The 50,215-nt window shown below is 72.8% G+C and carries 46 protein-coding genes, 1 tRNA gene and 1 pseudogene; 39 read left to right on the forward strand and 9 right to left on the reverse strand.

Annotation, left to right across the window (positions count from 1 at the left end; all coding sequences use genetic code 11):
* A pseudogene (locus tag OGL89_RS09275) lies at positions 1 to 374 on the forward strand (thiamine-phosphate kinase); the annotation flags it as partial.
* A 12-nt stretch (positions 375 to 386) separates the two neighbouring features.
* Here the strand turns inward: OGL89_RS09275 and OGL89_RS09280 are convergent.
* A complete protein-coding gene (locus tag OGL89_RS09280; protein ID WP_263119715.1) occupies positions 387 to 905 on the reverse strand; it encodes a GNAT family N-acetyltransferase in 519 nt (172 codons plus the stop codon).
* 82 nt (positions 906 to 987) lie between these two features.
* A complete protein-coding gene (rpmB, locus tag OGL89_RS09285; RefSeq protein WP_263119716.1) occupies positions 988 to 1,179 on the reverse strand; it encodes a 50S ribosomal protein L28 in 192 nt (63 codons plus the stop codon).
* Positions 1,180 to 1,447: 268 nt separating this feature from the next.
* On the opposite strand from rpmB, the gene OGL89_RS09290 reads away from it, so the two are divergent.
* The 11 genes from OGL89_RS09290 (at position 1,448) to mutM (ending at position 11,318) form a co-directional block, all read left to right on the forward strand.
* A complete protein-coding gene (locus OGL89_RS09290; protein ID WP_263119719.1) occupies positions 1,448 to 2,695 on the forward strand; it encodes a DAK2 domain-containing protein in 1,248 nt (415 codons plus the stop codon).
* A complete protein-coding gene (locus tag OGL89_RS09295; RefSeq protein WP_263119721.1) occupies positions 2,692 to 4,923 on the forward strand; it encodes an ATP-dependent DNA helicase RecG in 2,232 nt (743 codons plus the stop codon). The genes OGL89_RS09290 and OGL89_RS09295 overlap by 4 nt, the downstream gene beginning before the upstream one ends.
* Positions 4,924 to 4,965: 42 nt before the next feature.
* Positions 4,966 to 5,658, forward strand: coding sequence for an ABC transporter ATP-binding protein (locus tag OGL89_RS09300; RefSeq protein WP_263119723.1), 693 nt, complete (start codon positions 4,966 to 4,968; stop codon positions 5,656 to 5,658).
* On the forward strand, positions 5,655 to 7,259 hold the full coding sequence (locus OGL89_RS09305; protein WP_263119725.1) for a DUF6297 family protein: 1,605 nt from the start codon (positions 5,655 to 5,657) through the stop codon (positions 7,257 to 7,259). Before OGL89_RS09300 ends, OGL89_RS09305 begins: the two co-directional genes overlap by 4 nt.
* The gene (gene rsmD / locus OGL89_RS09310) at positions 7,256 to 7,825 is read left to right on the forward strand and encodes a 16S rRNA (guanine(966)-N(2))-methyltransferase RsmD (protein ID WP_263119727.1); all 570 of its coding nucleotides are present in this window, start codon (positions 7,256 to 7,258) and stop codon (positions 7,823 to 7,825) included. Before OGL89_RS09305 ends, rsmD begins: the two co-directional genes overlap by 4 nt.
* Before the next feature lie 9 nt (positions 7,826 to 7,834).
* Entirely contained in the window at positions 7,835 to 8,323 is a 489-nt protein-coding gene (coaD, locus tag OGL89_RS09315) for a pantetheine-phosphate adenylyltransferase (RefSeq protein ID WP_263119728.1), read from the forward strand.
* Positions 8,320 to 8,793, forward strand: a complete 474-nt coding sequence (locus tag OGL89_RS09320; protein WP_263119729.1) for a hypothetical protein — start codon at positions 8,320 to 8,322, stop codon at positions 8,791 to 8,793. Before coaD ends, OGL89_RS09320 begins: the two co-directional genes overlap by 4 nt.
* Positions 8,794 to 8,894: 101 nt before the next feature.
* Entirely contained in the window at positions 8,895 to 9,476 is a 582-nt protein-coding gene (locus tag OGL89_RS09325; protein WP_263119731.1) for a DUF177 domain-containing protein, read from the forward strand.
* Positions 9,477 to 9,478: 2 nt separating this feature from the next.
* A complete protein-coding gene (gene rpmF / locus OGL89_RS09330) occupies positions 9,479 to 9,673 on the forward strand; it encodes a 50S ribosomal protein L32 (protein WP_263119732.1) in 195 nt (64 codons plus the stop codon).
* 39 nt (positions 9,674 to 9,712) lie between these two features.
* Positions 9,713 to 10,414 carry a ribonuclease III gene (rnc, locus tag OGL89_RS09335; protein ID WP_263119733.1) on the forward strand — a complete coding sequence of 234 codons (702 nt, stop codon included), beginning with the start codon at positions 9,713 to 9,715 and terminating at the stop codon, positions 10,412 to 10,414.
* Positions 10,415 to 10,421: 7 nt separating this feature from the next.
* Complete coding sequence (mutM, locus tag OGL89_RS09340; RefSeq protein WP_263119734.1) at positions 10,422 to 11,318, forward strand: bifunctional DNA-formamidopyrimidine glycosylase/DNA-(apurinic or apyrimidinic site) lyase; 897 nt, start codon at positions 10,422 to 10,424, stop codon at positions 11,316 to 11,318.
* Between the two features lie 29 nt (positions 11,319 to 11,347).
* Here mutM and OGL89_RS09345 read toward each other — a convergent pair whose 3' ends face one another.
* Complete coding sequence (locus OGL89_RS09345) at positions 11,348 to 12,304, reverse strand: NAD(P)-dependent oxidoreductase (RefSeq protein ID WP_263119735.1); 957 nt, start codon at positions 12,302 to 12,304, stop codon at positions 11,348 to 11,350.
* A 135-nt stretch (positions 12,305 to 12,439) separates the two neighbouring features.
* Between OGL89_RS09345 and OGL89_RS09350 the strand changes: the two genes are divergently transcribed.
* Positions 12,440 to 13,072 (forward strand): response regulator transcription factor, encoded by a 633-nt coding sequence (locus OGL89_RS09350; RefSeq protein WP_263119791.1) that lies wholly within the window; start codon positions 12,440 to 12,442, stop codon positions 13,070 to 13,072.
* Positions 13,073 to 13,110: 38 nt separating this feature from the next.
* Here the strand turns inward: OGL89_RS09350 and OGL89_RS09355 are convergent, their stop codons facing one another.
* Genes OGL89_RS09355 through OGL89_RS09375 form a run of 5 tightly spaced genes read right to left on the reverse strand, consistent with a single transcriptional unit; the run spans position 13,111 to position 21,172 of the window.
* Positions 13,111 to 14,874 (reverse strand): GAF domain-containing protein, encoded by a 1,764-nt coding sequence (locus OGL89_RS09355; RefSeq protein WP_263119736.1) that lies wholly within the window; start codon positions 14,872 to 14,874, stop codon positions 13,111 to 13,113.
* Between the two features lie 40 nt (positions 14,875 to 14,914).
* Positions 14,915 to 16,831 (reverse strand): thiol reductant ABC exporter subunit CydC, encoded by a 1,917-nt coding sequence (gene cydC / locus OGL89_RS09360; protein ID WP_263119737.1) that lies wholly within the window; start codon positions 16,829 to 16,831, stop codon positions 14,915 to 14,917.
* Positions 16,828 to 18,591: a thiol reductant ABC exporter subunit CydD gene (cydD, locus tag OGL89_RS09365; protein WP_263119738.1), complete on the reverse strand. Its 1,764-nt coding sequence runs from the start codon at positions 18,589 to 18,591 to the stop codon at positions 16,828 to 16,830. Before cydD ends, cydC begins: the two co-directional genes overlap by 4 nt.
* A 16-nt stretch (positions 18,592 to 18,607) precedes the next feature.
* A complete protein-coding gene (cydB, locus tag OGL89_RS09370) occupies positions 18,608 to 19,663 on the reverse strand; it encodes a cytochrome d ubiquinol oxidase subunit II (RefSeq protein ID WP_263119740.1) in 1,056 nt (351 codons plus the stop codon).
* A 15-nt stretch (positions 19,664 to 19,678) separates the two neighbouring features.
* Positions 19,679 to 21,172: a cytochrome ubiquinol oxidase subunit I gene (locus OGL89_RS09375; RefSeq protein WP_263119743.1), complete on the reverse strand. Its 1,494-nt coding sequence runs from the start codon at positions 21,170 to 21,172 to the stop codon at positions 19,679 to 19,681.
* Positions 21,173 to 21,611: 439 nt separating this feature from the next.
* On the opposite strand from OGL89_RS09375, the gene OGL89_RS09380 reads away from it, so the two are divergent.
* The 19 genes from OGL89_RS09380 to OGL89_RS09470 all read left to right on the forward strand — a co-directional run bounded on the left by OGL89_RS09380 (position 21,612) and on the right by OGL89_RS09470 (position 41,647).
* Complete coding sequence (locus OGL89_RS09380; protein WP_263119745.1) at positions 21,612 to 25,052, forward strand: ribonuclease E/G; 3,441 nt, start codon at positions 21,612 to 21,614, stop codon at positions 25,050 to 25,052.
* A 236-nt stretch (positions 25,053 to 25,288) separates the two neighbouring features.
* A complete protein-coding gene (gene rplU / locus OGL89_RS09385) occupies positions 25,289 to 25,597 on the forward strand; it encodes a 50S ribosomal protein L21 (protein WP_263119792.1) in 309 nt (102 codons plus the stop codon).
* 56 nt (positions 25,598 to 25,653) lie between these two features.
* Complete coding sequence (gene rpmA, locus OGL89_RS09390) at positions 25,654 to 25,908, forward strand: 50S ribosomal protein L27 (protein WP_263119746.1); 255 nt, start codon at positions 25,654 to 25,656, stop codon at positions 25,906 to 25,908.
* A gap of 102 nt (positions 25,909 to 26,010) precedes the next feature.
* Positions 26,011 to 27,531: a GTPase ObgE gene (gene obgE / locus OGL89_RS09395; protein ID WP_263119749.1), complete on the forward strand. Its 1,521-nt coding sequence runs from the start codon at positions 26,011 to 26,013 to the stop codon at positions 27,529 to 27,531.
* A 51-nt stretch (positions 27,532 to 27,582) separates the two neighbouring features.
* The gene (gene proB, locus OGL89_RS09400) at positions 27,583 to 28,731 is read left to right on the forward strand and encodes a glutamate 5-kinase (RefSeq protein ID WP_263119751.1); all 1,149 of its coding nucleotides are present in this window, start codon (positions 27,583 to 27,585) and stop codon (positions 28,729 to 28,731) included.
* 43 nt (positions 28,732 to 28,774) lie between these two features.
* Complete coding sequence (locus OGL89_RS09405) at positions 28,775 to 30,067, forward strand: glutamate-5-semialdehyde dehydrogenase (RefSeq protein WP_263119752.1); 1,293 nt, start codon at positions 28,775 to 28,777, stop codon at positions 30,065 to 30,067.
* 49 nt (positions 30,068 to 30,116) lie between these two features.
* Positions 30,117 to 30,269: a hypothetical protein gene (locus OGL89_RS09410; RefSeq protein ID WP_168631324.1), complete on the forward strand. Its 153-nt coding sequence runs from the start codon at positions 30,117 to 30,119 to the stop codon at positions 30,267 to 30,269.
* Positions 30,270 to 30,284: 15 nt separating this feature from the next.
* Positions 30,285 to 30,887 (forward strand): nicotinate-nucleotide adenylyltransferase, encoded by a 603-nt coding sequence (gene nadD / locus OGL89_RS09415; protein ID WP_263119755.1) that lies wholly within the window; start codon positions 30,285 to 30,287, stop codon positions 30,885 to 30,887.
* 1,298 nt (positions 30,888 to 32,185) lie between these two features.
* Positions 32,186 to 32,464, forward strand: coding sequence for a hypothetical protein (locus OGL89_RS09420; RefSeq protein ID WP_263119757.1), 279 nt, complete (start codon positions 32,186 to 32,188; stop codon positions 32,462 to 32,464).
* A gap of 41 nt (positions 32,465 to 32,505) precedes the next feature.
* Complete coding sequence (gene rsfS / locus OGL89_RS09425; protein ID WP_263119759.1) at positions 32,506 to 32,898, forward strand: ribosome silencing factor; 393 nt, start codon at positions 32,506 to 32,508, stop codon at positions 32,896 to 32,898.
* The gene (locus OGL89_RS09430; protein WP_263119761.1) at positions 32,895 to 33,590 is read left to right on the forward strand and encodes a histidine phosphatase family protein; all 696 of its coding nucleotides are present in this window, start codon (positions 32,895 to 32,897) and stop codon (positions 33,588 to 33,590) included. The genes rsfS and OGL89_RS09430 overlap by 4 nt, the downstream gene beginning before the upstream one ends.
* A gap of 106 nt (positions 33,591 to 33,696) precedes the next feature.
* Positions 33,697 to 33,772: transfer RNA gene (locus OGL89_RS09435), tRNA-Ala, on the forward strand.
* Between the two features lie 891 nt (positions 33,773 to 34,663).
* On the forward strand, positions 34,664 to 36,040 hold the full coding sequence (locus tag OGL89_RS09440) for a hypothetical protein (RefSeq protein WP_263119763.1): 1,377 nt from the start codon (positions 34,664 to 34,666) through the stop codon (positions 36,038 to 36,040).
* Positions 36,041 to 36,071: 31 nt separating this feature from the next.
* Positions 36,072 to 36,674 carry a hypothetical protein gene (locus OGL89_RS09445; protein WP_263119765.1) on the forward strand — a complete coding sequence of 201 codons (603 nt, stop codon included), beginning with the start codon at positions 36,072 to 36,074 and terminating at the stop codon, positions 36,672 to 36,674.
* A 289-nt stretch (positions 36,675 to 36,963) separates the two neighbouring features.
* Positions 36,964 to 37,902: an iron-siderophore ABC transporter substrate-binding protein gene (locus OGL89_RS09450; protein ID WP_263119767.1), complete on the forward strand. Its 939-nt coding sequence runs from the start codon at positions 36,964 to 36,966 to the stop codon at positions 37,900 to 37,902.
* On the forward strand, positions 37,899 to 38,915 hold the full coding sequence (locus tag OGL89_RS09455) for an iron chelate uptake ABC transporter family permease subunit (protein WP_263119769.1): 1,017 nt from the start codon (positions 37,899 to 37,901) through the stop codon (positions 38,913 to 38,915). The genes OGL89_RS09450 and OGL89_RS09455 overlap by 4 nt, the downstream gene beginning before the upstream one ends.
* Positions 38,912 to 39,979, forward strand: coding sequence for an iron chelate uptake ABC transporter family permease subunit (locus tag OGL89_RS09460; RefSeq protein WP_263119771.1), 1,068 nt, complete (start codon positions 38,912 to 38,914; stop codon positions 39,977 to 39,979). The genes OGL89_RS09455 and OGL89_RS09460 overlap by 4 nt, the downstream gene beginning before the upstream one ends.
* Positions 39,972 to 40,796, forward strand: a complete 825-nt coding sequence (locus OGL89_RS09465; RefSeq protein WP_263119773.1) for an ABC transporter ATP-binding protein — start codon at positions 39,972 to 39,974, stop codon at positions 40,794 to 40,796. Before OGL89_RS09460 ends, OGL89_RS09465 begins: the two co-directional genes overlap by 8 nt.
* On the forward strand, positions 40,793 to 41,647 hold the full coding sequence (locus tag OGL89_RS09470; RefSeq protein ID WP_263119775.1) for a siderophore-interacting protein: 855 nt from the start codon (positions 40,793 to 40,795) through the stop codon (positions 41,645 to 41,647). Before OGL89_RS09465 ends, OGL89_RS09470 begins: the two co-directional genes overlap by 4 nt.
* An 81-nt stretch (positions 41,648 to 41,728) precedes the next feature.
* Here the strand turns inward: OGL89_RS09470 and OGL89_RS09475 are convergent, their stop codons facing one another.
* Positions 41,729 to 42,538 (reverse strand): DeoR/GlpR family DNA-binding transcription regulator, encoded by an 810-nt coding sequence (locus OGL89_RS09475; protein WP_263119777.1) that lies wholly within the window; start codon positions 42,536 to 42,538, stop codon positions 41,729 to 41,731.
* Between the two features lie 278 nt (positions 42,539 to 42,816).
* On the opposite strand from OGL89_RS09475, the gene OGL89_RS09480 reads away from it, so the two are divergent.
* The 7 genes from OGL89_RS09480 to OGL89_RS09510 all read left to right on the forward strand — a co-directional run bounded on the left by OGL89_RS09480 (position 42,817) and on the right by OGL89_RS09510 (position 50,084).
* Complete coding sequence (locus tag OGL89_RS09480; protein WP_263119779.1) at positions 42,817 to 43,986, forward strand: sugar ABC transporter substrate-binding protein; 1,170 nt, start codon at positions 42,817 to 42,819, stop codon at positions 43,984 to 43,986.
* Positions 43,987 to 43,993: 7 nt separating this feature from the next.
* On the forward strand, positions 43,994 to 45,010 hold the full coding sequence (locus OGL89_RS09485; protein ID WP_263119781.1) for a sugar ABC transporter permease: 1,017 nt from the start codon (positions 43,994 to 43,996) through the stop codon (positions 45,008 to 45,010).
* Positions 45,011 to 45,012: 2 nt separating this feature from the next.
* Entirely contained in the window at positions 45,013 to 45,900 is an 888-nt protein-coding gene (locus tag OGL89_RS09490; protein ID WP_263119783.1) for a carbohydrate ABC transporter permease, read from the forward strand.
* Between the two features lie 49 nt (positions 45,901 to 45,949).
* The gene (locus OGL89_RS09495; protein ID WP_263119786.1) at positions 45,950 to 46,816 is read left to right on the forward strand and encodes a ketose-bisphosphate aldolase; all 867 of its coding nucleotides are present in this window, start codon (positions 45,950 to 45,952) and stop codon (positions 46,814 to 46,816) included.
* Between the two features lie 63 nt (positions 46,817 to 46,879).
* Complete coding sequence (locus OGL89_RS09500) at positions 46,880 to 48,064, forward strand: ADP-dependent glucokinase/phosphofructokinase (protein ID WP_263119788.1); 1,185 nt, start codon at positions 46,880 to 46,882, stop codon at positions 48,062 to 48,064.
* Positions 48,061 to 49,068: an aldose 1-epimerase family protein gene (locus OGL89_RS09505; protein WP_263119789.1), complete on the forward strand. Its 1,008-nt coding sequence runs from the start codon at positions 48,061 to 48,063 to the stop codon at positions 49,066 to 49,068. Before OGL89_RS09500 ends, OGL89_RS09505 begins: the two co-directional genes overlap by 4 nt.
* Positions 49,065 to 50,084, forward strand: coding sequence for a class I mannose-6-phosphate isomerase (locus tag OGL89_RS09510; protein ID WP_263119790.1), 1,020 nt, complete (start codon positions 49,065 to 49,067; stop codon positions 50,082 to 50,084). The genes OGL89_RS09505 and OGL89_RS09510 overlap by 4 nt, the downstream gene beginning before the upstream one ends.
* Positions 50,085 to 50,215 lie beyond the last annotated feature (131 nt).

Below are 50,215 nucleotides of genomic sequence, written 5' to 3' on the forward strand. Positions count from 1 at the left end.
GACCGCCGCTGACCGCGGGGCCGGTCGCCGCCGACGCGGGCGCTACCGCGATGCTGGACGTCTCCGACGGCCTGCTGCGCGACGCCGGCCGGATCGCGCGCGCCTCCGGGGTGGTGCTCGACCTCGGCCGGCCGCAGGACGTGCTCGCCGACGACCTGGCCGCGGTCGCGGGCGCCGCGCGCCGACTGGACGCGGATCCGCTGCGGTGGGTGCTGACCGGCGGCGAGGACCACGGCCTGCTGGCGACCTTCCCCGGCGAGGTGCCCGACGGGTTCCGGGTGATCGGCCGGGTGCGCGCGGGGGAGCCCGGCGTGCTCGTCGACGGCACGGAGCCGGGGCGGCTCAGCCCGGGCTGGGACCACTTCGGCGGCTGACCGCCCGGGGACTCAGCCCCGGCGGTACCGCACCTCGGGCAGCTCGGTGCCGCCGATCTCCTCGATGCGCTCGGTGCCGTCCGGGCTGAAGCCGTGCCGACGGTAGAAGTGCCGGCTGCGCTCGTTCTCCGCCGCGGTCCACAGCGTGACGCTGGCGCGGGCCGGGAGCTCGGCGAGCGCGGTGCGCATCAGGTCCCGGGCCACCCCGCTGCCGAACAGCGACGGCTCCAGGTAGACCGAGAAGATCTCCAGCGTGCGCGGGTCCGCGTCCTCGTCCCGGGAGGGGCCGAGCGACAGGAAGCCGACCACGGCGTCCTCGACGGTGGCGACCCAGGTGGTGCCCCAGTCCGGGTGGTCGAGCTGGGTGCGCCACCACCGGCCACGGGCGACCGGGTCCAGCCCGTCCAGGTATTCGTCCGGGAGCATGCCCCGGTAGGCGCTCTGCCAGGACCGGATGTGCACCCCGGCGATGGCCTCGGCGTCCGTCGCCGCTGCGGGACGGACGATGTGCTCGGGGCGTTCTGCCGACATGCGCACCAGCGTGCCACAGGGGCCGGACAGCGCGAAGGCCCGCACCGGAACGAATCCGGGCGGGCCCTCGCGAACGCTCGCGTCAGACGGCGCGCTGCACCTTGCCGGCCTTGAGGCAGGACGTGCAGACGTTCATCCGCTTGGCGGTGCCCGCCACCACCACGCGCACGCGCTGGATGTTCGGGTTCCAGCGCCGCTTCGTGCGCACGTGCGAGTGCGAGATGCTGTGCCCGAAGGACGGGCCCTTGGCGCAGACGTCGCAGTTGGCAGCCACGGTCTTCTCCTGAATCGAATGATGCGTCCGCCCCATGACGGGGCGACTCATGCTTGGTCGGATGGGGCGGCCCGCACCGCTGGCCGAGGGCCGGGGCGGAGCTGCCACCAGTGCTCGAACGCGACGAATCAACGAACCGCGCTCGGGCAACCGGGTAAGACTAGCTCACCGTCGGGTCGGTGCCCAAACCGGCGTCCGGGACCGGGGCCGTGGGCGCGGTACGGCACAGTAGTCCCCGGGCGCGAGGCGAGAGGAACCGACGACGAACGTGGCTGGTCGACTGCTGGACGGAGCGGTGTTGCACCGCTGGCTGCTGCGTGCGGTGGACGGGCTGGAGCAGGCCGGGCCGCGGATCGACGCGGTGAACGTCTTCCCGGTCGCCGACCAGGACACCGGCACGAACTGCCTGCTCACCCTGCGCGGTGCGACCGAGGAGCTGGCCCGTCTGGCCCCCGGCGCCGACCCGGTGACCGTGCTGGCCGCCGCGACCCGGGGGGCGCTGCTCGCTGCCCGGGGCAACTCCGGGATGATCCTGAGCCACTGGTTCGCCGGTCTGGCCCGTGGCGCCGAACAGCCGATCGCCGGCGCCCTGGCCCTGGCGGCGGAGTCCGCCCGCTCGGCGGTGCTGGAGCCGGAGCCGGGGACCGTGCTCGACCTCGCCGCGGAGGTGGCACGCGCGGCGCGCGAGCACGCCGGCACCGAGCGGGAGCGGCTGTCCGCCGCGCTGGACGCCGGGCACGCGGCGCTGGCGGAGATCAGCGCACGGCACCCGGTGCTCCGGGACGCCCGGGTACTGGACGCCGGGGCGTGCGCGTTGCTCGTGGTGCTGTCGGCCTGGGCTGCCGCGGCGGACGACCTGGACGCCGGACCCGGCAGGCGGCGGGAGGGCCGTCCCGCCCCCGTCGAGCTGGATCTGAGCTGGCTGCCCGAGTCCGCCGTCGGCACGCCGCGCGACCACGTGCTGACCGGCTTCGAGGTGATGGCCGTCCTGCCCGCCGGGGACGACGCCGACCTGCGCGCCCGGCTCGCGGAGATCGGCGACGCGGTCGCGGTGGTGGCCGAACCGGGTGACGCCCCTGACCGCCGACGTCAGTCGCACGTCCACACCGACGACCCGTCGGCCGCGGTCGCGGTGCTGCGCGCGGCGGCCGGCTCGGCACCGGTGCTGGTGGTGCTCCACTCCCTGAACGGGGTCGCGACCCCGGTGGTCGCGGTCACCGGTTCCGCGGAGCGCGCGCGGGAGATGGCACGGGCGGGGGCGGTCGTCCTGGTCGCCGGCCCGGCCTCCGCCTCCGACTGGCGGCTCGCCCTGGAGCGCGCGGTCCGGGACGCCCGGGCCGGGGGAGCCCATCGCGACGCCACCGCTGCCGAGGACCCGGTGCCGGTGCTGCCCGGAGCATGGCTGACGTCCTGCGCATCGGTGGTGCCGGCCGGTGGCTCGGTGCTGGCCGAGGCCGACGACGACGAGCGGGTGCTGGCGGTCCTGCACGCCCTGGCCGGGGAGGTGTCGGCATGACCGGACTGGAGGACGCGGTGGTCCGCCCGGGCCCGTTGCTCGGTCAGCAGATCTCGACGGTGCTCGGACTGACCACCGGGAAACGGATGGCCAAGCTCGGCCTGCACACCGTCGGGCAGCTGCTGCGGCACTACCCGCGGCGGTACGCCCGGCATGGGCAGATGACCGACCTGGCCTCGCTCACGGCCAAGGAGCACGTCACCGTGATGGCGCGGGTGGCGCAGGCGACCGTGCGGACCACCCGGACCGGCGGCGCCCTGATGAACGTCGAGATCACCGACGGGGCCAGCCGGCTCGGTCTGGTGTTCTTCGGCAAGAGCAAGGGTGCGCTGCGCTACCACGAGGGCCGCCTCACACCGGGCGTCGAGGGGCTGTTCTCCGGCGAGGTCGGCACCGACAAGCTGAACGGCCGACCGCAGCTCGCGCACCCGACCTACCGCCTGATCGGGGTCGACGTCGAGGACGAGGCCGAGGGCATCGAGGAGACCAGGCGGCCGATCCCGCTGTACCCGGCCTCCGCCGCGGTCCCGACCGAGCACATCGAGAAGGCGGTCAGGGCGATCCTCCCGCTGCTCACCCCGCAGGACGTGCCGGACCCGCTGCCCGCCGAGCTGCTGGCCCGCCGCGAGCTGCCGGAGCTGCTGGGTGCGTTGCGCGCCCTGCACCGACCGGAGGACGACGACGAGATCCGCTCCGCCCAGGAACGGCTGAAGTTCGAGGAGGCCTTCGTCCTGCAGGCCGAGCTCGCCCGGCGGCGCTCGCGGGTGGCCCGGGAGGGCGCGGTGGCCCGTCCGCCGCGTGACGGGGGCATCCGCACGGCCTTCGACGCCCGCCTGCCGTTCACGCTGACCGAGGGGCAGCAGCGGGTCGGGGCGGAGCTGTCGGCCGAACTGGCCGGGGAGCGACCGATGCAGCGTCTGCTGCAGGGGGAGGTCGGCTCCGGCAAGACCGTGGTCGCGCTCCGGGCGATGCTCCAGGTCGTCGACGCCGGGGGCCAGGCCGCCCTGCTGGCACCGACCGAGGTGCTCGCCGCCCAGCACGAGCGGACGCTGCGCACCCTGCTCGGGGAGCTCGGCGAGGCCGGGATGCTCGGCGGCGCGGACGACGCCACCCGGATCACCCTGCTGACCGGATCGCAGTCGGCGGCGGTGCGCCGCAAGGCCCTGGCGGAGGCCGCCTCCGGTGCCGCGGGCATCGTGGTCGGCACCCACGCGCTGCTGTCCGAGCACGTGCAGTTCGCCGACCTCGGTCTGGTGGTGGTGGACGAGCAGCACCGGTTCGGCGTCGAGCAGCGGGACACCCTGCGCGCGAAGGCCCGCAGCACGCCGCACCTGCTGGTGATGACCGCGACCCCGATCCCGCGCACGGTCGCGATGACGGTGTTCGGGGACCTGGAGACCTCGGTGCTGGACCAGGTCCCGGCCGGTCGCGCCGAGGTGGTGACCCACGTGGTGCCGGCGGGGAACGACCGCTGGATGCAGCGCACCTGGCAGCGGGTGCGGGAGGAGGTCGCCGCCGGGGGCCGCGCCTACATCGTCTGCGCCCGGATCGACCCGGACGCCAAGGACGACGACGGCGCGGAGCTGGTGCCGGACGACGGTCCCGCCCGTCGTCCGCTGCGGGCCGTGCTGGAGGTGGCCGAGCAGCTGACCGACTCCCCGGAGCTGGCGGGCCTGCCGGTCGGGGTGCTGCACGGCCGGATGACGCCGGAGGAGAAGGAACGGGCGCTCGCGGACTTCGCCGCGGGGACGGTGCCGGTGCTGGTGTCGACCACCGTGGTCGAGGTCGGGGTCGACGTGCCCGCCGCGACGGTGATGGTGGTGCTGGACGCGGACCGGTTCGGGGTCTCCCAGCTGCACCAGCTGCGCGGCCGGATCGGTCGTGGCAGCAAGCCGGGCGTCTGCCTGCTGGTCGCCGACGCCTTTCCGGGCAGTCCGGCCGACACCCGGCTGCGCACCCTCGCCGAGACGCGGGACGGGTTCCGGCTGGCCGCGGTGGACCTGGAGCTGCGCCGGGAGGGCGACGTGCTCGGCGCCGCGCAGTCCGGCGGTGCCACGTCGCTGCGGCTGCTGCGGGTGACCCGGGACGCCGACGTGATCGAGGAGGCCCGGGTGGAGGCCCGTTCGGTGGTGGCGGCCGACCCGGAGCTGGAGCGGCACCCCGACCTGCTGGCCGCGATCGACGTCCTTCTGGACGGGGAACGCGAGGAGTTCCTGGACCGGACGTAGGGCCGTGCGGGACCACCCCGGGGCGTGCGTAGGCTGACCCCCGTGTCGAAGCCGTCTGTCATCCGTGCCGTCGATCTGCTCGTCGGATACGGCGGGGAGCCGGTGTGCGCCCCGGTGTCCTTCGTTCTCCCGCCCGGACGGGTGCTGGCCCTGGTCGGCGCCAACGGGTCCGGCAAGTCCACCGTGCTGCGCGCGGTCCTCGGCCTGATCGAGCCCGCGGGCGGCAGCCTGCAGGTGCTCGGCCGGGACGTCGACGAGCGCGAGGTCGGCTTCCGCACCCGGGTGTCGAGCGTGCTGGACGACGACGCGTACTTCCCGGCGCTCACCGTCGCCGAGCACCTCTACCTGACCGCCCGCGGCCACGGCGTCGCCGGTGCGGACGACGTGGTGCACGAGCTGCTGGCCGAGTTCGGGCTCGCCGACCACGCGGAGTCGCTGCCGGTGGCGCTGTCCTCCGGTCAGCGCCGGCGCCTGCTGCTCGCGGCCGGCCTGGTCCGTCCGCGGTCCCTGCTGGTGCTGGACGAGCCCGAGCAGCGCCTGGACGTCGCGATGCGCGACCGGCTGGCCGATCGCCTGGTGGCGGAGAAGCAGGCCGGCGGTGCGGTGCTGCTCGCCACCCACGACCCGGATCTGCTGCGCGCCTGCGCCGACCGGGCCGTGCTGATCGCCGACGACGCCTGCCGGCTGCTCAGCCCGGACGACGCCGCCGAGGCGCTTCGGCCGGGCGTGCTGTGACCACGGTCGAGGCCCCGGCGATCCAGCCCGGGAAGGGACTCGGCGGCGTCCCCGGCCCGCGGTCGATCCGCCGGTTCACCGCCGCGGTCGCCCGGACCAAGGCGGGCGCCAGCCTGGGCTCGGTGCTGAACGACGCCTACTACGCGGCGATCATGATCGCGATCGGTCTGGGGGTGGCGCTCGGCGTGGCCGGACAGCTGCGCGCCTCGCTCCCGCCGCAGGACGACGCCTCTCTCGGCGACGGGATCAGCCTGCCCTCGCTGGTGGCGATCTGCGCGATCGCCGTGATCGGTGCGGTGCTCTCCCTGGCCGGACGACTGGGGCCGGTGGGCGCCGAGGGGGCCGAGGCGACCTGGTGGCTGGGACTGCCGGTCGACCGTCGTGGTCTGCTGCGCCCCGCCTCGCTGCGCATCCCGGTGCTGGCCGGCCTGGTCGGCGGCGTGCTGCTGGCCCTGCTGGACGGCGGACTGCTCGCCGACCACGGGATCGGCCACGTGCTCCGGCTCGGTGCCCTGGCCGCGCTCTGCTGCGCGGCGGTGGTGCTGCTGGCCGGCCTGGCGCAGAGCATCCAGTTCCCGCGCCGGTCGGTCGCGTTGATCGGTGACCTGGTGATCGCCCTCGCCCCGGTGCTGGCGCTGGTCGCGGCCTTCACCGACTGGCGCCTGTCCGCGCTGCCCGACCTGCCGGTCTGGCTGCTGACGGTGCTCGCGCTCGCCGTGGTCGGACTCGGCTGGGCGCAGGACCGCCGGCTCGGACGGATCCGCGGCCGGAACCTGCGCGAGAGCGGATCGGTCGCCTCGCAGGCCGCCGGCGCGGTGGTCTCCCTGGACTCCCGCGAGCTGGGCCGGGCGCTCTCCGACGCCTCCGCCCGGCAGCGCCGGCGCCGGTCGCTGCGGCTGCGCCTGGTGCGCGGCCCGAAGACCGCGATCATGGTCGCCGACCTGATGGTGCTGCTGCGCTCGCCCCGGCACCTGGTGCAGCTGGTGGTCTCGGCCCTGGTCCCGGTGCTGGTGGTCGTGACCCCGCGACTGGCCGGTGCGCTCGGGGTGGGCCTCGCGGTGCTGGTCAGCGGCTACGTCGGGATGCTCGCCACCGCGGAGGGGGCCCGGCGCGCGGAGATGGCCCCGATCCTGGACCGCCTGCTGCCGATGTCCGCGCAGGCCACCCGCCGGACCCGGCTGCTGGTCCCGGCGATCGCCATGCTGCTCTGGTCGCTGGTGGCCTTCGCCGCGGTCGGGCTCTGGCACGGCGACCCGGGCAGCTGGATCGCCCTCGGCGTGGTCTCCACTCCGGTGTGGGCGGGTGCGGCGCTGCGCTCCGCCTTCCGTCCGGCACCGAACTGGCAGGGTCCGCTGGTCTCCACCCCCGCCGGTGCGCTGCCCGGTGGGGTGCTGGCCGTGCTGGCCCGGGGCCCGGACGTCGCGGTGCTCGGCCTGATCCCGGTGATCATCAGCGTGGCGCTGGGCAAGGTGCTGCTGCCGGTGATCGCGGTCCAGCTGGTCTTCTCCCTGATCGCCTGGACCGTCGGCGCGAGCACCAACACCAAGCCGCTGATGGAGCGGCTCATGGATCAGCAGGACGCGCTGGAGAAGTCGAGGTGACCCGGATCGTCGCGGGGACGTTCGGCGGCCGGGTGCTGGCCGTGCCGCCCGCGGGGACCCGGCCGACCTCCGAGCGGGTGCGCGAGGCGCTGTTCTCCCGGCTGGAGCACCTGGACGCGATCGACGGCGCCCGGGTGCTGGACGGTTACGCCGGATCGGGTGCGCTCGGTCTGGAGGCGGTCAGCCGGGGCGCCGCGTCGGTGACGCTGGTCGAGCTCGGCCGGGCCGCCGCGGAGGTGTGCCGGCGCAACGTCGCCGACCTCGGCCTGCGGGACCGGGCCCAGGTGGTCAAGGACACGGTGGAGACCTTCGTCGGCCGCCCGCCGTCCGCGCCCTGGGACCTGGTGCTGCTGGACCCGCCCTACGACGTGCCGGGGGAGACCGTGGACCGGATCCTGGCCGATCTGGTGCCCGCGTTGGCCGTCGACGCCGTGGTCGTGGTGGAGCGCTCGGCCCGCAGCGCCGCGCCGACCTGGCCCGAGGGACTGTCCGACCTCGGGACCAAGACCTACGGGGAGACCGTCGTCCACCTGGCCGAACGGGTGACCGCCGACCCCCGACGGTAGGTTGGCCGGGTGACGATCGCTGTCTGCCCCGGTTCCTACGACCCGGTCACCCTCGGGCACCTGGACGTGGTCCGCCGTGCCCGGCTGGTGGCCGACCAGGTCGTCGTGCTGGTCGCCCGCAACTCGGCCAAGAACGCCCTGCTGCCGGTCGACGTCCGGGTGGAGCTGATCCGCACCGCGGTCGCCGACCTGGACGGGGTGCGGGTGCAGGCCACCGGCGGGCTGCTGGTCGACGCCCTGCGCGAGCTCGGGGCCGATCTGGTGGTCAAGGGCATCCGGGGCGGTGCGGACTTCGACGCGGAGCTGCCGATGGCGCTGATGAACCGGCACCTGTCCGGGGTGGAGACGGTGTTCGTCCCCGGCGACCCGGCCCTGGCGCACGTGGCGTCGTCGCTGGTCAAGGACGTGGCCCGGCACGGTGGTCCGATCGACGACCTGGTGCCGGCGGGTGTGGGTGACGCGGTGCGCGCGGCCCTGAGCGGAGGAGGCGGACGATGAGCGACGAGCAGCCGGGCCTGACGGGCGTGCTGGACGCACTGGCGGAGGCGGTGGCGAACGCCCGGGCGATGCCGATGTCCTCCTCGGTGCTGGTCAGCCGGGCCGAGTTGCTGGAGCTGGTCGAGCAGGCCCGGGAGGCGCTGCCCACCCAGATCGCCAGGGCGGAACGGGTGCTGGCCGAGGCCGATGTGGCCCGTGCCGCCGCCCGGGAGGAGGGCGAGCGGATCGAGGCCGCCGCCCGCCGCCGCGCCGAGGAGCTGGTCGGCGAGCAGTCCGTGGTCGAGCAGGCCGGGCAGCGCGCGGCGGAGATCGTCCGGGCCGCCGAGGAGCGTGCCGTCGAGCTGCGCCGGGAGGCGGACGACTACTGCGACCGGCGGCTGGCGGACTTCGAGATCGACCTGGGGAAGGTGCTCGCCCAGGTGCAGGCGGGGCGGGCCAAGCTCGCGCAGCGGCTGGACGGCGCGGTGTGACCGAGTCGATTCGGTAACTGGGCCCGGGTGCCGTAGGATCGGTCGCTGGTCCTGCCGGTGAATCCGCGGACCGAGACCCCCTCACTGAAGGAACGTGGACCGTGGAGCGCGCGACTCACCTCGATCCCCGTTCGCCGTTCGTGCTCGACACCCATGAGCTCGGTCGACGTCCGGGATCGATGCGACGTGTGCAGCGCACGGTGGCGGCCCCGGAGGATCTCGGCACCGAGGTGATCGGCGTCCCCACCGGGACGGATGTCGAGCTGGAGCTCCAGCTCGAGGCCGTGATGGAAGGGGTGTTCGTGTCCGGCTCCGCCCGGGCGCGGGCGGTCGGGGAGTGCGTGCGCTGCCTGGATGAGGTCGTCGAGGACGTCGACGTCACTCTGCAGGAGCTGTACGTGTACCCCGAGCGCGCCGCGGCCGCCACGGAGTCCGGGGACGAGGAGGACGAGGACCTGCGCGAGCTGGACGGCGAACTCATCGACGTCGAGCCCGCGTTGCGTGATGCGGTGGTGATTGCGCTACCGTTCCAGCCGTTGTGTCGGGTCGACTGCCCGGGTCTGTGCTCCCTCTGCGGTGCGCACCTGGCTGATGACCCCCAGCACGGGCATGAGACCCTAGACCCTCGGTGGGCTGCGCTTGGCGGCCTGCAGAGCACGCTTGACGACCAGAAAGAGAGCTAGCCGTGGCTGTTCCGAAGCGCAAGATGTCGCGCAGCAACACCCGTGCGCGTCGGTCGCAGTGGAAGACCACTGCCACGACCGTCAGCACCTGCCCCCGTTGCAGCGCGCAGACCCGCCCGCACCAGGCCTGCCCGGCCTGCGGCACCTACAAGGGCCGCGTGTACGCGGACGCCATGCGGTCGGAGCACGCGGGCTGATCGCCCGCCGTCGACCGTCCTGACGGTCGCCAGCACCGCATGAGCACCACCGCAGCACAGCTCGCCGAGCAGCTCGGGATCCACCTGGACCCCGAGCTGCTCGTGTTGTCCCTGACCCACCGCTCCTTCGCCCACGAGGCGGGTGGCATCCCCACCAACGAGCGGCTGGAGTTCCTCGGCGACACCGTCCTCGGACTGGTGGTCACCGAGGAGCTGTACCGCCGGTACCCCGACCTGTCCGAGGGCGCGCTGGCGAAGATGCGCGCCGCCTCGGTGTCGCAGCGGGCGCTGGCGCAGGTCGCCCGGGCCTTCGACCTGGGCGCGTACACCCTGCTCGGCAAGGGGGAGATCGCCACCGGCGGCCGGGAGAAGGACTCGATCCTCTCCGACACCCTGGAGGCGCTGTTCGGGGCGGTCTACCTGGCCCACGGTCTGGAGACCTCCCGTGAGCTGGTGCTCCGGCTGGTCGGCCCCACGCTGACCGCCGCCTCGCACCTGGGCGCGGGACTGGACTGGAAGACCAGCCTCCAGGAGCTCACCGCCCACCTGGGGCTGGGCGCGCCGACCTACCACGTGACCTCCGACGGCCCCGATCACGCGCGGGTGTTCTCCGCCGAGGTCGTCGTCGCCGAGCAGGTCCGCGGCACCGGCACCGGATCGGCCAAGAAGATCGCCGAGCAGCAGGCCGCCGAGCTCGCCTGGACCACGCTGTCCGAGCAGGCCGCCGCCACCGTCGACTGACCGGCCCGTGCCCGAGCTGCCCGAGGTCGAGACCGTCCGCGACGGTCTGGAGCGCCATGTCGTCGGCCGCCGGGTCGCCGGGGTCGAGGTCCGTCGTCCCGCCAGCATCCGCCGGCACCTGGGCGGAGCCGCGGACCTGACCGGACGACTGGTCGGCCGCGAGTTCACCGCCGCCGCACGCCGGGGGAAGTTCCTCTGGCTGCCGCTCGGCCCGGACGGCGACGACGCGCTGCTCGCCCACCTCGGGATGAGCGGTCAGCTGCTGGTCCGGGCCGACCCGAGCGAGGGCGGTGACCACCGGCACCTGCGGGTGCGCCTGTTCCTGGACGACGGCGGCACCCTGGACTTCGTCGACCAGCGGACGTTCGGGCACCTGGCCGTGGTCGACCTGGAGCCTACCGTGGACGGACGTCCGGGCGGTGCCGGTTCCCCGGCCGCCCTGGTCCCGTCGCCCGCCGCGCACATCGCCCGCGACCTGCTCGACCCCGCGCTCGACCGGGACGCGCTCACCCGCGCGCTGCGCCGCAAGCGGACCGTGGTGAAGCGAGCCCTCCTCGACCAGACCCTGATGTCCGGGGTCGGCAACATCTACGCCGACGAGGGCCTGTGGCGGGCGCAGGTGCACCCGGAGCACCCGACCCCCGACCTGAGCGTCGAGCAGGCCCACCGGGTGCTGGACGGCGTCACCGCGGTCATGCGGGAGGCGCTCCGGCAGGGCGGGACCAGCTTCGACGCGCTGTACGTCAACGTGAACGGCGCCAGCGGGTACTTCGACCGGTCGCTGGTGGTGTACGGCCAGGGCGGACGGGCCTGCCCGCGCTGCGGGGCCCCGGTGGTCCGGTCGACGTTCATGAACCGGTCCTCGCACTTCTGCCCGGTCTGCCAGCCGCTCCCGTCGTCCTGACCCCGCCGCGCGCCGGGCGACCCCGGACGTCAGCCCGGGCGCACCACGGTGTTCCGCAACGGCTCGCCGGTGTGGAACGCGCCGATGTTGTCCACCAGCAGGGTGTCCGCGCCGACCGGCCGCCCGCCGGCCGCGTGCGGGGTGATCAGCAGGTTCGGCAGGTCCCAGAGCGGGGAGTCGGGCGGCAGTGGCTCGGTCGCGGTCACGTCCACGGCGGCTCCGGCCAGCCGCCCCTCCTGGAGCACGTGCAGCAGGGCACCCTCGTCCACGGTGCTGCCCCGGCCGACGTTGACGAACACCGCGTGTGCCGGGAGCCGCCGCAGGATGCCGTCGTCGACGATCCGTCGGGTGGCGGCGGTGGCGGGCAGGATGTCGATCAGCACGTCGGTGCGGGGAAGCAGGTCCCTGGCCTCGTCGATCGTCACGACCGGGTATCCCGCGCGCTGACCGGCGGTGGAGGCGATGCCGACCACCTGGGCGCCGAGCAGCGTGAGGGCGGGGGCGAGTCGGGCCGCGATCGAGCCGAAGCCCCAGATCAGGACCCGGGCACCGGACAGGGAACGGAAGCCCGCGCCGTCGGAGCCTGGGATCGGCTGGAGTCCGCCGATCTCGGTGGACCACTCCCGGCGCTGCTGGGCCCGGACGGCGTCCGGGAGGCGCCGGGCGAGGGCGAGCAGCAGGGCCAGGGTGTGCTCGGCGACCGGGCCGTCGTGCAGACCTCGGCCCGAGGTGACGACGACCGCGGGATCGAAGCCCGCGGCCAGCACGGAGTCCGGACCGGCGGCCAGCGACTGCACCCAGCGCAGCTCCGGCAGGTCACGGGCGGCCTCGGCCAGTCGGTCGGCCGGGTTGCCCCAGACCACCAGGGCGTCCGCGTCCCGGAGGTCGGCGGGGATCCGGGCCCGGACGTCGTAGATCGCGGTGTGCACGCCCTCCGGTACGCGGGGGTCCAGCGGGATCGTGTCGGGGAGCAGCACCAGCGTCATGGCAGGAGACTGGCGCAGCGCGGTCGCCGACGCCAGCGGCGGGTGCGGGCTTTGGTCCCGGTGAGTGGCTACGATGACCGGGTGTCCGCCACGAACACCACCCCCGAGACCGCCCACACGAGTCCGATCTCCGTGATGATCGTCGACGACCACGAGGTCGTGCGACGGGGCATCGCCGAGGTCGTCGAGCGCGCCGACGGCATGAAGGTCGTCGCCGAGGCAGGATCGGTGGCCGACGGCGTGCGCCGGGCCGGCCTGGTGCACCCGCAGGTGCTGCTGGTGGACCTGCAGCTGCCCGACGGCACCGGCATCGACCTGATGACGCAGGTCAAGCCGCTGCTGCCGGACGCCCGGGCGATCGTGCTGACCTCCTTCGACGACGACGACGCCCTCGCGGCGGCCCTGGAGGCGGGGGCCGCGGCCTACCTGCTCAAGAGCGTGCGCGGCGCGGAGATCACCGACGTGATCCGCGCGGTGGCCGCGGGCCGCACCCTGCTGGACGAGCGCACGGTGACCCGTCGTCGTGCCGGGCACGAGGACCCCACCGAGAACCTCACGCCGAGCGAGCTGAAGGTGCTCGACCTGATCGGCGACGGGATGTCCAACCGGGAGATCGCCGAGAAGCTGGGCGTGGCGGAGAAGACGGTCAAGAACCACATCACCTCGCTGCTGTCCAAGATGGGCCTGCAGCGCCGCACCCAGGTCGCGGCGTGGGTGGCGGCCCGCCGGCACTCCAGCTGGCGCGCCGACACCGCCCAGCACTCCTGACCGACACCGGCCAGCACTCCTGACCGGCGTCGCGAGCCTCAGCCCAGCGGCACTTCCCAGCTGAGCAGCGTTCCCGGACCGTCGGGGGCGACGCCGAGCGAGAAGGTCCCGCCGTGCTGGCGTGCCCGGGTGGCCAGGTTGCCGGTGCCCGAGCGACGGTCCCGGACCGGCGGCAGCCCGAGGCCGTCGTCCCTGACCTCGACCCGGACCAGACCGGTGGGGCCGGTGCCCGTGACGCAGACCTTCACCGACACCGAGGACGCGTGCGCGTGCCGGGCGGCGTTCGCCAGGCCTTCGCGCACCACGGCGACCACGTCGTCGGTCTTGTCCGGACCGATCCGCTCGTCCACCAGGTCCGCGACGATGTAGTCGCCGTCCGCGACGGTCTCGCCGTCCATCTCCACGATCAACGACGGGGCGAAGCCCAGTCCGGTCCGGGCCAGCGACGCCTCCCGGCGCAGCCGCTCGATGATGCCGGTGGCGGCGTCCGGGTCGCGCAGCGCGTAGACGATCTGCCGGATCTGCCGCACCGACGCGTCGACGTTGTCCAGCGCCTCCTCGACGATGCTGGTCAGCTCCGCGGGGTCCACGCCGCGCGCCGACCGGCGCCGGACCGTCTCCAGCTGCATGCCGGTGGCGAAGAGCTGCTGGATGGCCAGGTCGTGCAGGTCGCGGGCGATCCGTTCCCGCTCGTCCAGCAGCGCGGCGACGTCCTGGGCGTGCCGGGCCTCCGCCAGCACGAAGGCCAGCGCGGCCTGGGCGGCGAAGGACTCGGCGGTGGTCAGGTCGTGCGGGGCGAACACCGGCGCACCGACCCGGCGCAGCAGGATCAGCACGCCCACCCCGCGCCCGGAGGTCTGCAACGGGGCGAAGATCGCCGATCCGAACGCCCGCATCGCCGGGATCTTGACCTGGCGCGAGGCGGAGATCGACTCCACCAGCATGCCGGATCCCTCGGTCATCACGGTCCAGGAGCCGCCGTCCTGGGGGAGTGCGGCACCGATCAGGCTGTCCGCGTTGTGCCCGTCGGCCAGCTCGATCAGCAGTTCCTCGCCGAGTCCCGGCAGGGCGAGGGCGGCGGCGTCCGCGTCGGCCACGTCCCGGGCGGTCGCGGCGATGTGCGCCAGCGCGTCCTCCTCGTCGGCCCCGGACAGCAGCATGGTGGTGATCTCCTGGCCGGCCCGCAGCCAGTGCTCGCGCCGGGCGCCCTCGGAGTACAGCTGGGCGTTGGCGACCGCGACCCCGGCGGTGGCGGCCAGGGCGATCACGGTGGCGTCGTCCTGCTCGGTGAAACCGCTCTGCTTGTCGGCCAGGTAGAGATAGCCGTAGACCTGCTCCCGCACCCGCACGGCCGCGCCCAGGAAGGATCCCATCGGCGGGTGCTCGCGCGGCCAGCCCTCGAAGGCGGGGTGCTGGGTCAGATCGGCCAGGTGCAGCACGCCGTGGTCCGGGATCTTGCCCAGGACGCCGCGGGCGTGCGGCGGGTGGCCCATCATGGCGGCCAGCTGCGCCGGGACGCCGGCCTGGACGAAGGTGGTCGACTCGCCCCGGGAGTCCAGCACGTTGATCGCGCCGTACGTCGCGCCGGTCAGCTCCACCGACACCCGGACGAACCGCTCGAGCACGGTGGGCAGCTCCAGATCGGAGGCGACCGACAGCACGGCGTCCAGCAGGTCGCTCAGGCGGTCACCGGACTCGTTCCCCGTGCCGACCTCGACCAGCGACTCGCCGTGCGCACCGGGCAGGTGGATGGTCGTCGTGACACCGTGCCCCGAGTGCCTCGTGGTCTGGTTGTCGGCCATGCGTCGTTCCCACCCTCGTTCAGCCCAGCTGTGGTGCAGCTCAGCTCTGGATCAGCTCAGCGGCGTGCGCCTCACGGTACTGGGCATTACCGGCCAGCAGCTGCTCGTGCGTCCCGCGCGCCGCGACCCGGCCGCCGTCCAGCAGCAGCACCTCGTCCGCGGCCGCCAGCGGGGCCAGGCGGTGGGTGACCACCAGCACGCCCCGGGCACGGTCGGACCGGTCGAGCAGGTCGCCGACCAGCCGGTCCGCGGTGCCGGGATCCAGGTGCTCGGCCGGCTCGTCGATCAGCAGCAGCGGCGCTGGGGAGAGCAGGGCGCGGGCCAGCAGCAGCCGTCGCCGTTCTCCGCCGGAGACGCTGCGTGCGTCAGCGCCCAGCGCGGTGTCCACCCCGTCGGGCAGCCCCGCGAGCCAGTCGCCGAGTCCTGCGGTGACCAGGGCGTCCCGGGCCTCCTGCGCGCTGGTCGAGCCGCGGGCCACCCGGAGGTTCTCCAGCACGGTGGTCTCGAAGACGTGCGCGTCCTCGGTGGTGAGCGACAGCCGCTCCAGGCGGGCGCTCGGGTCGGTGTCGGCCAGGGGGACGCCGTCCAGCAGCAGGTCGCCGCCCCGGGGCGGCAGGAATCCCGCCAGGGTCAGCAGCAGGGTGGTCTTGCCGATGCCGGACGGGCCGACGACGGCCAGGGAGCGACCGGGGCTCAGCTCCAGGTCCAGACCGGAGAGGATCGGGTCCCGGTCGGGCCAGCCGACGGCCAGGCCGCGGGCGGTGATCACCGGGCCCCGGGCGGGCAGGCCGACCTGATCGGCGGATCGGGGCATCGCCCGGTCGCCGGTCCGCGCCGGATCGGGCCGGGGATCCGTGCTGTCGTCCTGCCGGTGCTCGGTGGTGTCGGGGCCGGTGGTCGCGGTCCCGCTGCCGTCGTCCGCCGCGTCCAGCAGCGCCATCAGTCGGGCGGCCGCGGTGCGGGACCGGTGCACCTGGATCGCCGCCATCGGCAGCACGCTGGTCGCCTCGAAGGCTGCCAGAGGGGTCAGCACGATCACGGCCAGCTCGACGGCGGCGATCTGTCCGGCGGCCAGGGCCGGGATCCCGGTGAGCAGCGCGCCGAGCACGGCGATCCCGATCGCCAGGTTGCCGAGCCCGGCGGCCAGCGCGGACGGACCCGCGCCAGTGTCGGTCGCCCGCGCCAGGTCGGCGTCGGCGGCCCGCAGGCGGTCCAGCTCGGTGTCGGTGCGGCCCTGGACCGCCAGCGGACCGGCGTCGTCCAGCAGCCCGAGCGCGGCCGAGGCCATCCGCGCCCTGGCGTCGGCGGCCCGCTGCTCGGTCGCCCGGGCGGCGCGCTGGGCGAGCCACGGCGCGACCACCCCGGCCAGTACCAGGCAGAGCGCCAGGATCGCCCCGGCGACCGGCAGGAAGGCGGCGATGGCGGCCACCGTGCCGACCCCCAGGGCGAGGGCGACCGTGGCGGGCAGCAGTCCGCGGACCACCACGTCCCCGACCGCGTCGACGTCGGCGCCGACCCGGGCCAGCAGATCGCCGCGGCGGACGGCCAGGGTCGCCTCCGGGCGGCCGGTGGCGAGCCGCTGGTACAGCGTCGTGCGCAGCGTGGTCATGCCGCGCAGAGCGACGTCGTGCGACACCAGCCGGTCGAGGTAGCGGAACAGGCCGCGGCCGATGCCGAAGGCGCGCACGCCGACCGTCGCCACCGACAGCGTGAGGACCGGCGGCATCTGGGCCGCTCGGGTGATCAGCCAGGCCGAGACGGCGGCCAATGCCACCGCGCAGCCCAGGGCGAGGGTGCCGAGCAGTGCGGAGAGCGCGAACCGGCGACGGTCCACGTCCAGCAGGGCGACGGCGCGCCAGAGCGGGTCCCGGCGCCGACCGGAGGCGGTGAAGGTGCCGGCGGTGGCATCCGGAGGCCTGGTAGCGGTGTCCACCCCGGCGGTGTCGATGGCGCTCATCGTGTGCCTCCCTCGGGGGATCGGGCGGGTGCGACCGGATCCGGGGCACCACGGCCGGCGTCGGGCTCGGCCGGCTCGCTGCCGGCGGGAACCGTCTCCGCGCGCACTGTCACCACCCGGTCGGCCAGGGCGATCAACGACGGCCGGTGCGCGACCAGCAGCACGGTCCGGCCGTCGGCGCGCAGCCGGCGCACGGTGTCCAGCACCACCTGCTCGCCCGCGGCGTCCAGGTGCGCGGTCGGCTCGTCCAGCACGACGAGCGGCGCGTCGGAGAGCAGGGCTCGGGTCAGCGCCACCCGCTGCCGCTGGCCGACGCTCAGCCCGGCGCCGCCACGGCCGAGATCCGTGTCCCACCCGTCGGGCAGTCCGGCGACCACGGTGTCCAGCCCGGTGAGCGCGGCGGCCTCGTCCCGGCGGGGGAGGCCGGGGCCGGACGCGGATGCCGGTCCGCCGGCGACCAGACTGCCGATCGTCGCCGGCTCCAGCACCGGCCGCTGCGGCAGCCAGGCGATCTGCGGCCAGTAGGTGTGCGGGTCGATGTCGGCCAGCGGCACGGCCGTCCCGTCCGCAGCCACGACCTCGACGGACCCGGAGTCGGGTCGCAGCAGACCGAGCAGCAGCTCGATGCCGGTGGACTTCCCGGCCCCGCTCGGCCCGGTGACCGCCACGGTGCCGCCCGGCGGGAGCTCCAGGTCGAGGTGCGCGGGGGCGAGCTGGTCCCGTCCCGGTGCCCGCACGGTGACGTCGGTCAGCCGCAGGGTGCTGGTCGACAGGTCCGGGCAGCGCCGGGTGCCGGAGACCGGCAGGGGGGTCTCCAGGACCTCGAACACCTGCTCGGCGGCGGCGACCCCGTCGGTGGAGGCGTGGAACTGCGCCCCGACCTGGCGCAGCGGCCAGTACACCTCCGGCGCCAGGATCAGCACGGCGAGTCCGTCCACCAGGGTCATGTGCCCGTAGACCAGCCGCAGGCCGATGCTGACCGCGACCAGTGCGACCGACAGCGTGGTCAGCAGCTCCAGCACCATTCCGGACAGGAAGGCGATCCGCAGCGTGCCCATGGTGGCCTTGCGGTGCGCGTCGCCGAGCGCCCGCACCCGGGTGACCGGACCACGCTCCCGCCCGAAGGCGCGCAGGGTGGCGATCCCGGCGACCAGGTCGAGCACCTGGGACCCGAGCCGCTGCATGACGGTCAGGCCCCGCTCGGAGCGGCCCTGGGTGAGCTGGCCGATCAGGATCATGAAGATCGGGATCAGCGGCAGGGTCCCGGCGGCGATCGCCGCGCTGATCCAGTCCAGCCCGAGGATCACCACCAGGGTGGCCGGGGTGACCGTGGCCGACAGCACCAGCTGGGGCAGGTACTTCACGAAGTAGGCGTCCAGGGCGTCCAGTCCGCGGGTGGCCAGGGTGACCACGCGGGGACCGGCGCCCTCGGCGAGCCAGCGGGGTCCGAGCCGAGCGGCCCGCTCCACCACCTGCTCGCGCAGTTCGGCCACCGCGCGGGTGGCCGAGCGGTGCGCGTACCGCTCCTGGACGCCGGTGGCGACCGCGCGGACGGCGATCACCAGCGCGAGCCACCCGATCCGCGGCAGCAGCTCCGACAGCGGGGCACCGTCGTGCGCCGCCGCGGCGAGCACCTGCGCGAGCAGGATCGCCTGGGCGATGACGAGGGCGGCGGTCAGGAGTCCCAGGCCGACCGTGAGGGCCAGATAGCCCCGGGCGGCCCGGGCATGACGCAGCAGACGCGGATCGAGCGGCTTCACGCGAGCGGTGTCTCCGTCAGGACCGGGCGGCGGATGCGGTGTCCTTGCGCGCGGTGACCTGCGCGAAGGTGAGACCGGCGTGCTCGGGGATGTGCTCGGCGGAGATCCGCTTGCGGAACACCCAGTAGGTCCAGCCCTGGTAGATCAGCACCAGCGGGGTGAGGAACGCCGCGACCCAGGTCATCACCGTCAGGGTGTACGGCGTGGAGGACGCCGCCTCGATGCTGAGCGAGTTCGCCGGGTTCAGGGCGGGCATCACGTCCGGGTACATCGAGCCGAAGATCAGCACGACGGCGGCGACGATCACGACGGCCGAGGCGATGAACGCCCAGCCCTCTCGCCGCAGCCGGGTGGCGATCACGACGGCGACCAGTCCGATCGCGGCGACGGCCACGGCGGCCCAGGTCCAGGCCACCGAGAACGCCAGCTGGGCCCAGATCGCCCAGGCCGCGGCCACCACCAGGGTGATCACGGACAGGGTCGAGGCCACCTTGCTCGACTTCTCGTGGATCTCACCGGAGGTCTTGAGCGCCAGGAAGATCGCGCCGTGGGTGAGGAACAGCAGCCCGGTGGTCACGCCGCCGAGCAGCGCGAACGGGTTCAGCAGGGCGAAGAAACCGCCGACGTACTGGTGGTCCGCGTCCAGCTCCACGCCGCGCACCAGGTTGGCGAAGGCGACGCCCCACAGGATGGCGGGGACGTAGGACCCGAAGACGATCGCCCGGTCGATCCAGGCGCGCCAGGTGTCGGTGTTGATCTTCCCGCGCCACTCGAAGGCGACCACCCGGACGATCAGCGCGACCAGGATCAGCAGCAGCGGGAGGTAGAAGCCGGAGAACATCGTGGCGTACCACTCCGGGAACGCCGCGAAGGTGGCGCCACCGGCGGTGAGCAGCCACACCTCGTTGCCGTCCCAGACCGGACCGATGGTGTTGATCATCACCCGGCGGTTCTTGTCGTCCTTGCCGAGGAAGGGCAGCAGCATGCCCACGCCGAAGTCGAAGCCCTCGAGGACGAGGTAGCCCGTCCACAGGACAGCGATCAGTCCGAACCAGAGGATCGAGAGGTCCATGTCGGTATCCCTGTCTCAGTAGGCGAACGACAGCGGCCGGTCGGCCGAGGCGGGGTCGTCCGGGTCGGGCTGGTTGTCCGGGTTGTCGGGGGAGACGTCCTTCTCCGTGTCGGAGACGCCCTCGACCGCGTAGCGCTTCATCAGCCGGAACCAGGCGACCGCGAGCACCGTGTAGAGCACGACGAACACCGCGAGCGAGATCACGACCTCGGTCGGGCTGACCACCTCGGAGACGCCGCGCATGGTGAGCAGGCGGATCTCGTCGATGCCGGTCGGGTTCGGGGCCACCACCCAGGGCTGACGGCCCATCTCGGTGAAGATCCAGCCGAAGGCCGAGGCGAGGAACGGGGTCGGGATCGCCCACAGCGCGATCCGGGCCAGCCACTTGTTGCCGGAGACCCGGCCCTGGCGGGTGAGCCACATGGCGGTCAGCGCCAGCGCGGCCGAGCCGAGTGCCATGCCGATCATCAGCCGGAAGGACCAGTAGGTGATGGTCAGGTCCGGGATGTAGTTGACGTCGGTCTCGCCGTCGCCGTAGCGCGCGGTGTACTCGGCCTGCAGGTCGTCGACGCCGCGCAGCTCGGACGAGAAGTCGTTGTTGGCCAGGAAGGACAGCAGACCCGGGATCTCGATGTAGTGGGTGACGCCCTCGCAGTTGTTGGTGAGGTCGCCGACCGCCAGCAGGGAGAAGGACGCGCCGTCGGTGGTGGAGCAGAGCGCCTCGGCCGCGGCCATCTTGGTCGGCTGCTGCTCGAACATCAGCTGGCCCTGCGCGTGGCCGGAGATGCCCAGGCCCACCCCGGCGATCAGCATGGTGATCACGCCGAGCTGCACGGCCGGGCGGTAGACCTCACGGGCCTTCTCCTCCTGGCCCTGGCGGACCAGGCGCACCATCCACCAGGCGGCGATGCCGGCGACGAAGGTGCCCGCGGTCAGGAACGCGGCGGTGATGGTGTGCGGGAACGCGGCGAGCAGGGTGTTGTTCGACAGCACCGCCCAGATGTCGGTCATCTCCGCGCGACCGGTCTCCAGGTTGAAGGTGGTGCCCACCGGGTGCTGCATCCACGAGTTCGCGGCCAGGATGAAGAAGGCCGACAGGTTGGTGGCCAGCGCGACCGCCCAGATGCACGCCAGGTGGATCTTCTTGGGCAACTTGTCCCAGCCGAAGATCCACAGCCCGAGGAAGGTCGACTCGACGAAGAACGCCGCGAGGGCCTCCATCGCCAGCGGCGCGCCGAAGACGTCGCCGACGAACCGGGAGTACTCGGACCAGTTCATACCGAACTGGAACTCCTGGACGATGCCGGTGGCCACGCCGATCGCGAAGTTGATCAACATCAGCTTGCCGAAGAACTTGGTCAGCCTGAGCCAGGTCTCGTTCTGGGTCCGCACCCAGATGGTTTGCATGATCGCGACCAGCGGGGCGAGGCCGATGGTCAGCGGCACGAAGATGAAGTGGTAGACGGTGGTGGCACCGAACTGCCAGCGTGCCAAGTCGAGGGCGTCCACTGTGGGGCTCCGTCCGAGGGGTACTGAGGCGGTGGGGGAGGGCCTTAGGTCCGGGTTGTGACCTGACTTTGAAGCTATTGCGCCCTCGTTCACAAGCATAGGACGAAGGTCCCGCGAGATGACACCGTGTCGGCAACTCGTGACGTGTCGCACACGCGTGATCTAGGGCACTGTGCGATACTTGCTTCCGGCAGCAGGTCCTCACACAGCCTGCGCTGGACTACGAGTTCGCCTCTCCGGCGCGCCGAGTACGCCAGCCGCCGCCCGAAGCGCCCCCGTCGAGATGACGGCGGGCGAGGGCAGGCGATGGCGCCGAGCGCACGGGGTGGGCGACCGACAACGACTTCCGTCATCGCGGGGACGCGAGTGACGACCGAACCGCCCACGGGGGCACCGGGAGTGTGGCCGGAGTACCCGCGGCACTCAGGAGCACACGCACGTGACATCCGAGAACATTGACGCCGTCGAGAACAGCGCGACCGAGACCCCGGTCGCCAAGCGCCCGCGTCGCGCCACCCGCGCCGCCACCGCACCGACCGAGGCGACGGGCACCTCCCCGGCCGGCACCACTCCCGCGGTGGAACCGACCACCGGGACCGCCGCTCCGGAGGTGGCCGCCGAGAAGCCGGTCGCCGCCCCGCGACGCCGCACCCGCAAGGCCGCCACCACCGAGGACGCCCCAGCTGCGGCCGAGGGCGCGCCGTCCGGTTCCGCGACCGCCGAGGTCGCCGAGTCGAGCACCGCGCCGGTGAGGAAGGCCACCCGCAGCCGCAAGAAGGTCGTGGCCCCGGCGGACGCCGTCGAGGAGGTCGTGGAGACCGCCGCAGCGGGGACCGCCGCGCCCGAGGAGGCGACCGAGGCGCCCGCGGCGAAGAAGCGTCCGTCCCGGGCCAAGAAGAAGCCCGCCGCCGACGAGGTCCCCGCGGCCGTCGAGGCGCCTGCCGCCGCCGAGGTGCCGGCCAGCCCCGAGGCGCCCGCCGCCGAGGTGCCCACCGTTACCGGGGCGGCCGGGACCGCGACCCCCGCGCCCGCCGCGCCGAAGCGTCGTCGTGCCACCCGCAAGGCCGCCGCGCCGTCGGACGCCCCGACCGCCGGCGCCGGGTCGACCGCGTCCGCCTCGGCTGAGGCCGTGACGCCCGAGACGGCGACGCCCGAGGCCGTGACGCCCGACGCCGTGACGCCCGGGACGGCGACGCCCGACGCCGCAGTGTCCGAGGTCGCCACGCCCGCCGCCGAGCCGGTCGAGGCCGAGGAGGACGAGGAGACCGCCGAGCCGGTGACCGACGCGCAGGGCGTTGCGCTGGACGTGCTGGCCGCGTTCTCCGGTGTCACCCCGGAGCCGGAGAAGCCCACCGCGTCCTCGGGCCGTCTGGCCACCACCGCGCTGCTGTTCCAGGCGCCGGAGACGGCCCCGCGTCGTCGCCGTCGCGCCTCCGCCCCGGCCGGGTCGCCGGAGGAGATCGCCGCCGCCGCCCACGCCGAGGCCGCCGAGCCGGAGGCCGTCGTGGCGGATGCCGCGGACACCGCGGAGACCGCCGAGTCCACCGGCGGCAGCCGCCGCAGCCGTGGCCGTCGCGGCGGTCGCAAGCGCAGCGGCCAGCCGACGGAGGAGACCGTCGAGGAGGCCGCCGAGGCCGCCCCGGTCGAGGCCGAGGACGAGGTCGCCGAGGACCAGACCGCCGAGCAGTCCGAGGGCGAGGACACCGAGGACGGCGAGGGCTCGCCGCGCCGTCGCCGCCGCCGTGGTGGCCGTGGTCGTCGTTCGCGCGCCAAGGACGGCGACGAGAGCGCCGACACCGATGACGAGTCCGGTGCCGAGGAGGACGACGAGTCCGCCGAGGACCAGACCGCCGAGGACTCCGACGACGAGGGCTCGGGCGGCAGCAGCCGTCGCCGTCGCCGCCGTCGTCGCTCCTCCCGCGGTGGTGACGGGGAGTCGAGCTCCTCGTCGTCGTCCGGTCGCAGCAGTAGCAGCGGCAGCCGGGACGAGGTGACCGCACTGCGCGGTTCCACCCGCCTGGAGGCCAAGCGCCAGCGTCGTCGTGAGGGCAGGGACGCCGGTCGTCGTCGCCAGATCATCACCGAGGCCGAGTTCCTGGCCCGCCGGGAGTCCGTCGATCGCAGCATGATCGTGCGCGAGCTGGACGGCCGGACCCAGATCGCCGTGCTCGAGGACGGCGTGCTGGTCGAGCACTACGTGTCCAAGCAGGCGCAGGCCTCGATGGTCGGCAACGTCTACCTCGGCAGGGTGCAGAACGTGCTGCCCAGCATGGAGGCGGCGTTCGTCGACGTCGGCCGCGGTCGCAACGCCGTGCTCTACGCCGGTGAGGTCAACTGGGACGCCGCCGGGGTCGAGGGCGGGAAGTCCCGTCGGATCGAGCAGGCGCTGAAGTCCGGCGACCCGGTGCTGGTGCAGGTCACCAAGGATCCGATCGGGCACAAGGGCGCCCGCCTCACCTCGCAGGTCACCCTGGCCGGTCGCTACCTGGTCTACGTGCCCGGCGGCGGCATGACCGGGATCAGCCGCAAGCTGCCCGACAACGAGCGCAGCCGGTTGAAGAAGATCCTGCGCGAGGTCGTGCCGGACTCGGCCGGTGTGATCGTGCGGACCGCCGCCGAGGGCGCCTCGGAGGAGGAGCTGCGCGCGGACATCGCCCGGCTGCAGTCGCAGTGGGAGGCGATCGAGAAGAAGTCGGCGTCGGCCTCCGCGCCGGCACTGCTGCAGGGTGAGCCGGACATGGCGATCCGGGTCGTGCGCGACATCTTCAACGACGACTTCAACTCCCTGGTGATCCAGGGCGACGAGGCGTGGTCCACCATCTCCGGCTACATCGGTGAGCTGGCCCCCGACCTGGCCGAGAAGGTCAGCAAGTACACCGGCACCGGCGACGTCTTCCACGACCACCGGGTGGACGAGCAGCTCGCCAAGGGCATGGATCGCAAGGTCTGGCTGCCCTCGGGCGGTTCGCTGGTGATCGACCGCACCGAGGCGATGACCGTCGTCGACGTCAACACCGGCAAGTTCACCGGTGCGGGGGGCACGCTCGAGGAGACCGTCACCCGGAACAACCTGGAGGCCGCGGAGGAGATCGTCCGCCAGCTCCGGCTCCGGGACATCGGCGGCATGATCGTGATCGACTTCATCGACATGGTGCTGGAGTCCAACCGGGATCTGGTGCTGCGCCGCCTGGTCGAGTGCTTGGGCCGGGACCGGACCAAGCACCAGGTGGCCGAGGTCACCTCGCTGGGTCTGGTGCAGATGACCCGGAAGCGGGTCGGCCAGGGCCTGGTCGAGGCGTTCTCCGAGACCTGTGAGCACTGCCACGGCCGCGGGTTCATCGTGCACACCGAGCCGGTGGAGAGGTCCGGCGGCAACGGCGGGCAGCACCAGCACCAGCCGCAGCCGGAGAAGTCCCCGGCGGCGGAGGGCGAGCCCAAGCGGTCGCGTCGCAAGCGTGGCGGGTCGGGCTCCACCGCGGTGGAGCCTGCGGCCGACAAGGACCAGGCCGGTGTTCCGGTGCTGCCCGAGGCCCGGGAGCAGGTGAACGCCACGCTGGCGACCATCGCGGCGGCGGCGGCGCACGCCCACCAGCACGAGGAGGAGGAGACCCCGGTCGCCACCCCCGAGAGCCCGGTGGTGGCGTCGTCGGCGACGGCCGAGGTCTCGGCGGAGGCCGAGCGCCCGTACCTGGACGTCTTCGCGGCGCTGGGGGAGCTGGGCACCTCAGGTGAGGACCCGGCTGAGCCGGTGGTCGAGGAGTCGTCCCTGGCGCTGACCCCGGTCGACCCGAGCCTGTTCGAGGACGGCGAGCCGATGCCGGAGACGTCGATCGAGGATCTGTCGACCGAGGATCAGGCCGCGGAGCAGCAAGAACAGTGACCGACGGATGCGCGGGCCGCAGGGCGGTTTGACCCCTGCCGAGCGGCCCGCGTATCCTTGAATGTCGGTGCGCTCTGGCGCGTGGACTCATGGCGACATGAGCCCGGTCGGAGAGCGCCGTTCGTGTGTGAAGCCGTGGAGTTCCTGATCCGCCGCCGTTGAAGGCGCGTGTGGGACAGACAGGCGGGACACACACCCCAGAACCTGTAGTTCGACGAGCAGAGATGAGCAGCAACGTGGTGTACGCGATCGTGAAGGCCGGCGGCCGTCAGGAGAAGGTCGCCGTCGGCGACATCGTCGTTGTCGACCGCCTCGCGGCCGGCGCCGGTGCCACCGTGGAGCTGCCTGCGCTGCTGCTCGTCGACGGGGAGAAGGTGACTTCCGACGCCGAGGCGCTGGCCAAGGTCACCGTCAGCGCGGAGGTCGTCCGGGACGAGCGTGGCCCGAAGATCGACATCCTGCGCTACAAGAACAAGACCGGCTACCGCCGTCGCCAGGGTCACCGTCAGGCGCTGACCCGTCTCAAGGTCACCGGCATCAAGTGACCTGCCGCGGGTCCGCCCGCGTCATGAATTCCCGGATCTAGAAAGCAGGCCTTGAGATGGCACACAAGAAGGGCGCGAGTTCCTCGCGCAACGGTCGTGACTCGAACGCCCAGCGTCTGGGCGTCAAGCGCTTCGGCGGCCAGGTCGTCGGCGCGGGCGAGATCATCGTGCGGCAGCGTGGCACCCACTTCCACCCCGGCGTGAACGTCGGCCGTGGCGGGGACGACACCCTGTTCGCCCTGGCCCCGGGCGCGGTGCAGTTCGGCACCCGTCGCGGGCGCAAGGTCATCGACGTCGTCGTGGCGGACTGACCCGTAGTTCTCCGGTCGAAGGGGCGTACCGCGTCGGCGGTGCGCCCCTTCGCCATGTTTCAGTAGGTCCCGGGATCAGCCCGGGGAGCAGAGGAGTGAACGATGGCCGCCTTCGTCGACCGGGTGGTGCTGCACGCCAGTGGCGGTGACGGCGGCCACGGCTGTGCCTCGATCCGCCGGGAGAAGTTCAAGCCGCTCGCCGGCCCCGACGGCGGCAACGGCGGCAACGGCGGCAGCGTCGTGCTGGTGGTCGACCCGCAGGTGACGACGCTGCTCGACTACCACCACTCCCCGCACCGGCACGCCCCCTCCGGCACCCAGGGGATGGGCGACTACCGCGGCGGATCGACCGGCGCCGACCTGCTGCTGCCCGTCCCGGACGGCACCGTGGTGAAGAGTCTGGACGGCGAGGTGCTCGCCGACCTGGTGGGCGTGGGCGCCACCTACACGATCGCCGAGGGCGGCCACGGCGGACTCGGCAACATGGCCCTGTCCTCGCAGCGCCGCAAGGCCCCGGGCTTCGCGCTGCTCGGCGAGCCCGGCGACACCGCCGAGGTGGTGCTGGAGCTCAAGACCATCGCGGATGTCGCGCTGGTCGGGTACCCGAGCGCCGGCAAGTCCAGTCTGGTCGCCTCGATCTCCGCCGCCCGCCCGAAGATCGCCGACTACCCGTTCACCACCCTGGTGCCGAACCTGGGCGTCGTGCAGGCCGGGGACTCGCGCTACACCGTCGCCGACGTGCCGGGTCTGATCCCGGGCGCCAGCGAGGGCCGCGGCCTGGGACTGGAGTTCCTGCGGCACATCGAGCGCTGCGCGGTGATCGTGCACGTGCTGGACTGCGCCACCCTGGAGTCCGACCGCGATCCGATCCGCGACCTCGACGTGATCGAGGCGGAGCTGGCCGCGTACAGCGGGGACCTGCAGATCGAGGGCGGCCGGGTGCCGCTGAACGAGCGCCCGCGCCTGGTCGTGCTGAACAAGATCGACGTGCCGGACGCCCGGGACATGGCCGAGATGGTCCGCCCGGAGCTGGAGGCCCGCGGGCTGCGGGTGTTCGAGATCTCCACCGCCAGCCACGAGGGGCTGCGACCGCTGAGCTTCGCGCTCGGCGAGCTGGTCGAGCAGGCCCGCCGCGAGGCCCCGGAGCCGGAGGCCGCCCGGGTGGTGCTGCGGCCCAAGGCCGTCGACTCCAGCGGCTTCACCGTCACCCGCCGTCAGGACGGGGACCACGAGTACTTCCAGGTCCGCGGCGCCAAGCCGGAGCGCTGGGTGCGGCAGACCGACTTCACCAACGACGAGGCCGTGGGCTACCTGGCCGACCGGCTGGCCCGGCTGGGCGTCGAGGACAAGCTGCTGAAGAGCGGCGCGGTCGCGGGTGCGGAGGTCGTGATCGGCGAGGGCGACCGCGCGGTGGTCTTCGACTGGGAGCCGACGCTGATGACCGGCTCCGAGCTGCTCGGCGGCCCGCGTGGCACGGACATGCGACTGGAGGACACCAGTCGTCCGACCCGTGGCGAGAAGCGCAAGGAGTACAAGGACCGGATGGACGCGAAGGCCGAGGCCCGCGAGGAGCTGTGGCAGGAGCGTCAGGCCGGTCACTGGTCCGACCCCGACGTCGACTGAGCTGTCCGGGGTCCGGATGCCGGTGACGGCGGACCGCCCGGACGCGGGAGGATGGTGCCCGTGAGCGCCGCACCGTTGACCGACCGCCGACTGCTGCCCGAGGTCCACCGGGTGGTGGTCAAGGTCGGATCGTCCTCGCTGACCGACGACGACGGGAAGCTCGACCCGCGACGGCTGCACGACCTGGTGGACGTGCTGGCCGCCCGTGTGAACTCCGGGCACCAGGTCGTGCTGGTGTCCTCCGGTGCGATCGCCGCCGGGATGGACCCGCTGGGCCTGGCCCGTCGGCCGCGGGACCTGGCGACCCAGCAGGCCGCGGCCTCGGTCGGCCAGGGGCTGCTGGTGGCGCACTACACCCGGGCGTTCGCCGACCACGGACTGCGGGTGGGCCAGGTGCTGCTCACCGCGGACGACACCATGCGACGCGGGCAGTACCGCAATGCCCAGCGCGCGCTCGACCGGCTGCTCGACCTGGGCATCGTGCCGATCATCAACGAGAACGACACCGTCGCCACCGACGAGATCCGGTTCGGTGACAACGACCGGCTGGCGGCGCTGGTCTCGCACCTGGTGCACGCCGACGCCATGACGCTGCTGACCGACGTCGACGGGCTCTACACCGGCCCGCCGACCCACCCCGGCTCGGAGCGGATCGCCCAGGTGCGCGGGCCGAAGGACCTGGAGGGCATCGACGTCACCGCCAAGGGCAGCGGCGTCGGCACCGGCGGCATGGTCACCAAGCTGGAGTCGGTGGCGATCGCGACCGCCTCCGGCATCCCGGTGGTGCTGACCTCGGCCGCGCAGGTCGGCGGGGCGCTGGCGGGTCAGGACGTGGGGACCTGGTTCGCGGCCACCGGTCGGCGCACCTCGACCCGGCTGCTCTGGCTGGCCTACGCCGCCCGGACCCGTGGCCGGCTGGTGCTGGACGACGGTGCGGTCCGCGCCGTCGTCGAACGCGGCAAGTCCCTGCTGCCGGCCGGGGTGACCGCGGCCGACGGCGACTTCCACGCGGGCGATCCGGTGGAGCTGGTCGATCCCGCGGGCACGGTGATCGCCCGTGGTCTGGTCGCCTACTCCGCGGAGGAGGTGCCGGACCTGCTCGGGCACTCGACCTCCGAGCTGCGGGCCGAGCTGGGCCAGGGCTACGACCGTGAGCTGGTGCATCGCGACGACCTGGTGCTGGTGCGCCGGCGTCGCTGAGACGGCGGTCGTGGCGTCCCGGGGCCCGGACTAGGCTGTGCGGATGACCACCACCGCCGCCCATCCGGCCGCCGAGGTGAGCGAGCAGGTGCTCGCCGTGGCCCGTCGCGCCAAGGACGCCTCCCGTGCACTGGCCGTCGCCACCCGGGGGACCAAGGACGCCGCCCTGCACGCGCTGGCGGACGCCCTGGTCGCCCAGTCCGACCGGATCGTGACCGCCAACGCGGACGACCTGGACCGGGGCCGGGCCGACGGCACGTCCGCGGGGCTGCTCGACCGTCTGGCGCTCACGCCGGAGCGGATCGGCGCGATCGCCGCGGCGCTGCGTGACCTCGCCGCGCTGCCGGACCCGGTGGGGGAGGTCGTGCGCGGCTCCACCCTGCCGAACGGGCTGCGGCTGCGGCAGGTACGGGTGCCCATGGGCGTGGTCGGGATGATCTACGAGGCCCGCCCGAACGTGACCGTCGACGCCGCCGGGCTCGCGCTGAAGAGCGGCAACGCGGTCATCCTGCGCGGCGGCTCCGCGGCGGCCCGCTCCAACGAGGTGATCGTCGACGTGCTGCGCGAGGCGCTGGAGGCCCAGGGGCTGCCCGCCGACCTGGTGCAGTCCATCGACGCCTGGGGCCGTCCCGGCGGGGTGGCCCTGATGCACGCCCGTGGCCTGGTCGACGTGCTGGTGCCCCGCGGTGGCGCCGACCTGATCCGGACCGTCGTGCGCGAGGCCACCGTGCCGGTGATCGAGACCGGTGTCGGCAACTGCCACGTGTACGTGGACGCCAGCGCGGACCCCGCGGTCGCGCTGCCGATCCTGCTGAACTCCAAGACCCAGCGGGTCGGGGTGTGCAACGCCGCCGAGACGCTGCTGGTGCACCGGGACGCGGCCGCCGGCTTCCTGCCCTCGGCGCTGGCCGCGCTCGGCGAGGCCGGGGTCACCGTGCACGCCGACGACGCCTCCGCCGCGCTGGCCCCCGCCGGGGTGACGGTGGTCGCCGCCACCGAGGAGGACTGGGCGACCGAGTACCTCTCGCTGGACCTCGCGGTGCGGGTGGTCGACGACCTGGACGCCGCGATCGAGCACATCCGGACCTGGACCTCGGGGCACACCGAGGCGATCGTCACCCGGGACCTGGCGTCCTCCGAGCGGTTCGTCGCGGAGCTGGACTCGGCGGCGATCATGGTGAACGCCTCCACCCGGTTCACCGACGGCGGCGAGTTCGGGCTCGGCGCGGAGATCGGCATCTCCACCCAGAAGCTGCACGCCCGCGGCCCGATGGGGCTGGCCGAGCTCACCACCACCAAGTGGATCGTGCAGGGCGACGGGCACGTGCGCCCCTGACCCGACGTGCGACACTGAACCGTTCCGACGACGACACCCTGGAGGACCTGTGAACACTGTGCTGCGTGCCGCCGAGGCAGCTGCCGAGCACGGGAACGAGCTGCCTTTCCCGCCCGCCGTGTTCGGGCTGGCCGGCTTCGGCGCCCTGATCGCGTTGCTGCTGGTCACCTACGCGTTCCGGAGCGTCGGCACCCGCCACTGAGGCAGGGCGAGGAGTATGGCGCAGCGACGGACCCGACTGGGCGTGATGGGTGGCACCTTCGACCCCATCCATCACGGTCACCTGGTGGCCGCCAGCGAGGTGGCAGCCCGGTTCGAGCTGGACGAGGTCGTCTTCGTCCCCACCGGCGCCCCGTCGTTCAAGCAGAACGCCGACGTCACTCCGGCCGAGCACCGCTACCTGATGACCGTGATCGCCACGGCATCGAATCCGAGGTTCACCGTCAGCCGGGTGGACATCGACCGTCCGGGCCTCACCTACACCGTGGACACCCTGCGTGACCTCGCGGCGGAACGGCCCGACGCCGACCTGTACTTCATCACCGGGGCGGACGCCATCGCCCAGATCCTCACCTGGAAGGACTCCGCGGAGCTCTTCGACCTGGCACAGTTCGTGGCGGTCACCCGACCGGGCCACCAGCTGATCCTGGACGGACTGCCCACGCACCGGGTCAGCCAGTGGGAGATCCCGGCGCTGTCGATCTCCTCCACCGACGTGCGGGACCGAGCCCGGGCGGATCGGCCGGTGTGGTACCTGGTGCCGGACGGCGTGGTCCAGTACATCGCGAAACACCATCTGTACGAAGGTCAACAGTCATGAGCACACCCGGCACTCCGCTGACCCGGCGGCAGCTGCGCGAACTCGAGGCGGCCCGGCTCGCCGCCCAGGGCGACGGCGACCGTCCGGACGAGAGCGGCACGGCGACCCCCCCGCGCGGGACGGCCGCGCCTGCCGGCCGTGCCGGTGCCCCCGGGAACGGCGCCGGGACCGGACCCGGCCGTGGTGCGACCCCGGGTCCGGGTGCCGGACGTGCCTCCAGCGCAGGAGGAGCCGGTTCCGCGCCGGTGACGCCCGCCGGTGGGGCGGATGCCGCCGCGCGACCGTCGACGCCGACCGGTGCTCCCGGGGCCTCCCGGCGCTCGCTGCGCGGCGGCCCGGTGTCCGCGGTCGGTCCGGACGGGCGGACCGCGGAACAGGGGAGTGCGCCGTACCAGGTGCCGGGGATGCGGACCGACGCTCCGGCGCGCACCCGGCGATCGATCCGGTCGACCGACGGGGCGGTGCCGTCCACGGGGACAGGAACCGGAACCGCTGCTGCCACCGGTGCCACGGGGTCGACCGGAGGCGCTGGTGCCACCGGTGCCACGGGGGCGACCGGAGGCGCTGGTGCCACCGGGGCGCCCGGTACCGACCGGGGCCGGTCCGGTGCGGGGAGCCCGAGCGCGGCGGGTCCGCGCACCGGCGCTCGCGGTGCGGTGACCCCGGACGACGCTGCGACGCCGGGTCTTCCCCGATGGGGTGCGACCTCGGGTGCTCCGACCGGCGGGTCGGCCGCGCCGTCGACGCCGGGTGCGGCGACCGGCACGAACGCTCCGGGGGTCACCTCTCCGGCCCGTGGATCGGCATCGGCGTGGTCGCCGGCCGGTCCGGGGACGACTGGCCAGTCCGGTGCCTCGCGAACTGCCGGGCCGAGCGGTGGCACTTCTGCGGGTGGCGCTGCTGCCACGGGTGGTGCTGCTGCCACGGGTGCCGGTGCCGCCCCCGCCCCCGCGGGTCCCGCGCGCGCCTGGAGCCCGGCCGGGACCCCGGGAGCGGGCGCGACGACCCCACCGGGACGGACCAGCGGCTTCGCCGGGTCGACCCCGCCGGTCGCCGGTGGCGGGTCCGGTCTGGCGACCCGCACGCCGGGCGCCACCACCCGACCCGGTGGACCGGCCTCCGCGCCGGTCAGCGGTGCCGCCGCCGACGCCACGGCAGGCAGCGCGGCACCCGGCTCGGCGACGGCGTCTGCGGCGACCGGTGCCGCCACGACCGCGCCGTCCCGGAACACCTCGGCTCCGGACGCGTCCGCCGCCGAGGAGGAGGCGGTCCCGGACTGGCGCTCGCTGCTCAAGGCGATGGCGCCGCCGCCCGGGCCGACCCAGGAGCCGGCCGAGACCGGGAGCATCCCGGTGGTCGGCCCGACCGTCGAGGACGTGGGCGCCGACCAGGAGCTCCCGGAACGGATCCGCCGTCCGCTGCCCTTCACCTGGCTGCAGTGGATCATCCTGGTGGTGGTCTTCTTCGTGCTCGGCTTCCTGATCGTGCTGGTGGCCAAGACCGCCACCGGCGCGGAGGGCGACCTCGCCCCGACCGTGGCGCTGGCGGCGCAGTTGCTGCCCGCACCCCAGACCTGAACCACCCCGACCTGCACCACCCTGACTACCCGAGGAGACACGTGTCGGCTTCCGACCGCGCGATCGACCTGACCATCGCGGCCGCCCGCGCCGCCGCCGACCTGAAGGCGGAGGAGATCATCGCGCTGGACGTCAGCGAGCAGCTGGTGCTCACCGACTCCTTCCTGATCGCCTCCGGCACCAATGAGCGCCAGGTGAACGCGATCGTGGACGCCGTGGAGGAGGCCCTGCACAAGCTCGGCGCCAAGCCGCTGCGCCGCGAGGGCCGTTCCGAGGGCCGCTGGGTCCTGCTGGACTTCGGTGACGTCGTGGTGCACGTCCAGCACGCCGAGGACCGGGTGTACTACGCCCTGGAGCGGCTCTGGAAGGACTGCCCGGTGATCGAGCTGCCCGAGGACGTCCGCAGCGGCGAGGGCGCCGAGGCGGGGGAGTGACCGCCGGGCGGGTCGTGCTCTGGCGGCACGGCCGGACCGCCTGGAACGCCGGCGCCCGGCTGCAGGGCCAGTCGGACATCCCGCTGGACGAGGTCGGCCTCTGGCAGGCCGCGACCGCCGCGGAGTCCCTGGCCGCGCAGCATCGTCCCGCCCGCATCGTCAGCTCCGACCTGGGCCGGGCCCGGGCCACCGCGCAGGCGCTCGCCGACGTGACCGGGGTTCCGGTCGAGACCGACGAGCGGCTGCGTGAGCGGTCCTTCGGCGTCTGGGAGGGGCTGACCGGCGAGGAGATCGCCGCCGGCTGGCCCGAGGAGCAGAAGGTCTGGCGTGCCGGTGGACACCCGGAGGGGATCGACGCCGAGTCCCGTGCCACCGTTCAGCAGCGGATGGTCGACGCCGTGCAGGCGCATGCCGCCGAGCTCGGCCGGGAAGACGTCCTGGTCCTGGTCTCGCACGGCGCGGCGATCGGCGCCGGTCTGACCGGTCTGCTCGGACTGCCCGCCGAGTGGCGTGGCCTGTCCGGGATGTCGAACGCGCACTGGGCCGAGATCGTCCCGACCCGTCCCGGCAGCGAGCCCGCCTGGACCGTGCAGGTGCTGAACTTCGGCCCAGTGTGGGCGTCCTCGGACTGGAACGCCGGTCCGGACGCCGACGCGGAGACGCTGGCCGAGGAGGTCCGAGACCCGGCGTGAGACGGGTCACCGGAGCCGATTGGTGTTTCGGCTCGTGGATCGCCTATAGTCGTACACGCCCGCACGGCGGGTGATGAGGGAAAGATCCTCCGGGATCGGTACTCATGGGGCTGTGGCGCAGCTGGTAGCGCACCTGCATGGCATGCAGGGGGTCAGGGGTTCGAATCCCCTCAGCTCCACCACGATGTTCCTGCTCGAACCCGACAGGCGAGCAAGCAGTACATCAGATGGCAAGTTCACGAAGAGCCCACCGGCGACGGTGGGCTCTTCGTCTGTCTGGGGTAGGCCAGCTGCGGTGGTATGGCGGGTCGGTGCGGCAAGGTCGCGGGTGCCTGGGGGCCAACCGCCACCACGTCGGCGGAGCCGAAGTTCGTCGTCGAGAGCGGGACCGATCCAGCCAGCACGCCATGCGTGGACGACGCCATCGTGGTGGCCGGCGAGACGCGAGAGTGTGACACCCCGCTGCAGATCATCTACTCCGAGGCGTTCCACGCTGCCTGGGCGCGGATCGCTCGATATGGCGATGCATCAGCCGGGAACACCATCTCCGCCAGCATCGACCGGCAGATCGCGCCAGAAGGCGGTGATCGGCAGGAGACGACGGAGTCTGGCGCACAGAGCGCCGACACCACTCTGATCGTGCGCGGACACCGCAGACCAGGCTCTGCGTCACGGGATCGATCGGCGATGCGGGCGAGCGCATCGAACTCGCTGATCCCGTCTGCCTCTAGGCGCTCTATGCCACGCAGTCGACGACACGTCGGGGATGAGGAAGCTCCCAGGCGACGGCGGAACCAGCGATGTCCGAGGAGTGTGCGCAGAGCGAGAAGACTCGTGCGCGAGCTTTGGTCGGGCACCCGCCTGGCCGTCGCCTCCGGGATGAACTCCTGGCAACGCTGAGGTTTGGCTATGTGTCAACTGTGCAACAGCTGTGTCGCAACTAGTGACTCTCGATGGATGCCTCAATAGCGTGACAGGCATCGCGGTGGGTGGCACTTGCTCTCTCCTGAGATATGCGCCCTGCTGCGTGGCCGAGCCGCAGGGGGTCGGCCAGCACGCTTCCAGGGGGACGCATGCACCACATTTCCAGACGATCCGGAACGACAATGCTCAGCGTCGCGGTACTGCTTCTGTCCGGTTCGCTCAGCGCTGGGGCAAGTTCATCGGATCCGGCAACTCCGGATCCGCAGTCGCAGGTCTTGGCCTCGCGTGGCGACGATTCGCCACCGATCGTCGAGCTGTCTCGGGAAGACGGGCTCTTGGCGATCTCTCGGCTCGAAGCGGCTTCGTCGACGGCGCGCTCGGCTCCCGCCGAGAACTGTACCGGCGAGGATGGTGAGGGGCTCGAGATCTGTGTCGCGGTCGGAGGCGAACTCGCGCCCTCCGAGCTGGAGGCGGCGGAGCAGGACCTGGACGCGCGATCTGCCGAAGCTTCCCAGCCGGACGCACAGGCGCGGGGCGACGTCTCGATAGCGGCGATGCAGCAGTTGCCGCAGTGGTGCCTGGACCAGGGCGTCGCGAACACGATGTGGATCACTCGTACTGCTGGCTGCGGAATCTACTCCGGGACGTTGACCGTCACCCGGACCACCAATGGTGTGACGACCGTGGTCGGCACGATGAACTTCCTGACCTACCGGTACGTGTACACGGTCCAGAGCGTGACCACGGTGTGGGCGAACCAGGTCGAGGTCTCCCCGACGATCATCACCGGAGAGGCGTCGGGAACCCAGATCTCGGGCACCGCTCTCTGCGGGGGAACCGCGTGCGTTCCGGTCAGTCAGACGTTCCCCGTGCAGGTGCCGGGTGTGCACGGCAGCGCGAACGGCGAGTCGTACTTCGAGTGGCCTGCCGTACTCGGCGGGTCGGGCACCGCGACGCCCTCATGGCAGATCACTTTCAAGGCGCCGTCGGCTCAGAACCCGGCCGTCTACACGCCCGCGGCGACGCCGACGGTGAGGTGTGATCAGGCCTTGCCCGGATCGACGAGCGTCGGTTGCGTGATTCCCGGTGCGACACCCGAGCTGACGTATCCGCTCAGCGGGTACCCCGAGTTCGGTGCCCACCTCCTCAGTGCCGAATCCAGCGGACTGCCCGGGTCCTGGTACACCGGCACGCCTCTGCACCGCCTGACCAACGCGACCCTGCGCCAGCAGAACAGGGACACGGCGTGCCCCAGCTCGTTGGCACGACCGACCGGGAAGTCTTGTGACGAGTACCCGTTCGCTTCCACGTGGGAGGGTGCGTTCACCGGAGCGGGCGGCATCGGTGGCCGGACCTTCTCCTTCTGCCAGATCCCCAGCTTGCCGACCGGGGTGAGCGGACCCGGGTTCAGTGCATGCATGATCGACGAGAACGAGAACTCCTACGCCGGCAACCAGCTCAACACCGTCTTGTTTGTGCCGCTGAGAGTCATCGAGGGTGACGCGTTCTACGTGACGATCACCTAGAACTGGGTACGTCGGATGTGAGGTGGGGCAGATGCATTACGTGACCTGGGCAGACGATCGCGGTCTCGACCTTCGAGGTGCCGACATCTCGCCCCACCTCACCGGCGTCCTGGGTGGACTCCTGCAGCAACAACCCGGTGCCGCACCACGGATCCTGACCGGCATCGTGTCCGGCCCCGTGAACATCACCGTTCAGCACGTCGACCGGCCGCCGGTCGAGGTGGCGGACGGATGGGAAGACGTCGTCGAGGTCAGCTGCCGCGCTGTCGCTGACCTCGTTGTGGTAGCCGGACCGTACGCAGATGACCCTGCAGGTGCCGCGCTCAACCCCCCAGGGGCCGCGTCATTTCGGTTGCGAGCTCACGCTCGACACCGCGACATGCAGTTCGACCTCACCACGACCGAACCGCATGAGGAGTACCTCCTCATCACCTGGCCGGACTCCCCGGCGCCGGCACGCGTCCTTGCTACCGGGTCCCGATATGCGCGCCGTAGCGTCGCCGCTTCTTCCGTGCGACCGCCCGCGGTCGCGCGGCGTCGCACTTCGTGGTCGGAAGCCGATAGTGACCGTCTCACACGCGCACAAGAGAACCTGCTCGCACTAGACCGTGACCGCCGCCACGAGCCAACGTGACAGAAGCCGACCCAGGACGGCGATCCGACCGAATCGGGCAAAAACACGAGCGCTCTCTCCTGGCACCAGGGTGCAGGTGGCGCAGAGGGCTCGCTCGCAAGGCACGATGCCAGGCCCACCCTCGAACAACGGCGAAGGCCCCGCTCCGGCGGGGCCTTCGTCGTTCCCGGCCCCCACCGCTCGGTCCGTGGCGGTTTCTCACCGTTTGTCCCGGTCAGGTTAGGGTAGGCATTCCTTGCCTGGCCGTCGTGGGCGGTCCGGTTCCCCGACACGGAAAGAGGACTGCTCCATGCGCGTTTCCCCGGCTCGGCGGGTGGTGGCACTCGGTGCCGCATCCCTCGCCGCGGTGGTCGTCCTGGCCGGATGCTCGGCCGATTCCAGCGCGGAGCAGACGGCGTCCGCGCAGGCCACGTCCGCGACGCACGAGGTGGAGCACGCACGCGGCACCACCGAGGTGCCGGACGACCCGCAGCGCGTGGTGGTCCTGGAACCGGTCGAGCTGGACACCGCGGTGGCCCTGGGCGTGACGCCGGTGGGTGCGGCAGTGGCGAGCAATGTGGCGGGCATCCCGGAGTACCTGGACGTGGACGGAGTCGAGCCGGTGGGCACCGTGCCGGAGCCGGACCTGGAGGCGATCGCGGCGTTGCAGCCGGACCTGATCCTGGGCACGGAGTCGCGGCACTCGAAGCTCTACGACCAGCTGTCGTCGATCGCGCCGACCGTGTTCATGGCGACGCAGGCCGACCCGTGGCGGGAGAACGTGCTGCTGGTCGGGGAGGCGCTCAACCAGCGTGACGAGGCGCAGGAGCTGGTGGACGGATTCGACCAGCGGTGCGCGGAGATCGCGGACGAGTTCGACGTGGACGGCAAGACGGTGAACCTGATCCGGCCGCGGGACGAGACGACGCTGAGCCTGTACGGGCCGACCTCGTTCGGCGGCGGTGCGCTGGAGTGCGTGGGCCTGACCATCCCCGACCAGGAGTGGGAGGACGGCCTGCAGGCCGACCTGTCGCCGGAGAACATCCTCGCGGCGAAGGCCGACTACGTGTTCGTGACGACGGCTGACGTCGACGACCCCAGCACGATCCCGGCGGCGATCACCGAGAACAGCGCCGACTTCCCGTCGGTGACCCTGGTGGACACCAGCTACTGGGTGTCGGGGGTCGGTCCCCGGGGCGGGGCCCTCGTGCTCGACGACATCGAGCGGTTCCTCGCCGACCAGCAGTGAGCGCCGGACAGCCGGCGGGGCTCGGGCGGTTCGCCGTGGGGCTGGCCGTCCTGGCCGGCGTGCTGGTGGTCGCGGTGGGGCTCTCCCTGATGGTGGGGTCGAACTCGCTGTCCCCGCACGCCGTGCTGGAGGTGCTGCGCGGCGGCGGGACGGCGGAGGCCCGGTACGTGGTGCTCGATCTGCGGGTGCCGCGGACGCTCGCCGGGCTGGTGGTCGGTGCGGCGCTCGGTGCGGCGGGCGCGGTGATCCAGGCGTTCACCCGCAACCCGCTCGCCGACCCGGGGATCCTCGGGGTGAACGCGGGGGCCGCCTTCGCGGTCGCGCTCGGGGTGGCCTTCCTCGGGCTGCGCAGCCTGACCTCCGTGGTGGGGCTGGCGTTCCTCGGCGCCTTCGTGGTGACGGTCGCGGTGTACCTGATCGGGTCGGCGGGCCGAGGAGCCGCCGACCCGGTCCGGCTGACCCTGGCCGGGGTGGCCCTGGGAGCGGTGTTCTCCGGGCTGACCACCGGTCTGACCCTCAGCGACCCGGACGCGTTCGCCCAGATGCGGTCCTGGAACGCGGGCTCGTTGCTCGGCCGCGGGTTCGACGTGCTGGTCCCGGCGGCCGTCCTGATCGGTCTCGCGCTGATCGCGGCGACGGTGCTCGCGCCCGGACTCGACGCGCTCGCCCTCGGTGACGACGTGGCGCGGTCCCAGGGCGCGAACCTCCGCGTGATCCGGGCCGGTGCGGTCGTGGTGGTGACCGTGCTGGCGGGGACGGCCACCGCACTCGCGGGACCGATCTCCTTCATCGGGTTGATGGTGCCGCACGTGGTCCGCTGGGTGGCGGGGGTCGACCAGCGCCGGATCCTGATCGGCTCCGTCGTGCTGGCCCCGGTGATCGTGCTGCTGTCGGACGTGGTCGGGCGGGTGCTGATCGCGCCGGCCGAGATCCCGGTGGGTGTCGTGACCGCCCTGGTCGGCGCGCCGGTGCTGATCGTGCTGGTCCGCCGGCGGACGGCGAGCGCGCTGTGACCGCCCCCGCGACCGCCCGGGTCCCGGTGGACGTCGGCTATCGGCGGATGACCGTCCGGGTCGGCGGGTCGACGATCAGCCTGCGCGCGCGCAGTGTGCTGGTGGGCGTGCTGCTGGTGCTGGCGATCGGCGTGCTCGGCGTGCTGGCGCTCGGGCTCGGCACCTATCCGCTCAGTCCGTCGGCGGTGCTGCGGGTGCTGCTCGGCGGGGGCGAGGGTCTGGACCGGACCGTGGTGATGCAGTGGCGGCTGCCGCGGACCGGCGCCGCGATCGTGCTGGGCGGGTTCCTGGCGGTGGCCGGTGCGCTGTTCCAGACCGTGACCCGCAACCCGTTGGCCAGTCCCGATGTGCTCGGCCTGTCCAACGGCGCCTTCACCGGGATGCTGCTGACGACGGTGCTGCTGTCCGCGACCTGGCCGGTGATGACCGCGGGCGCCGTGCTGGGCGGCATGGCCACCGCCGCGCTGATCTGGGCGCTGGCGCGACGCGGCGGGGTGCAGGGGTTCCGGCTGATCGTGGTGGGCATCGGCGTGGCCGCGATGCTGGCCTCGCTGAACACCTGGATGCTGCTGGAGATCGAGCTGGAGACGGCGATGTTCGCCTCGGCGTGGGGTGCGGGCAGCCTGAACGGGGTCGCCGGGCCGCCGGTCGCCGGAGCGGTCCTGGCCGGGGTCCCGCTGCTGCTCGTCCTGCTGGTGATCGGTCCGCGGCTGCGGCAGCTGGAGCTCGGCGACGACCTGGCGACCGCCACCGGCGCCCGGCCGGGTGCGGTGCGGACGCTCGCCCTCCTGCTCGGCGTCGGGCTGGTGTCGATCTCGACCGCGGTGATCGGCCCGGTCGCGTTCGTCGCACTGGCGGCTCCGCAGGTGGCCCGCCGGCTCGCCCGCTCGCCCTCCCTGTCCCTGGTCCTCTCCGGCCTGGTCGGTGTCGTGCTGCTCCTCGGCTCGGACCTGGTCGCGCAGCACGTGCTGCCGGTGACGCTGCCGGTGGGCGTGGTCACCGTGTCCGTGGGCGGGCTCTACCTCGTCCTCACTCTGTTCCGGGAGATCCGTCGCCGTGCCTGACCCCCTCGTCCCCGACCACCACGACCGTCTGCATGCCGATCGGGTCACGCTCGGCTACGACGGCGATCCGATCCTGGCCGACCTGACCACGACGATCCCGGACGGGTCGTTCACCGCGATCATCGGCCCCAATGCGTGCGGGAAGTCGACGCTGCTGCGCGGTCTGTCCCGGCTGCTCACCCCGGCGTCCGGCCGGATCGTGCTGGACGGCAAGGAGATCACCAGCCGGCCGGCCAAGGACGTCGCCAAGCGGCTCGGCCTCCTGCCGCAGACCGCGATCGCCCCGGAGGGGATCACCGTGGCGGACCTGGTCGGGCGGGGCCGGTACCCGCACCAGGGGCTGCTGCGGCAGTGGTCCGACGACGACGAGGCGGCGGTGCAGGACGCGCTGGACGCGACCGGCACCCGGGAGCTCGCCCCCCGGCGGGTGGACGCGTTGTCCGGCGGCCAGCGCCAGCGGGTCTGGGTCGCGATGGTCCTCGCCCAGCAGACCGATCTGCTGCTGCTGGACGAGCCGACCACCTTCCTGGACATCGCCCACCAGGTCGACCTGATGGAGCTGTTCGCGCACCTCAACCGCGGTGGGCGGACGATCGTCGCCGTGCTGCACGACCTCAACCAGGCCGCCCGGTACGCCGACCACATCATCGCGATGCGCGGCGGGCGGGTGCTCACCACCGGCGCTCCCGCCGAGGTGGTGACCAGCGCGTGGGTGCAGGAGATCTACGGCCTGCCGAACGTGGTGATCGAGGACCCGATCACCGGCGGGCCCCTGGTCGTGCCGCGCCGGGTGCCGGTCCAGGAGCCGACCCGGTGACCGCCGCGGACCGGCCCTGGGAGTACAGCGCGTTCCCGGTCACGGTGGCGCGCACCCGGCGGCTGTCGCCCGGGTTCCTCCGGGTCACGCTCGCCGGGGACGCCCTGCGCGACTTCGCGCCGTGGGGACTCGACCAGCGGATCAAACTGGTGCTGCCGATGCCGGACGGGAGCACCCCGGAGTTCGGGCTGCTCGCCGAGCCGACCCCGCATCCGCGCGAGTGGTACGCGCGCTGGAAGGCGTTGCCCGAGGGCGAGCGGAACGTGCTGCGGACCTACACCCCGGCGGCGATCCGGCCCGGGGAGGGGGAGATCGACGTCGACCTGTTCCTGCACGAGCCGCCAGGCCCCGCATCGGCGTGGGCCCTGGGCTGTGCTCCCGGCGACCGTCTGGCGATCACCGGGCCGGATGTCCGGATGGGGTTCACCGGGTACGGCCTGCACTACGCGCCGCCGGTGCCGACCCGGCGGGTCCTCCTGGTCGGCGACGAGTCGGCGCTGCCCGCGATCGCGAACATCCTCGCCTCGCTCGAGCCGGAGGTCGCGGCCGAGGTGCTGCTCGAACTGGAGGACCGCGCGGACGACGTCCTGCCGCGACGCCCCGTGGGGGCTCGGGTGCGGGTGGTGGACCGGGCGGAGATCGCGGGTGCGGCGCTGGAGCGGGCGGCTCGCGACTGGGGTGTGGCCGACGGGGCGGCCGCGGTCGCCGATCCGGGGTTCTACGCCTGGATCGCGGGGGAGGCGACCGCGAGTGCGCGGATCCGGCGCCACCTGACCGCGGAGCTCGGCCTGCCCAAGGAGCAGGTCTCCTTCCTCGGGTACTGGAAGCTCGGCGGACCGTTGATCGGGTGACGCCGGGGCGCCGGCCGCGCAGGCGGGGGCTGCTCCGACCGGGTGTGCACGTCGGTGGGCGGGGTCGGCTGAGCCGCAGCGTCAGGCGGGCGGCAGCAGGACCTCCACCCCGGCCTCGTCCAGCGCGCGCCGCAGGTCGGTGGGCGGGGCGGAGTCGGTGACCAGGTAGTCCGCCCGGTCGAGCGTGGCGATCTGCGCGAACAGCCGTCGGCTGAACTTGGAGGAGTCCGCCAGGATCGCGACGGTGTCGGCGCGCTCCATCATCTCGCTCATCATCGAGGCCTCCACCAGGTTGCTGGTGGAGTAGCCGACGTCCGGGGAGACCGCCCCGACGCCGATCAGGGCCAGGTCGCAGCGGATGTCGACCTCCGGCTGGTTCCAGGACGGGAAGCGCACCGGGCCGAGGGTGGCCTGGTCGGTGATCCGGACCGCGCCGCCGAACACGTACAGGTCGCGGTAGGTGACCGGGTTCAGCTCGGTGGCGCCGCGCAGGCTGTTGGTGGCCACCGTGAGGTCCCGGTGGTCCGAGAGCGCGCGGATGGTGGCCAGAGCGGTGGTCCCGGCGTTGACGATGATCGCCTGGCCGTCGCGCACCAGTCCCGCGGCGAGGCTGCCGATCTGCTCCTTGGCGTGGGTCTGCAGGCGCATCCGCACGTCCAGCTCGGTGTTCGGGCGGGGGGCCGCGGCCAGGCCGACCGCGCCGCCGTGGGTGCGGACCAGGACTCCCTCGGTGTCCAGCTGGTCGAGATCGCGCCGGATGGTGTCCGCGGAGACCTCGAACCGCTCGGCGAGCTGGGCGACCGTGACCTCACCGGAGTCGGTGACGAAGGCCGCCAGCTCGGCCTTGCGACCGGCGGGCAGGCGGCGGGGGCTGGCGTCCGGACTCGACATGCAGACACTTCTAGCACAAAACCGCGAGTTCCCGAGGTCAAATCGGGCGTAACAGCATGATCACGGGGGTTGACCGCGCCCAGATGCCGCACTAGCGTGCTCAAACACGCAAAGATGCGCACCCAGCCGCAAGAAGCGGCACTGGAGGGAGAGCCATGAGCAACGGAGCTCGGAAGCGTCGTGGGGCAGCAGTCGGTGCAGTGGTCGGGGCCGCGGCCCTGGTGCTGACCGCATGCGGTGGTGGTGGCGACGCCGCGGGTGGATCGGACGGGGGAGACGTGACCCTCGAGTTCGCGCAGTGGTGGGAGCCGGAGCTGCCGGACGGCGCCCTCCGCGCGCTGATGGACCAGTTCGAGGAGGAGAACCCGGGGATCACGGTGGACCTGCTGAGCGGGCCCTACGCCTCCACCAAGGAGCAGGTGCTCGCCGGGGCCGCGGCCGGGACCATGTCCGACGTGGTCGGGCTGGACGGCGCCTGGGTCAACGACTTCGCGAAGCAGGGATCGATCGCCGATCTGTCCGCCCTGATGGCGGAAGACGGATTCGACGACAGCCAGCTGGTCAGCCAGGTGCAGGTCGACGGCAGCACCTACATGATCCCGGTGATCAACTTCGTGTATCCGATGTTCACCAACGACGACCTGCTCGGGCAGGCCGGGGTGAGCGCTCCGCCCAGCACCCGGACGGAGTTCGCGGACGCGGCGGAGGCGGTCACCGCGCTCGGCGACAACACCTACGGGTGGGTGCTGCCGCTGTCGCTGGAGGCGCCCAACGGCGTGCAGAACGACGTGATGTCCTGGGTCTGGGCCTCCGGCGGTTCGATGCTGGAGGACGGCCAGCCGGCGCTCACCGGCAACCCCGACGTGGCCAGCGGCGTGCAGTTCGTCGCCGACCTCTGGGACGACGGCGTGGTCGCGCCGGGCTCGTTCACCATGAAGGAGCAGGACAAGGTCGAGGAGTTCTCCAACGGCCGGGTCGGCATGATGATCGACTCCCTCGCGCACGTCACCACGATCCAGGAGGCGAACCCCGACCTGCACTTCTCGATCTCGGCGATCCCGGCCGAGGACGGCTACGACGGCGAGCGGGGCATCCCCTACGCCTCCTGGGGCATCGGCGTCGCCCAGAACTCCGAGCACCAGGCCGAGGCGATGAAGCTGGTCGAGTTCCTGATGGGCGAGGACGTCAACGCCGAGCTGTCCTCGACGGCGAACGCGTTCCCGGGGAACACCGCGTCGGTGCCGGACTTCGTCGAGGACGACGAACTGTTCGCCACCGCGTTCGAGATCTACCAGGACGGCTACCCGGCCAACGAGTTCACCGGGCTGCCGGTCGCGGAGGAGCTGATGCGCCAGTTCGGCGAGCAGCTGCAACGCACGCTGAACGGCGACCAGAGCGTGGACGACCTGCTCGCGAACGCGCAGAAGTCGTGGGAGAGCGAGTTCTAGGCGCCCGATGACGGCCCGTGCCGGGCGGCGGCGCACGTCGCCCGGCACGCTGGTGAAGGAGACGACCGTGATGCTCTCGCACGTCGACCGGCCCGTGGCACTCGGGCAGGTCACCACCCCACGGCAGCAGCCCGCACGACCGGGTCTGGCCCGGCTGCGGCGCCGGCTGACGCCCTACGCCTTCCTCACACCCACCGGTGTGCTGATGGCGATCCTCATGCTCACGCCGATCGTGATGGTGATCTGGTACTCGCTGCTCAACGGCGTGATCACCACCAAGGACTCGACCTTCGTCGGATTCGACAACTACCTCGAGGTCCTGACCGATCCGGTGTTCTACACCGCGGTGCGCAACACCCTGGTGTTCACCGGCACCAGCGTCGTCGCACACTTCGGGCTCGGCCTGGGCTTCGCGATGCTGCTCAACACCCCGCTGCTCAGTCACCGGGTCAAGGCGGCGTTCCGGGTGATCTACGTGCTGCCCTGGCTGTTCACGGTGGCGATCATCGCGGTGCTGTGGCGGCTGCTGCTCAACCCGAACGGCGTGATCAACTACCTGCTCGGCTCGGTCGGGCTGACCGGCGGTCAGACCGAGTGGCTGGCGGACCCGAGCACCGCGCTCGCGGCGGTGACCTTCATCAACGTCTGGGCCGGCTACCCGTTCTTCATGATCAGCCTGCTGGCCGGGCTGCAGGGCATCCCCCGCGACCTGTACGAGGCGGCGCGGGTCGACGGCGCCACCCCCTGGCAGCAGTTCCGGAACGTCACCCTCCCGCAGCTGCGGCCGATCATCGTGTCGATGGCGCTGCTGGACTTCATCTGGACCACCCAGCAGTTCGCGCTGATCTGGATGACCACCGGCGGCGGCCCGATCAATGCCACCGAGATGCTGAGCACCTTCACCTACAAGCTCGCCTTCAGTCGGTACGAGTTCTCCGTGGCGTCCGCCGCCGCGGTGATCGTGCTGCTGCTGTCGATGGTGATCGCATTCTTCTACGTCCGACACCAGAAAGCGCGGGACTGATCATGGCCATTGTCGTCCAGAATTCCGCCCGCATCGACGTCGGTCCGCCGCGGCGACGTCCGCCCGGCAAGCGCGGCCAGAAGACCGCCCTGCTGGCCGCCCTGACGGTGGGCGCGTTGTTCTCCGGCCTGCCGGTGCTGTGGATGCTGGCCAGCTCGTTCAAATCGAACCCGGAGATCTTCGCCACGCCGCCCCGGCTGGTGACCCCCGGCTTCTCCCTCGACGCGTACACCACGATCCTCACCGACCCGGTGAAGCTGCGGTTCTTCGGCAATAGCTACCTGGTGGCGCTGAGCGTCACGCTGCTCACCCTGGTGGTCGCCGTCCTGGCCGCCTACGCGTTCAGCCGGTATGAGTTCGCCGGCAAGCGCGTGATCAACATCGTGATCGTGTCGGTGCAGGCCGTGCCGCCGATCACCCTGCTGATCCCGTACTTCGGGCTGGTCGTCGGCCTCGGGCTCTACAACACCTACCCGGGTCTGATCCTCACCTACATGGTGTTCACGCTGCCCTACGCGATCATCATGATGACCGGGTACTTCAACACGCTGCCGCGGGAACTGGACGAGGCCGTCAAGGTCGACGGCGCCGGTCCGATGACCGCCCTGTGGCGCATTCTCGTGCCGATCTCGGTGCCCGGGCTCGTCTCCGTGGGGATCTACACGTTCATGATCGCGTGGAACGAATTCCTGTTCGCGCTGACCCTGACGCGGACCGAGAACATGCGCACGGTGCCGATCGGCATCCAGCTCCTCATGGGCCAGCACTCGTACGAATGGAACGAGATGATGGCCATGAGCATCCTCGGGTGTATTCCCGTCCTCATTCTGTTCCTGTTCTTCCAGCGGTATTTCATCGGTGGGATGACGGCAGGCGCGGTCAAGGTCTGACCCGCGCGCAGCTTCCGCACGACGACCACACACACGAAGGAGTCACCCCATGTTGATGAACGGCGCGGACCTGCTGGCGGTCGCGAACGAGCACAGCTTCGCGGTACCGGCGTTCAACATCAGCGACTGGGCGATGTTCACGGGGATCATCGAGGTCTCCGAGCAGCGTCGCTCGCCGCTGATCGTCGCGATCCACCCGGACGAGGTCAGCCACATCGGCCACGACCTGCTCGCCGCGATCGTGCAGCGGGCGCACACGTCGAGCGTGCCGGTGACGATCCACTGGGACCACGGCGGCACCTACGAGCAGATCCTGACCGCGATCCAGATCGGCTTCACGTCGGTGATGATCGACGGGTCGATGCTGCCTTACGAGGAGAACGTCGCCCTGACCGCCCGGGTGGCCGAGGCCGCGCACGCGGTGGGCCTGTCGGTCGAGGGCGAGTTGGGCACCATCGGCAAGCTGGACGAGCAGGCCGAGGCCGGTGTCGCGGTCTCCGACATCATCTACACCGACCCGGACCAGGCCGAGGACTTCGTCCGGCGCACCGGGGTGGACTCGCTCGCGGTGGCGATCGGCACCGCGCACGGGCTCTACCCCAAGGGCCTCAAGCCGGAGCTCAAGCTCGACCTGCTGCAGGAGCTCAAGTCCCGGCTGCCGATCCCGCTGGTGCTGCACGGCGGATCGGCCAACCCGGACGAGGAGATCGGCCGGGCGGTGAAGCTCGGCGTCAACAAGGTGAACATCTCCAGCGACATCAAGGTCGCTTACCACGACCGGATGCGCGAGGTGCTGGCCGACCCGACGCTGCGCGAGCCGAACACGATCCAGCCCCCGGCGATCGAGGCGATGAACGAGGTCGCCGCGCACAAGATCGAGCTGTTCGACGCGGCCGGACGCGCGGACCTGTACTGATCACCGCTCCCGGGCCCGCCGGAGTCGGTGGGCCCGGGACCGCGAGGCGAAGGGGCAGTGCGGATGGGCACGCGCTATGTGCTGGGGCTGGGTGGCACCGTCGACTACGAGATCGGGTGGGACCCGGAGCTGCTCGGCTCGCTCGCCGCGCGGTGGGGGATCCGGCCGGACGAGCTCGACCCGGGACGGAGCATCGACAGCGAGCGGGACCTGCTGTGCTCGCTGCTGGGCTTCCTCCGGAGCGGGTCCGGCGGTGAGCGGTTCGTGGCGTCCTCCCGGATCCTCGCGGACTTCGCGGCGCGGTTCGACCGGCGGATCACGCTCGGCGGCACCTGCGTCCGGGCCGCGATGGTGCTGGAGCGGTTCGGTCTGCCCGCCCTGGTGCACCTGGTCAGCATCGACGACGACGTCCGGCGCCTGCTGCCGGCCGGCACCGAGTACCTGTGCTCCGCCGACCGCGACAGCACCGACCCGCACCTGATCGTGCAGTTCCCGTCCGGCGCCACGGTGCCGGTGGGCGGGATCGAGGTGGTGGCGGCCCGGGCGAACCGGCTGATCTACGTCAACGACCCACCGAACCGGGAGCTGGTGCTCGACCCGGCGCTCGGCGACGAGCTGGCCGCCGCGGACGTGGTGCTGCTGTCCGGGTTCAACGTGATCCAGGACCCGGCGGTGCTCGCCGACCGACTGGGCACGTTGACCGCCGACCTGGACCGGCTCCCGCCCGCCGGCTTCGTGTACTTCGAGGACGCGGGGTACCACGTGCCCGCCCTCACCGCCGCGGTGCGGGACGCACTGGCGCCGCGGGTGGACGTGTGGGCGATGAACGAGGACGAGTGGCAGGCCTGGATCGGTCGGCCGGTGGACCTGCTGGACGCCGAGGACGTCGCCGGCGCGCTGCTGGCGTTGCGGGCGGTGGTGCCCGCGCGCACTCTCGTGCTGCACACCCAGCACTGGGCGCTGGCCGAGGGGGAGCGGGCCGCCGAGCTCCGTGCGGCGCTGCGGGGCGGGATCGTGGCGGCCGGGACCCGGTACGCGCACGGCGACGACTTCACCGCGGAGCAATACCGCGCGATCGCCGACCGGGAGCCCGGGCCGCTGGGCTCGGGACTGGCCGAGCGACTGGCCGGCGTCGCCCCGGCGGTGGTGGTCGAACCCGCTCACCAGCTCGACGTGCCCCGGCCGACGACGATCGGACTGGGCGACACCTTCGTCGGCGGCTTCCTGTCCGCGCTGGCCCGCCGATGAGCCCGACGGCGAGGGAGCTGCTGCGCGACGGTCTGGTGACGCTGCCGGAATCGGTGGCCGACGTGCAGGAGGTCCGCACGCCCGGCGGAGAGCGGCTGATCCAGCTCCGGCTGCTGGACGGCCTGTCCCTCGACCTGCGACCCGATCACGGGTTGGACCTCGGCGCGGCCTGGTGGAGTGGGGTGCCGATCGCCTGGCGCTCACCGCACCGGGTCGACCCGGGGCCGGGTCACGACTGGGAGCAGCGGTTCCTCGGCGGACTGCTGGTCACCTGCGGGCCGGAGAACATCGGGCCGCCGACCGCCACGGCTGGACAGCACGGCAGCCACCATCACACCCCGGCGACCGAGGTGCGCTGGTGGCGGGCGGAGGTCGCCGACGAGGTCGAGGTGCACGTCTCCGGCGTGATCGGTCACACCACCCTGTACGGCACCCGCCTGACCGTGCACCGCGAGGTCGTCGCCCGGACCGGCCGGGCGCGGGTCGAGGTCCGGGACGTGATCCGCAACGACGGCAACGCCCCGGTCGGCGTGCCGCTGCTCTACCACGTGAACCTCGGCGCGCCGTTGCTGGCGCCGGACGCCCGGCTGGTCCTCGGCGGCTCCGACGGGCCGGTGACCACTCGGCTGCGCGAACCCCTGCCGCCCGGCCGCGACCCGCTCGCGATGCCCGACCCCTCCTGCACCGCGGATGCGGTCGTCGCGGAGCACCGAGCGGTCCGGGTCGACCCGGACGGGCGCTCGCGGGCGGTGCTGGAGCCCGCCGCCGGTCCCCGGATGGTCGTCGACTGGACCGCTCCGACACTTCCCCGGCTGTGCACGTGGGCCTGGCCGGAGCGCGGCGCATGGGTGCTCGGGGTCGAGCCGACGAACGCCCCGTTGTTCGGCCCGGAGCGCGACGGGTCGTTCGGCGGAGCGCCGGTGCTCGGACCCGGCGAAGAATGGCGGACCGCGGTCGCGGTCGAGATCGTCCCGGCGGACGCCGGGCAGGAGGAGCACGGATGACCCCGTCCCCGCACGCACCAGGTCGACCGGTGCCGCTGCCCGCGCACCAGCCCGCCGACCGGTTCTACGCCGGTGGCGCACGCATCGCCGCGTTCCGCGGCCCCTCAGGTGGACCGGCCGTGGGCGACCACGTGCCGGAGGACTGGGTGGGGTCGACCACCACGCTGTTCGGCGAATCCGTGCTCGGGCTGACCCGGCTGCCCGACGGCCGACTGTTGCGCGACGCGGTCCGGGCGGATCCGGTCGGCTGGCTCGGGCCCGACCAGGCGGCGGCGACCGGTGCCGACACCGGGCTGCTGGTGAAGCTGCTGGACGCGGGGGAGCGACTGCCCGTGCACGGACACCCGGATGCCGGATTCGCCGGGCAGCACCTGGGGCTGGCGCACGGCAAGACCGAGGCGTGGATCGCGCTGACCGCCGCGCCGGTGCACCTCGGATTCCGCCGGGAGGTCTCCGCCGCCGAGCTGGCCGACTGGGTCGAGCGGCAGGACACCGCGGCGATGCTCGACGCGCTGCACACCCTGGACCTGGAACCCGGTGATGCGGTGCTGGTCCCGGCCGGTCTGCTGCACGCCATCGGCGCCGGGGCGTTCGTGGTCGAGCTCCAGGAGCCCACGGATCTGTCGATCCTGGCCGAGTGGACCGGATTCGCCATCGACGGCGCCCGCGACGGTCACCTGGGCCTGGGCTTCGACACCGCGCTGACCGCGGTGGACCGTCGGGCGTGGACGGTCGGGGAGATCGAGGCGCTGCGCGGTGCCCGGTCCGGGGAGGTCGGGGATCTGCTGCCCCGGGCGGCGGAGTTCTTCCGGGTGGAGCGCGCGACGGGGTCCGGGCGGTGGGACGCCGGGTTCGCGGTGCTGGTGGTGACCGCGGGCGCGGGGACGGTGGGGGAGCTGGCGGTGCGCCGGCGGTCGACCGTGCTGGTGCCGTGGGCCGCGGGCGAGCTGCCGTTCGCGGGGGACGCGGAGTTCGAGGTGCTGCGCTGCCGACCGCCTGCACCGCCGGTCGACTGAGGTCCCGATCGGCAGAGGTGCCGATCGGCTGAGGCGGCGCCGGTCGTTGGACGCCTGGCAGGGGGGTGGCTTCCTGTGGCGAGTTCGGTACTTCTGCGGCGAGTTCGGTCGCCGAGGTACCGAACTCAGCA

Origin of the sequence: Cellulomonas sp. RIT-PI-Y, assembly GCF_025642745.1 — a bacterium.
In the GTDB taxonomy this organism is placed as follows: domain Bacteria; phylum Actinomycetota; class Actinomycetes; order Actinomycetales; family Cellulomonadaceae; genus Cellulomonas.

Coding starts and splice junctions, on each gene's coding strand:
- OGL89_RS09280 (WP_263119715.1), bottom strand. CDS start 905: ATGTCGGCAGAACGCCCCGAGCACATCGTCCGTCCCGCAGCGGCGACG.
- OGL89_RS09295 (WP_263119721.1), top strand. CDS start 2,692: ATGACCGGACTGGAGGACGCGGTGGTCCGCCCGGGCCCGTTGCTCGGT.
- OGL89_RS09320 (WP_263119729.1), top strand. CDS start 8,320: ATGAGCGACGAGCAGCCGGGCCTGACGGGCGTGCTGGACGCACTGGCG.
- rnc (WP_263119733.1), top strand. CDS start 9,713: ATGAGCACCACCGCAGCACAGCTCGCCGAGCAGCTCGGGATCCACCTG.
- OGL89_RS09345 (WP_263119735.1), bottom strand. CDS start 12,304: ATGACGCTGGTGCTGCTCCCCGACACGATCCCGCTGGACCCCCGCGTA.
- OGL89_RS09350 (WP_263119791.1), top strand. CDS start 12,440: ATGATCGTCGACGACCACGAGGTCGTGCGACGGGGCATCGCCGAGGTC.
- OGL89_RS09355 (WP_263119736.1), bottom strand. CDS start 14,874: ATGGCCGACAACCAGACCACGAGGCACTCGGGGCACGGTGTCACGACG.
- cydC (WP_263119737.1), bottom strand. CDS start 16,831: ATGAGCGCCATCGACACCGCCGGGGTGGACACCGCTACCAGGCCTCCG.
- cydB (WP_263119740.1), bottom strand. CDS start 19,663: ATGGACCTCTCGATCCTCTGGTTCGGACTGATCGCTGTCCTGTGGACG.
- rpmA (WP_263119746.1), top strand. CDS start 25,654: ATGGCACACAAGAAGGGCGCGAGTTCCTCGCGCAACGGTCGTGACTCG.
- obgE (WP_263119749.1), top strand. CDS start 26,011: ATGGCCGCCTTCGTCGACCGGGTGGTGCTGCACGCCAGTGGCGGTGAC.
- proB (WP_263119751.1), top strand. CDS start 27,583: ATGGTGCCCGTGAGCGCCGCACCGTTGACCGACCGCCGACTGCTGCCC.
- OGL89_RS09405 (WP_263119752.1), top strand. CDS start 28,775: ATGACCACCACCGCCGCCCATCCGGCCGCCGAGGTGAGCGAGCAGGTG.
- nadD (WP_263119755.1), top strand. CDS start 30,285: ATGGCGCAGCGACGGACCCGACTGGGCGTGATGGGTGGCACCTTCGAC.
- OGL89_RS09420 (WP_263119757.1), top strand. CDS start 32,186: ATGGCGCCGCCGCCCGGGCCGACCCAGGAGCCGGCCGAGACCGGGAGC.
- OGL89_RS09440 (WP_263119763.1), top strand. CDS start 34,664: ATGCACCACATTTCCAGACGATCCGGAACGACAATGCTCAGCGTCGCG.
- OGL89_RS09445 (WP_263119765.1), top strand. CDS start 36,072: ATGCATTACGTGACCTGGGCAGACGATCGCGGTCTCGACCTTCGAGGT.
- OGL89_RS09450 (WP_263119767.1), top strand. CDS start 36,964: ATGCGCGTTTCCCCGGCTCGGCGGGTGGTGGCACTCGGTGCCGCATCC.
- OGL89_RS09475 (WP_263119777.1), bottom strand. CDS start 42,538: ATGTCGAGTCCGGACGCCAGCCCCCGCCGCCTGCCCGCCGGTCGCAAG.
- OGL89_RS09485 (WP_263119781.1), top strand. CDS start 43,994: ATGACGGCCCGTGCCGGGCGGCGGCGCACGTCGCCCGGCACGCTGGTG.
- OGL89_RS09490 (WP_263119783.1), top strand. CDS start 45,013: ATGGCCATTGTCGTCCAGAATTCCGCCCGCATCGACGTCGGTCCGCCG.
- OGL89_RS09495 (WP_263119786.1), top strand. CDS start 45,950: ATGTTGATGAACGGCGCGGACCTGCTGGCGGTCGCGAACGAGCACAGC.
- OGL89_RS09500 (WP_263119788.1), top strand. CDS start 46,880: ATGGGCACGCGCTATGTGCTGGGGCTGGGTGGCACCGTCGACTACGAG.
- OGL89_RS09505 (WP_263119789.1), top strand. CDS start 48,061: ATGAGCCCGACGGCGAGGGAGCTGCTGCGCGACGGTCTGGTGACGCTG.
- OGL89_RS09510 (WP_263119790.1), top strand. CDS start 49,065: ATGACCCCGTCCCCGCACGCACCAGGTCGACCGGTGCCGCTGCCCGCG.